Here is a 55,524-nt window from a genome sequence, read left to right as displayed (position 1 = left end):
GATGTTCACCTCCACCAGCCCAAGTTCAACATCCGGCTCAACGAACGCCACGCGGCCGCCAGACAAGATGACGGTTTCGTTGGCGCATTCAGTCGCACGCTCGTACCACTGCGTATCGAGGGATTGTGGTATCAGCATGACCGTCGTCACTCCATGCGCCTGTTCGCGAATGGCTGCGTCTATCCAGGGGGTGATTTTGGAGTAGGGCGGGTTAAGGAACGCCACAGTGCCAGGTTCTCCCCAACTGCACTTGAGCGCATCACGCTCAACACCGATAAAGTTCGGCAGGAGAGCATTATCTTTGTTGCAGGCGACGTCCACATCGAACTTTACGCCTATGTAACGTTGGATGGCGACAAACAACCACTGCGGTGTGCGCCAAAGGTCGCGAAGAGAGGCATCACGCTCTCGCTTTTTGATTTTTTCGGCTGCGATCATTACTCTGCCCTGATAGGTAAATACTTACCTATTTTTTCATTTAATCCAACGGATAGCAAACAAAGAAGAACGCGCCAGATTCGCAAACGGGAAGCTCTCTGGCGCGTTTTATCGATGCTGGGTATGCAATTAGCTTACCCAGCATCCTAAATCTCTCAGGGGGCTTTAGATCGGGTTGGGGAACATCATCCAATGGAATACTCCGCTATGAATTTTTTGACGATCGGCGACTCTTTATTAAGGGTTAGATTTCCACCTTCCCTGGTGGCAATGCCAGTGGCCGGAAACACAGCCATCATCTGGCCAGCCTGAGTCGAAGCCGTGTTGAGTGGGTATGGTTTCTCCGGGTTGCTCATTAGCGCCAGTTTAATGCTATTGCTGGTCGCCGTGTTCGCGTCAAGGATATGGCGCATTGCGATTACCGTGTAGACGCTGATTTCAGGGCCACCACTAAACCAGTTCAGCAGGTTTAAGATCTTGTCTTTCGCTTTGACTGGCGCCCCTTCAAATGCGGCAGTAAAGCTCTCACTTTCCAGACCGGCTGTCGCATAGAACGATTCGTCCTTACCTTCCAGCGTGAAGCGAGGTTTGGCCGGAGCACGCTCTGATTTTGCCTTCTGGCGTTTTGGCTGCTCTTCTTCAGGTTTAGTCTCTGACGCCACTGAAGGTAAAGGAGTTGGATCTGTATCGGTAGTCTCAGTACTTTGAGCGTCAAGTTCAGGCGTTGGCTCGTTCACTATCTCCGCAATAAGATCACGCTCTGGTTCCTCAATCTTCACTGATTCGTGCTCAATCTCAAGCGCTTCCAGAACGCTACTCAGATCTCCGGTAGAGCTGGCATTCATGACTTCATCCGCCACCGCCTCGACTGGTTTTGAGATTGCATCATCCAGACCAGAGAGAAGATCGTCGATCTCGTCGACACCGCTCATTTTCGCAGCTTTCTGAACTGGTTCGTCGAGAGATTGCAGCATTGCAGTCAGTTCATCCAGGTCATCGTTTTTAACAGTGTTGGTAACTGCACTCATTTTTAACTCCTTATGTTTTCGTTGGTGCGTTTCCGCGTTTTGGTTGAGCGTATTCTGGCAAAACCTATCAGGCAAAAAACAAATAAATTCAGGTCATTACAGGAGATTTAGCTCACGCTTTTGAAGATTTTTTTCATACAAATCTCATATGTTTTTCCAAATGTAAAAGCAGCAGCTATGATAAGAGGCTTCTGCTAAAGGAGTGATTAATGTGAACATTGATGTAAATGCCATTTTGAACGATGCAGTCAAAGATATGCCCGTTGCTAACATCATCGTGATAGGAAAGACTGGTGTAGGGAAAAGTTCTCTCATTAATAGTGTATTTCGTGGAGACTTTGCGAGAACTGGAGTAGGGCGCCCTGTAACAGAAAATATAAAAGTAATTAAGAAAGAAGGCGTCCCATTACAAATCATTGATACTCAGGGACTTGAAGTTGCTGATTATGATAAAACAAGATTAAAAATTGAAAACTATATAAATGAAAATAACAATAGTGAAAAATCAGAGAATTATGTCCATCTCGCTTGGCTATGTATTAATGACACTGGTCAACGTTATGAAAACGCTGAATTAGATATTGCTAAGTTCCTGATAAATAAAGGAATACCAGTCATAGTAGTACTAACAAAAACAAACAATTTCACAAATAATGAATTTGCGAAAGAGGTTGAGGGTGCATTTAAAAACTATAGCCATTCCGTATGTCTGACTCGTGCGATTGAAGAAACGATTTATGATGAAGATGAACCAGATGAGATCATAGGGAAAAGAAAGGTTAGAGGCATAGATGATTTAATCCAAACATCGTATGAGGTTATTCCAGAAGCACAAAAAAAGGCATTTTCCAATGCTCTTTCAATTAAAAATAAGAAAGCATTGGATATAAAAAAAGAACAAGCCAGTAAAGAAGTTATTGCCGCAACAGCCCTCGCAGCTGCGGCCGCAGCAACCCCAGTCCCATTTTCAGATGCATTTACCTTAGTGCCAATTCAAGTCGCAATGATTGCAAAAATCAGTTACACCTTTGGAATGGATGTATCTAAAGCGGCATTAACAACAATGGTAACGTCTTTAATAGGTGCTGGTGGTGCAGTTTTTGTAGGACGAACAATTGTCACAGGGCTATTAAAGATGATACCTGGTGTAGGAAGCCTCGTTGGAGGGGCAATATCTGCAACAACGGCAAGTGCAATCACAAAAGTTCTAGGCGATACATACGTTCTGGTTCTGTACAAGCTCGCAACAGAGTCTAAAACCGGAGAAATTGATTTTGAAATGGCAGCCAAGTTACTGAAGGCAAAAGTTTCATTCTAAAAAGTTAAACGGTGCAATTTATTGCACCGTTCATTAAATTAAAAATCGAAAAAACCATATTTTTCCCGAGCTTTGAAAAAACATTGCATCATCAGCTCAGTATCGTAGAGAGCACTGTGGGCTTTCTCCAAGTCGTATGTGAACCCTAATGAGAACGCCAGTTCTTCTAGGCGTGGACGCTTCCCATCTTCGGTAGCCCACAACCCATCTAACATAGTGTCTACGAGGGGGATATCTGGCAATTTCACCCCATAACTGCCGAACTCGTGGCGAATGAACGGAAGGTCAAAAGCCTCTCCGTTATGGGCGACTAACGCGCTACATGCGCCCATGTACGCAGCAATCTTGCCTGCGTGGTCAGCCAGTAGCGGTTCCGTCGCCAGATCTTCCAGTGAAATGCCATGCACCGCCTGCGCCTTCGGATCGATACTGCGACGCGGGTTGAAGCGCATCTCAAGGCTGTCGATGTGCTTCTGGGTTTCCAGTTCATAACGGGTTATCGCGATTTCGATAATTTTGTGGCCGGATGTGAAGTCCAGCCCTGTGGACTCAATATCGACGCCACCGACAATCGTGGTCATTGGTACTCCTTACAGCTTCTTCGCGCCTTTCAGCAGTGCGCCACGCACAAACTGAGCAGCCTTTTTCAGTGCGTCCTCGCCACTTTCGCAGACGACCGGCTCGTGCCATTCGCCCGTTGATGTGTTGAGGATCTGGATTTGATTGGTCTCCAGGCAAACGGATACGAACAGAACCGTACCGCCTGAGAGTTTGAGGTGCATAGGAAACAGAGGGCGCTTGGTGCCGCCATTGAACTGCGACATCGCCACATTGATGGCTTCGCCAACCTCTTCCCCAACAAGCCCTTGAACGGACTCAAACACTGCGCGGATAGCCAGACGTGCTTCACGTTCACTCATCAAAGAGCGGGATTGTTCGTCAGCAATGCGGATCAGTGCTTCAATCGCTTTACGATCTAATTCATCCGAGAGGGGAAGTTCGTCTATCATTCTGTTTTTCCTCGATTCATTTCGCGTGTCTTATTGTCACACTGCCCAACAGGGGAGCAACATTCAGTGGAAGGTCACTCGTCCTGTTATACGGCGCTCGATGTTTTCAGCGGCTCTGTCCAGCACTCGCAATACCGATCTGGCTCGCGCTTCAACCGTGCGGCACTTTTCAGAGATAACGAACACCTGCAGATCGCCGGTTTGGGGAAGCGTGTTGATTTTTGTCAGCTCACCGCACATAAGTGCATCGATGCGAGCAACATAGAGACGGTCAAGCGATCCTCGCTGGGGACGCGCGAGATCTTTGCTGGAAAGCTCAACGCCCGGGCGAAGACCCGCGATAGCATTGAAGTTGGAAATGGCCGCTTTGTGGCAAAACTGCTCAATGTCGAGAGCCAGCTCGATGCAGCGGTCTTCGTTGGTCTGGCCGACCAGGTCAAGCGTATAAGCCATGACATCGGCTGGCGTGCGGTCGATAACAAAACCTTCAACGCCGCGGGTGATCATCTCGATGTGTCTGGCAATCTCCATCTGAACCTGAAGACGTTCGTAAAGAGGGAAACGCTCGCCAACCTTCACCCCCAGACTGCTCATCAGCTTGCCAACGCCGGCATCCACATACGGAATGCCATAATGCGCATCGATGTACCTTGCCAGGGTTGTTTTTCCACTGCCCTGTGCGCCAGTGATTCCAATCCGGTAATCCATTACGACCTTCTGTATACGATCTGCAAAAAGCCAGGCTCATCCTCATTTGCACGTTGGGTATAAGCCGTTTCGACTGGTACGAACCCTAAAGAACGCATCATTGGCGCCGGGAAGAACGCATCCGCGCCCGGCACATCCACGCCAATATGCGACAGCCAAATCTCTTCTACGTGTGGCATAAAGAGCGAGTAAACCTGCCCGCCACCAATCACCCAGACCGGATCTGGTAGTCTCAAAACGTCATCGATGCCAGCGGGGTAGAACCCATTGGGGGTATAGCCACGAGAGCGCGTCAAAACGAGGTTATGGCGCTCTGGCAGCGGGCGCTTGAGACTTTCCATCGTCTTACGTCCCATCACGACAGTGGCGTTTTTGGTGAGTTGTTTGAACAGTTTCAGATCGGTCGGGCAACGCCAGGGAAGTTCGTTGCCAATGCCGATTTCATAGTTGCGGCCGACAGCTGCAATCATCTTCATTGGCTTACCTCATAGATGGTTGGTCGCTGGTGAGAATCTGCCAGCGCAGAACGCAGACGCGGATCATGAACCAGTGCGGCGATAAGTAAGTCGCCTTTGTGCTCTGCCAGCGTGCGCTTGATATGGGTTTCAAAACTGACACCGCGCGGAACCAGGTGGAGCCAGTCATAATCAATGCCGAAGTCCTTCAGCCAGCGTTTGGTTGGGCCTTCAAGCGCTTCCTGACGACTACTGATAAGCACCACTTCAGCACCGGAGCGAGCAAAACCACGCAACATGCGGCTGGTGGGAAAGATGAGTTCATCACCGGCAATGAGAGCGCCTGCATCCGCATCAGACACTGCTTTGCGATGGCTGGCTCTCGCCAGCACACCTTCAATTTCACACAACACATACATCCCTCTGGCCATATCACACCGCCACTGGAACCTTGATCCACGGAAGAGGGCTGTAGCCGCACACCTGCACACCTTCCCATTTGAAGTCGTCCAGTTCGGCCCATTCATGCGGGAAGATGACAACAGGGTCGGACTCTTTGGGCGGCTCGCGCTTCATCAGTTCCTCAACGCCTTCCATGTGGTTGTCGTAGAGATGAACGTCAAAGCCAAAATGCACGAATGCGCCAGCCATGTGGCCGGTGATCTTCGCTAGGAAGTGGGAGAGAATGCCGTAACCGGCGATGTTGAACGGCATACCAACAAAGGTATCGACGCTGCGCTGCACCAGGCATGAGTTCAGGATTCGTTTCGGGATGCCCAGCTCGTCCAGCAGGTTCTCTGTAACGCCGCCATCTCTTTCCAGAAGACACAGCATCTGGGTGTAAATGGACTCGTGGCCGTGGCGGTTGTGCTGGATGCCAATGTCGGTGGCCATCGTCAGTCGGGTCTCAAAGTCCAGCTCACGACTCCACAGTGAGAACACGAAATGGCATGGCGGCAGCTTCATATCTTCCAGCTCGCCAACATTCCAGGCATTCAGCAGGATGCGACGATCTGTCGGGTTGGTGCGAAGCGTGTGAACGATACGCTGTAGCTGGTCGATTTCACGGGACAACACAACGCGATCTTCGCTTACGCCCAGATACCCCTCGACCTTGTACCCGCGCTCACGGAACGTGTCGATTTTGCTCAAATACTCGCTATGGCTCACGATGCGGGTGTCTTCCCACCGACGCCATTGCTTGCCATAGACCGGGCCTAAATCGCCATTTTCATCAGCCCAGGCATCCCAGATTTTGACGCCATTGTCTTTCAGGAACTGGATGTTGCCCGTTCCTTTGAGATACCACTCCAGCTCAACCAGTAACGGCTTCAGATTGACGGCTTTTCCGGAGATAAGTGGAACAGAGCCGCCCGTCAGCATGTAGAAGGAAGGGACATAAGAAACACTTTTTGTGCCGGTTCCGGTGCGATCGCCCGCGTGAACGCCAGTGTTGAGCACTGTTTCAACCACTTTGGCATACGAACCACTGGCAAACTGACCGTTCGTAAAGTCTCGATTCAGTAGGATAGACAAAATCAACCTCACACAAGATAGGTAAGTACATACATATTATTTTATACAAGTTTATCTATCAGAAGTGTGTAAGGCTAGGAGGGGAGTAAAAAAAATGGTGGCTCTTAGGCCACCATTGCAATGAGCAATTAAGAACTTGGACAATAAAAACACGCCCAGGCAATATATAATGATAAGTGGATACTTACAATTATTTTTTTACCATCTCGTAAAGAGATGAGGATTTCGCCTTCTCAACAAAGCGAGTCAGATCCACATCGCTGTAGGTTGGGGATTTGAGGATCTTGCCATCAGAAATTCTGAATCCAATCATCATGTCAGTCCCTTCAGCATGGCGGAAGCCCATGTCTTCCTTGTCGTATTTGCAATTCTCTACCGCCACACGACGCTCTTCGGCGTCAGCCGGCCACAGCTTGGTCATGTTGGAACGGTGGATTTCTGCCACCAGCTCAACAATATCGATACCGAGAAAATCAGCCAGGCGGTAGGTCATCATGCAGGCAACGTAGATTTTGTTCATCACGCGGCGCAGCTCCTGCACCAATTCGGAATCGCTTATCGGCTTCGCTTCGAGTTTGTCAGCCAGCGCATTCAGCATTAATGCAGCTTCTTTTGCTTCTTCAAACGGGATGGCCATATCGTCAAAGACCGTGTTGCCCGGAACCATGATGGTGTGGATGAAGCGATCAACACTCTGCTCTTGGGTGTAGTAACTCATGCCCGTAGAGATGCCGCCTTTGATGGCCACCATTGTGCCGACGCCCACGTAAAGGAAGTCCGCCATCGCGTCCAGCAGCGCCGTCATATCCCCATTTTTGGCTGCCGGGATGCCCTCGGTAACAGCTTCTTCGTGGATCAGCTTGGCACGCAGACGCAGTAATGCCGGATCTGGAATGGCACGGCGTGGGTGCTGAAACAGTGTGTGGAACTGGTCAACCATCAAGTAGATGCTTTCCGTTGCCTTGCCAAAACCAGGATTCAACTCGTAAGGCTCTGGCTTAAATCCCACGAGTTTGTCTGCGGCAAGTTTCAGATGATCGGTCAGTTTCGTAAATTTCATGTCTTCTTTCTTTCCTTTGGACTTCATTTGATGCGTCAATTGTGACCCAGCAGCGCCAGGTCACAAAGTGGTTAAAATCGGCTTAAAGGTCTGCGAACTGGCTCAGGCCGGTGCGATCGACGGCGGAGTCAATCTGGCCGACGAGGTAGTTGCTTTGTTCAGCTTCCTGCGGAGCGATCTGCAGGGTGTCTGACAGCAGCCATTTGTTCATCCATACCAGTGGATCGTCTTTGATTTCCGGGAACAGCGGTCGCAGCCCAAGACGACGCATTGCCAGGTTGGTGCGGTATTTCACATAGCTTTTGAGGATGTCGGCATTCAAGCCAATCATTGAGCCGTCTTTAAACAGATAGTCAGCCCAGCGCATTTCCTGCCCGGCCACGTCCATCATGGTCTGATAGATGAAGCTCTCTTCTTCTGCGGCAATCATCTTCCACATCAGACCTTCACGACCGGTACGCATAAAGCGGATCATGCGTTCAGTACCTTCGCAATGCAGAGCCTCGTCGCGCGCGATGAAGCGCATGATCTTTGTGTTGCCCTCCAGCAGCTTCCGCTCACCAAAGGCGAACGTACACGCAAAGCTCACGTAGAAGCGAATCGCCTCCAGTGCATTCACCGACACCAGTGTTCGGAACAGCTGGCGCTGGAGAGGGTAGGGCTTGCCATCAAACTCGCTGACATACAGCCGTTCAAATTCGTCTTCGCCAAGATGCTGGCGAGCGCAGGTCATTTCGTACAGTCTGTCATATTCGCTTGAGATGCTTACAGCCCGGCTGATGATCTCTTCGTCCGTGACGATGCCGTCGAAAACGATGCTCGGGTCATCCACCATACCGCGGATAATGTGGGTATAGCTGCGGCTGTGAATCGTCTCAGAGAACGACCAGGTCTCAACCCATGTCTCCAGCTCAGGAATGGAGATCAGCGGCAGTAGTGTTGCGTTTGGACTGCGACCCTGAACGGAATCCAACAGCGTCTGGTAACGCAGGTTGCTCAGAAAAATATGGCGTTCGTGCTCTTGCAGCTTGGTATTGAAGTCGATGCGGTCAGTGGTAATGTCGACTTCTTCAGGGCGCCAGAAGAACGAGAGTTGTTTCTCAATCAGCTTTTCGAAGTCACGGTACTTTTGCTGATCGTAGCGTGCTACGTTGACAGACTGGCCGAGGAACATAGGTTCCTTCGTTGCGTCGTTAGCGCCCAAACGGAAAGTAGAATAAGTCATGTATTTCCCTCTGAATGTTATCGAGTGGCTTTAAACAAATTGTTATCTTATTGGTTTAAACAAGGTACTCAACTCAATGAAAAGGTGGGGATTTCTCCCCACACTCATCAGATTTTGCACGCGCCATCGCACTCATCTTCTGGCTCAACAACCTCCGCAACTGAAGGTTCGGACACCTGATCGTCGTCGTCACGCTTACCAGCGCCATCACGCGTGTTGTGGTAATAAAGCGTCTTCACACCTTGCTGATACGCAAACAGCAGATCTTCCAGCAGCTTCATCATTGGAACCTTGTCGCCAGGGAAGCGAGTCGGGTCGTAGTTGGTGTTCGCAGAGATGGCCTGATCGAAGAACTTCTGAATGATGGCCACCTTAGTCAGATAGCCGCGGTTATCCGGCATATCCCACAGGTACTCGTACTGGTCTTTCAGTTGCGCGAAGTCCGGAACGACCATCTTCACGATGCCGTCTTTGGAAGACTTCACGGACACCGGGCCGCGGGGCGGCTCAATACCATTTGTGGAGTTGGTGATCTGGCTGGACGTCTCACACGGCATTTGAGCGGTCAGAGTGGAGTTACGCAGACCATGCTCACGGATACGGCCACGCAGCTCTTCCCACGGCATTTTCAGCTCGAAAGAGGTCTCCGGGTTGGTATCCAGTGTTTTGCGATAGTGGTCGACTGGCAGCTGGCTCTGTGCGTATTTGGTGTGGGAGAACCAGTCACATGCACCCTTCGCTTCGGCCAGTCGGCAGCTCGCATCGAGCAAGTAGTACTGAATGGCTTCGAAGGTCTCATGCACCAGCTGGTTGCCTGCAGCGTCAGAGTAGTTAAAACCGTTCTTCGCCAGATAGTAGGCAAAGTTTGTCACGCCAATACCCAGACTACGACGAGCTTTAGCCGGGATTTCTGCAGCAGCCATCGGGTAGTCCTGATAGTCGAGCAGAGAGTCCAGTGCCGCCACAGCGTAAAACGCCACGTCTTTCAGTGAGTCCAGCGTGCGGATCGCGCCCAGGTTGAACGCAGACAGAGTGCAAAGCGCGATTTCCCCGTTCGGATCGTCAGTGAACGCCAGTGGCTTGGTCGGTAGCGTGATCTCCATACAGAGATTGGACTGGTGTACCGGTGCAATTTCCGGAACGAATGCGCCGTGATCGTTCATGTGGTCGACGTTGGCAATGTAAACGCGACCAGTAGAGGCACGCTCCTGCATCAGCGTAGAGAACAGGTCGACGGCCGGGATAGATTTCTTACGAATGCTCTCGTCGGCTTCGTACTTCAGGTACAGCTCTTCGAACTTGTCCTGATCAACAAAGAACGCGTCGTACAGGCCCGGCACATCGTGTGGGCTGAACAGCGTAATATTTTCGTTGCGCACCAGGCGGCGATACATCAGACGGTTAATCATCACGCCATAGTCGAGATGACGAACGCGGTTCTCTTCAATGCCACGGTTGTTTTTCAGTACCAGCAGACTTTCAACTTCCAAGTGCCAGATCGGATAGAACGCTGTAGCAGCGCCGCCGCGAACACCGCCCTGAGAGCAGGATTTCACAGCTGTCTGGAAGTGTTTCAGGAATGGAATAACGCCAGTGTGGGTGGCCTCGCCATTGCGGATCTCACTTCCCAGCGCACGCAGACGCCCAAAGCCAATACCAATGCCCGCGCGACGTGACACGTAGTCAATGATTGCGGAAGACGCAGCGCTAATCCCTTTCAGACTATCAGCTGCTTCAATCAGCACGCAGCTGGAGAACTGGCGAGTAGGGGTGCGCACGCCGGCCATAATTGGCGTTGGCAGAGACAGCTTGAATGTACTGGTCACATCGTAGAAGCCTTTGACCATCTCCAGACGCGTCTTACCGGCGCAGCCATCTTCCCAATTCTGGAACAGGCACATGCCGACCAGCATGTAGAGTTGCTGTGGCCCTTCGTAGATAGCGCCAGTTACTCGGTTTTGAACGAGATACTTGCTCGCCAGCTGCACGGTGGCGGCATAGCCGAAGTATTCGTCGCGCTTAGGCTTGATGTACACGCCCAGCTCGGCAATTTCTTCCTGAGAGTAGTACTTGAGAAGGTCTTCATCGTAAACGCCACGACTGACGTTGCTGACGATGTGATTGTAGAAATTCGGGTAGTCATACTGGCCGAAGGCGTCCTTGCGGATCTTGAACAGGCTCAGTCGCGCGGCAACCTGCGAGTAGTTCGGGGTTTCCGGAGAGATCAGATCGGCAGCGGACTTCACCAGCGCTTCATGCAGCTGGCAGGTGGTCATTCCGTCGAAAATGCTGGCAGCGGCGCCCATAGCGACAGCAGACGCGCTAACGTTGCGAATGTTTTCGACTCCCCACATCACAACGCGGTTGTATTTTTCCTCTGACAACGGCTCTGTGGAACCGTTACGTTTTACGATGCTTATCATGTATCACCCAATAAAAAAGGCCACTAAATATAGTGGCCTCATGTTAATAGATAAGCACCTACCTATCAATTACCGACTTATAAAATTCCTGCAAGAACATCGCGAACCTGACGGAATTGATCAGTTTGCATACCGGTGTAAATCGACGCGACAGCGTCCGCAAGGTGCTCGTTTTTATTCACCAGCACTTCCTTACCAGATTGCTTCCGGCGCAACCACGGGGCGTTTGGCTGCTTCTGCGTAGCCCACTGAATGATCTCTTCCTTCGACGTGGTCAGCTTATTCCCGACATAGTGCTTAATCTCGTTTGGCGTGACCTGTATCAGTGGCTTATCCACGCACGCCAGTACGCCAATGCAGATGCCGTATGAGGTTTGTGCGCGACTGGACTGGCTACCAACCGGCAACTCGCAAAACACCATATGAGCCTGCTCGATTATGGGCTTGGCGGTACGCCAGATTTCGTTAGCGCGGCGCAGATCGTCGCTGTTTACGCGAACCGTCTTCTTGTTGCCACCAGCTTTGGTTTCCACCAATGTCAGGCCATGAATGTCCAGCTTATCCGTTTCCAGATCCAGCGTGCCAATCGCCAGGCCAAAATTGCTCATTGAAGGGTCGACGCCGACCACACGAATGGTTTTACTCATTTTTGGTCTCCTTACCACGTAGCCCAGGTTGGGCATTCCAATAGTTTCTGTTCAAGTGTCTTCTCCGGCTCGCGAGTTGGCGGCTTCGGAATGTCGCTAACAACATGAATGCTATCGTTGGTTAGAACGCCTGCAGCAATATCTGCATCAATCATGCTCTGGCCGATGAAATGCCGCATGATGTCGATCAGATGGCGTGCAGTCGTTTCATTCGCGCTGAATACATGGGGGAGAAGAACTTCAATAACCGCTACTTCACATCCCTCCTCGTATAAGCAGAGTTTCGCCCGCTTTGAAATTGGCGCGTGTCGGTCATAGTCAACAGAGAAGCTGGCGAAAGCAGCACCAGGCATTGCAACGTGATCCGCGCGTGCGTTAGCGTGTCGAATCAGATTAGTGAATGCGGTGCTGATGTGCGTCTCCATCGCATTGAAGAGCGCATTTTCTTGGATGTTCAGCGTTCCGGTTTCAGGAATCACAACGAACCCCGGCCCAGAATGTGGGAGATATCCACCTTCCGTAAATGGATTAATAAGGATCGGCGCAGTGCTTCCTGACGGCAGCATAGACAAACTCGGCATCAACGGAGTCGATGACAACAGACTGGTTAATACCGAGAACTGGTCGTCATTGATGTTTTCGTTTTTCCACAAAAGTGCAGGCGCAGCTGCTTTTGCCGTATGGTGGTTTATCAGCTTTATAGACTGCATCACGGCAAACATCTGCAAAAACTGCGTTCGGCTCAAGTTAAACGACATAGCTGCGACCCTCTTTGACTTCGACTGTGATGGTTTCCCGGAACCACGATTTCATCTCTTTGTGGGAAATGATCATCACTGTGCCGCGTTCACGCGCTTTGGCTTCCAGAATCCCCATGAGACGCTCCAGACCGGCAGTGTCGAGCGCGTCGTCAATTTCATCCCCGATAAACAGCTCGATATTCTTACTGGCGCGACTGGCAACCAGATCCTGCAAAGCAAGAGAGCACGCAATGCGTACCTTACGCTTCTCGCCACCAGACAACGTCTGGAAGGATTTGCTGGAGCCTGTTTTGGTTACGCTGATATTGAATTTGTCGCGATACTCGCCTTTCTTCGTTGTCTCCATTGTCGACCATTCGGCAACGATATTGCCGTCCGACAGCGTGTTGAGATACTCCGCAGTCCTGATGTTCAGGAAAGGCGTAACAGAAGTCAGGATGTGTGAACGCACGCCAGATGGGGAGTAAACCTGGCGAGCTTTCTCCAGCAACAGAGCCTGTTCCTGAATGCTTTTTAACTCTTTTTTAAGTACTGCATGATTAGATTTATTGGCAGCCAGGTTGTCTTCATGGCGCTTAATGACAGCCAGAAATGGGTTTACCTCTGCCATGATGCGATTCACGTCAGTACGCGCCCGCGCCACCATCGCTTCGACGGCCACAACTTCACGTTCGCGATGACGCAGCGCACTTAGCTCATTGGTCAGGCGTTCGATTCTGGCGATGATTTCTGAGACGTCGGGTGTGGCCGCGACCAGTGCAGACTCGATGCCGAGCGCTTTCTCAAGACGAGCTTTGTGTTGAGCCACTGCCGCTGCTGATGCCTGCGCCTGGCCGATCTCATTACGCGCTTGTTCAATGAAACTCTCCTTCACGGTGGACAAATCTTCTTCGCAGTAGGGCTTTCCGCACGTAACACAAGGTGCTCCGACCTTTGTGTTGACCTCTTCTGCTTTGCTTTTAAACGAGCGAGCACGGTTCATGGACTCGTTCTGTGCCGCTTCTGAAGTGCGGATGCTTGAGCGGATCTCCGTAATCGCACCGCGCACCTTCAGCAGTTTGGCGTCATGCTCTTCTTTGGAGGCCAGCTTGCTGCGTTCGCCAGCAATCGCGTTTTCCGTATCCCGGATCTGTTCCGGCAGCGAGCGAATTTCCATCACGACTTCGGACAGCGTTACCTCCGCGCCAGCCAAATCGACGCGGGCCTTGTCCAGACGTTCGCCGCGATCGCGTTCCCAACTATCAGAGGACGCTTTGGCCGCCTCAATCTCTGACTGCGCGGTCTCGATAAGCGTGAGACAGGCGTCCATTTTGGATTTGGTAACATCCATGCGTGCGGCAGCTGCATTAGCACGCTCGCGAGCAATGGCATAGGCTCGCGTTAACCGGTCGACGCCAGCGGCTTCTTCAACGATGGTTTTGAGGTTCTTGTCGGACATACCCGGCAGATCTGGCATTGCTTCCTGACTGGCGTAGATGGACGCCATGAACACCTCTTTCGATGCACCAATCAGGCGTTCAACGAACTCCTGCGTCAGTGTGTCTTTGCCTTTGGTCATATCACCGTCTTCGCCACGGACGATCAGCCGGTTCTTGAACTCTTTGTGTTTGCGGTGGCGAATGATGGCGTAACGCTTTCCTTCATCCTCAACAGTCACCATCACGCGACAGTTTTTCTCGTGGCCTGTAGAGAGCACGTCGTCACCTTTGACGCCATGCGCAGTTTCGCCATACAGACACCACATCAGGCTGTTCATCAAAGTCGATTTGCCCGCGCCATTGCTGGCAGCGGAAGAGTCGCCACTGTTAACACCCTGAATGAGCACCAGACCGCGTTGGTCTAACTCAACTTCGGCGCTGGCTAACGCCATGAAGTTCTCAACCTGGAGCTTTAGAAATTTCATACAATGCCTCTAACTTTTTGATTCAAATGCTGGCCTTTTCGCAGTTGAAACTCCGTGTGGGCTGGGAAAGATCGGCGTTTCAGTACGCCTTGTTTGCTCAGTCTTCCCAGATAAAACGCCACAGGGTTTCCGTTGGGTGGGTAGGGCTTGTGGAACATCACCGTCTGGCCTCGTTCAAGTCTTTTCATCGTGGAGATGAAGTCCCGAAAGCTCCCAGAATGGCTCGTACTCACATTGCCTCCGCACTCTCCGCTTCGGTCAGGATCTCCTGACACAGCATGTCCAGCTTGCTCAGGTCGAAGCCGCCGTCAGTGTCGTGAACAATCTTGCAGTACGCCGCGACGGACTCGCCCAGGCTGTCTATTTTGCTGGTCTCCGCAGTACTGGCAGTGCCTTCCATCATCGATGCCTTGCGGATGAAGTTGCAGACGACACCCTTCGCGCCCATTGTTTTCAGGACGTTCTGGATTTTGATGCCTTCTTCATCGCTCTCCACAACGGCACGGAAGCGCACGTAGTTACCGCGAATTTGGTCGTCTTCCACATCGTCCTCAAGGTTGACGAACTTGGGTGCGGAGGTTTCGTGGTGGGTGAATGTGCCGTCAGGGTTGACGATCATGAAGCCAGCCAGCGAACCAACATCGCCCCAATTCTGGTGCGTCAGCGCCCCGATGCTAACCACTCCAGGCAGCACTTCTTTGTGGTTGTGGTAGTGTCCGGACAGCAACAAACGGAAGCCGATATCTTTCAGTTCCTGTGCGTCGATGCCGACATCTGGCATGGTGGGGATCGCTTTGTTGATCGAGGTATGCACAACGACATCGTGATTGTCGCCATCCAGCCCGGAACGCAGTGTTTTGAGGTCGCTGATAAGCTCTGCGTGATTATTGCGCCAGCTAATCAGGTGGACGGTTACGTCGCCCATTTTGATGGAGTGAGGACGTTTGCCGCAGACGATTTCCACACCGATTGAGCGCAGAGAGGCAGCTGCGTTGGCGCTGTATACGGAATCGTTGGTTTCGAGGTCGTGGTTGCCGGCCAGCATAACCACTTCGAGGCCCAACTCTTTGACGATCCACTCGTAAGTTTCTGTCACGAAATGCAGGACGGAAGGCGATATAGCACCACGAACATGGAAAGTATCACCAGCCACCAGCATGTGCTTGCAGCCCGCAGCTTTCATGGCTTTGGCAGCTTCTTTCGTGGCGTCCAGTTGGATCTCCAGTCGAGAGTTCAGCCCGTCAGCGTTTGTTGTCGCAAAAGCATCCCAACGATGATAATGGGGATCTGATATCACCCCGTATGGCAATGTCATGTGTCTTTTCCTTTGTGGTTATTTTGATACAGATGTTAAGCGTGTTTGAGAGGCGAACAACCCAGACAACACGGCACAGAAGAAAATCTACAGGCACATGATTATGACAAAATATATAAGTAAATACCTACTTATTTTTATGGTGGTGACAATATCTCAACCGTATGGGGGGCTTATTACTTCGGATCGCGAAACAGCATCTGCGTGCCTTTGGGGGACGTGTCGAAAAGGTGAAAACCTCTGCGTTTTAGCATGTCGGCCATTTGCGAGGATTTGACATAGCACTTCGCCATCATCGGCTGGCTCGGGTTTGAATCGATCATGTCGGACAGCAGCATTGACCCATAGCCTTTCCCGCGTAGATCTTTGACGATACTGATGGCACGGAGTTCAAGTCGTGGCGCACCGGTTGGATCGAGTGCGGCACAGAACCAGATTAGCCCTGCTTTTTTGTCATCAGAACGGCGCAGCAGGATGTAGATAAAATGCCCCGAGTATTGACCCTGCTCGTTCGTCTTGATTGCCAGCCTGGTCTGCTTCTCAAAGGTTTTACAGCCCTTAGACGTGAGGATTTCTTCGTAGAAGTGACCTTTACGCGCGCCGTCTTCAAACTCACCCATGATAAATGGCATGTCTGCCACAGTTGCTGCCCTTGAATAAAATTCACTCATGTATTAATCCCTAAAGCTCTCAGTGTCTTTCTAAGACACCATATTTTATGCCCCGGTAAAACCATGAGTTTACGTTTAAAACGTCTCAGGGGGCTTCTGACGCGCTACGCTGATGTTTATTACCCCAGCTTTTGGACGAGGGTCGACAAGATTCAACTCTTCAGCACTGTGATACTCCGTATCGAACTCCCGATCGACATGGCGAATGTAGATGGCCGTGAGAAGGCTGTCGTCGTTCAGGAAGTGTCCGTAGGATTTGCGGATCACTTCGCCAACCTTCTCGATCTTCTCTCCACCCATGCAGAGATGGTTAAACCGGCTGTGTTTCCGCAGCATCTCATCCACCGGGCCTGAGTAGACCTTATCGACTCTCCCGAACCGGATGATATTTCCAGTATCAGCCTCAACCAGACAAACGAGCTTGCCAGGTTCGACCCGGTCTCGCCATGTTACACCAGAGCGGAGTGTGTTGAAGTAGGGAGCGTCTAATCCGATGATCGGTTTACGAAATGCCATCAGTGGCACGTAACGTATGCAACTATTCAGGTGGAAGTGCGCACCGGCGTCGTGGAGTTTGAGCCGGGTTTCGTTAATCGGGCACTTCGACGCAATGCCACACAGGTCGCAGAGCAACTTCTGTTTGTTCAGGCTAGTGTTCGATTCAATGGTGTAGGAGCCATCTTCAAGACGGCGAACCCAGCGCGTGCGTTTGAGATCCATAATTCTTATTCAAATAGTTTTGTCCTGGGCAACGATAACTGACAAGGCGCACCGATGTTTGCAAATGCCTGTTTTACTTATACCCATTATTCACAGGACCGATCCAATAATTAGATCCCCAGAGAGATCCTACAGAAGATCAAAAGAGATCCCCGATCGTCTCCAGCCGTTGCGGTTACTGGCCTGAGAGGGGGTTACTATCCACTATGGGGAGGAAAATAACCTCTGTAGAGAGCATAATAACCGCTATGAAGAGCAAAACAACCTCTCTGGAGAGTGGTCGGTATCCACTGTAGTGAGTAGGAGACATTGTCTTAACTGGATAACCCAGTGCCTGTATTTCTACGTCAGGTGGCTGATATTCATAGAGATGTTGGAATTTTTGCGTTCAGGCGTGTTTGTTTCGACCACACATCATCCCCAGAAGGGGAGTGATGGCTGGTTTTGCAATTACCTGATTTTTATACACAGGCCCGATCCAGTAATTCAGATCCCAAAGAGAAACAAAGAGACCCACAAAGACCCAAAAAGATCCCCGCACCCCGCAAACCGTTGTCCCACAGGGCCTTAGAGGTGATCGATATCCACTATAGAGAGAAGATCAGCCACTATGAAGAGCAAACCAACCACTGTAGAGAGTAGAAAAACCACTATAGGCGGTAGGATAACCGCTGTGATGAGTGCTACTATCCACTGTAATCAGCAAAGGCCACCAAAGCGGTCGAATAAAAAGAGACACTTGGAATGAGTGAAAACGGCAATAAAAACATAGCGATCGTTGAAGCATTCTCAGAAACAGACAAAAAGACCGGTGAAGTTGTTACGTTAGTTCCTAACACCAACAACACAGTTCAGCCTGTTGCTCTGATGCGTCTTGGTCTCTTCGTTCCGACGCTGAAATCGACCGCCAGGGGCAGAAAGGGGCAAATGGTCTCTATGGACGCCTCTGCTGAACTCAAACAGCTGTCTCTGGCCAAAGCCGAAGGGTACGAGGACATAAGGATCTCCGGCGTTCGTCTGGATATGGATAACGACTTCAAAACGTGGGTAGGCATCATCCACGCGTTCGCCAAGCACAAGGTTGTTGGCGACACCGTCACGTTACCGTTCGTCGAGTTCGTCAGGCTCTGTGGCATACCAACGGCCAGATCGTCCGCGAAGTTACGCAAGCGCCTGGACAGTTCTCTAACTCGTATTGCCACAAACACTATCTCATTCCGCAGTAAAGGCTCTGATGAGTATTACGTGACGCACCTTGTGCAGACAGCAAAGTACAGCACAAAGAACGACACGGTCTCGCTGCAGGCTGATCCTAAGATTTTCGAACTCTACCAGTTCGACAAAAAGGTTCTTCTGCAACTCCGGGCAATTAACGAACTCTCCAGAAAAGAATCCGCGCAGGCGCTCTACACCTTCATCGAAAGTTTGCCACCTGACCCGGCACCAATCTCGTTGGCTCGCTTACGCGCCAGACTTAACTTAACCAGCCGCACCATTACCCAGAACGCGACAGTCAGGAAGGCGATGGAGCAACTTCGGGAGATCGGCTATCTCGATTACACCGAAGTGAAGCGCGGCAGCTCGGTCTACTTCATCATCCACTATAGGCGGCCGAAGTTACGCCCGGCATTGCCACCAGCTAAAGCTGCGCCGGAAGAACCAGAAGAGCAGGAAGATAGCTTGCTTGGTGATGATCAGGAGGACATCATCGATGTTGTTCCTGAAGAAAAAGACGGTGAGATGGTCATGTTGAGCAAGGAAGAACTGGCGATTCTCGAAGAGCTACGCAAGGCAAAAGCTCGCAAATAGCCCAACCACTGTAGAGAGTAGAAAGGCTCACTATCCACTGTAGTGAGCCTTTTGTTTATCTGAAATCCGCTATCCACTGTAGTGAGTAACAACAACCGAAGAGTAACCACTGTAGGCAGTAGCGCTCAAATAACGAAATAAATGTTAGTGGTTACAAACCTAGATGAAACAAGGGCTGCGAGGTTAGTGGTCACTGGGTATCTTGTTAAATCCACTCTCTATAGTGGTTATCGTTGTTCCCGTCGTTATTGGCTATCCACTGTGGAGAGCAGAATCGGTTGGCCGTATTTACTAACCACTGTAGTGAGTAGATATCCGCTGAAAACAGTGAAGGTTTACTCTCCATAGTGGATACCCGCTGGAGAACGCATTCCATCACTCTCTATAGTGGTTGTTTGCTGCGGATGAACGCCTGTTTACTCCCTACAGTGGATAGCGACGTCGATAATCGCCACTTTACTCACTACAGTGGATACCGGATGTCACGGCAGGCGTTTTACTCACTACAGTGGTTATGGACCGGATACGCACGCGGTGAGCTGGCTACTCACCGCAGTGGTTAGGGTTATCAGTGGATTTTCTTCAGCAGACCCCAGAGTGTCCCGGCCTTCGTCGTGAGCTTACCTGTTTCCGGATCGTACATGCGCCATTCGCGACGCTGGTGGACAATGACACCGTCCTCACGTTCCAGTCGCTCCAGCACGCCGGGTTGCTTAAACCCTTTGGCACGCCAGTAGCCGCTTGTTTTTTCGATTTCCAGACCTGCCAGTGTAACCGCCATCAACCAACCTCCTTGCAGTCATCGAAAAGGTAGCTGGCGTTCTTCGCGTGAACGCCGTAGACATCACCTGATTTGTTGTAAACGAACTTATCTTCACCCACGCCAGACAGTTTGCCGTTACGTTTGGTGAGATAGGGGGAAGACAGGACGCGATCATCGCGCACAACATAAAACTGTTCGCCGCTGTCCACAACCATCGCGCCGTAGCTGGCTTTGATGACATTGCGGATCACGTCGTTCTTCACTTCGGCCACTGACATCTCACACTCATAGACGTGCGTGTCCGCGTAGACAGGGAGGGAGAGCAGCGCCAGAGCCAGGGCTATTTTCTTCATGCCACGACTCCTTTGATAACGCCGAATGCTGAGTCGAATACCAGCACTACGGCCAGCGCATTAACCATCGCACCATTAACAGGCGCCAGCGCTTTACGGATTGCTCCGGTGAAGATGCAATCGAGCACAAAAGCTATCGAGACAATAAGTAATAAAGTGTCTAATACAGTTTTCATGATAGGTAGATACTAACTTATATATTTTTTGCTGTAAATATCACTCAAAAGTGCTGATGCCTAAGATACGCTCAAGATGAGCCGCGTCTTCATCGCTTACCGGCATCGTGTCGTCGACGTACCAGCAACTACCGTTGTGCCAACAAACACCGTCATCATCGACATACACAGAATCCGCATCCATGCCTGTGTACTCAACGAGATTGCGCTCAATTGCCGCTTGAATTTCTTCATCGTTCAGCCCATCACACTTGACCATGAACAACGGGTAAACGTCATAGTCGGTGCTGGCTGAAATGCGAACCAAAATCTTCATGTGTTTTCTCCTTGTTGGTAAGTACTTATTTATATTAATGTGCGCCATGCGGCGCACAATCATTGTGTTCAGGCTGGTGGAAAGAACTTCTCCAGCGTGCGGTCGACAGCCTTATCAATGTGCATCAGATGCCAGACGACCATATCTTTGCTTCCCAGACCGCGGGTGTAGATCACGTCGAACTTACGCCAGGCGGCGTGAAACCAGTGCGGTGTATCATCAACCGGCAGATTCTCTCCAGCCTCCTTGAAGTACTTGAGCAGCATGGCCTGTTCAGCGGTGGGCGTCGGGCCAATCTCTTCCGCGTACATTCTGATGAAACGCTGCCAGTCGGCTTCATCTTCTGAAGGTTCCGGTGCGTTCATCTCTGCAATCGCCTCACGCAGCTGCGTCGCCCATTCTGGCTCCGGGAAGCCCTGGGCAATTTCGGTATCCACTACATCCAGCGCAGCGTTGGCCGCGTCATACAGTTTCTTCACGCTTTTTCTCCTGCATTAAAAGGAACACGGTCATTGCCGCTCTGAAAGGGTTAGGGTTCTGGATCAGATGTTGTGGCGTTGAGCTATCCACCGTTCTGTGGGTCGCTCTCCACTCGCCAGGCTGTCTGGCAGGGATTACGCCGATTCTGTGTCGGTAAATAATGTCCCACGCATCTTCCGGATCGTTACACCAGTCGAAGGTTCCGGCTCCGTTCGGGCCGATGGCGACCACTGCTGTGTAATCGCCTTCCTGTGAGCCTTTCCAGCCATATTGTGAGATGAGCGGTCGATGGCCGGTGGCTTCCGCGACCAGGCAGTTAATCTCAAAGTCTGTCATCTCGCTGTAATTTTTCATTCCCGATCTCCTTCTCATCCGTTGCCGAACAACTATGTGGCGTTGTCACTTTGTACTTCTACGGATGGTAATTCCGTATTAGTAACCAATTTGTTTTCTTATTGGTGATAATACGGAAATAAAAAAGGCGTCCAAGTGGACGCCGTATCTTTGAAAAGGCTGTTACTTCAACGCGATAAACGGAGTATTGGCCCCTTCAGTCATGTACTGAGGCAACTGGCCATTCCATTTGTTGATGGCTTCCAGCTCCATGACGTTCGGATTCTGACGTAATGCTTCACCGCGCAACTTGATGGCATCAGCTTCTGCTTGAGCACGCTTGCGGATAGCGTCGGCTTCACCTTCGGCTTGTTCACGCAGCATGTTCGCTTCTGCCTTGCGCTGTTCAACTTCCTGCTGGCGCTGGAGCGTTTTCTGGTTCGCGGTCACTTTGGCATTGATAGATTCGATGACAGTGTCCGGGTAGTCTGGTTTGCCCACCCATGACAGGCTAATAACCTCAATACCTACCGGTGACATTTCTGCCTGAATGTCTTTCAGCGCATTGTCGAGCAGAGACGCCTTGCCACCGTCGATGAACGTGTCGGTAGTCATGCGGCTGGCCAGACGGTTCAGTGAGTCCGCAATCTTCTGGCGCAGATCAGTGTCGGTAATGTCATCAACACCTTTGCGATAGGTCTGGAATACGGTAGTTACTTTGTCGCGATTAACCAGATATGCCACACCAATTTTGTGGCCGATGGCTGTACCGTCGCTCATCTGGAATGTGAACGGCTCATCGTAGGTTTTCATCTGTTTGAAAGTGGGGAAGGTGTACAGTTCGGTATTCAGACCAGTCCACTGACGGCCAACGCCGACAACTTCACCGATACCTTTGTCTTCACCCAATTTGTTTACCTTAATGCCAACGTATCCCGGTTCCACGCGATCGCAGCCGGTCAGACCCATTGTGCAAATAGCAGCCAAAGCCACCGCCAGTAAACCTTTCTTCATTACTTACTTCTCCTTAGTTTTATTGAGTGAGTTGATATACCTGCGGCCAGCTTTTAACAAGGCAACCGGGAAGACTACAGCGATGGCAAGTCCGATAAATAAGGCCAGATCGCTTTTAGCTGAGATAAGCGATGGAACCAGTAAACCGTAGATAAAGCAGACTGATATCACCGCTGAAACAGCCATGAGATAACCCTTGATCATGTGTTTCCTTTTGTCGTTTTTGTGCAGAAATGATAAGTAAGTACTTATATATTTTCAAGTATAAAAAAGGCGTCCAACGGACGCCTTGTGATTACGCTTCTTCTGTCTCTGCTGGGGACGACTCTTTCGCTCGCCGTTCGTCTATCGCCTGGAGTGCTGCGATGATTTCCGGGAGTGGCTTCTCGCGGTACATCTCGACGATCTGCGATTTGGTGTACTTCTTATCGCCAATTTCCACACGCCCGCTGGCGTTCTTGGGCAGGTATCCTTCCTCCAGCATGTACTCAACTAGCGATTCGATGACGTCCAGCCCGCGAGTCGGGTCGAAGTAGAATTTCCATGAGCATTTGCCAAACGGAGGCGCGACTTTGTTTTTAATGCACTCGGCGCCAACGTCCTGTCCGATCTTCTCTTTGCCATCCTTCATGACGGATGCACCCAGACGGATGCGCACCGACGCGTAGAACTTCGGAGAGTCGCCACCCGGAGACGTCGTCGGATCGCCAAACATCACGCCAATTTTGGTACGCACCTGGTTCAAGAAGATGATGCACGCGTTGTACTTACGCGCCCAAAGCGCCAGAGTAGGGAAGTTCGCACTCGTCGCGCGCGCCAGCGCCGTGTTGTCGTTCATGTTCAGCTGATCTTTGTCCTTCGCAGTGCCTTCTGCCATCTTGTCGAACTTCTCAGCCTTCGAGTTCGGAACCATCGACGCCAGAGAGTCGGCAACGATGCAGATAGGGGCTGTTTCCGGGATAAGCTCTTCGTCGCGCACCAGCTTGAGGATTGTGCCGATCAGCTCGACGGAGTCTTCGAAGGTATCCGGCTGTTTGTAAACCCACTGGCCGTCATCTTCGTCGGCGTTCAGTCCGTTCGCTACCGCCAGACCAACGTCGAAACTGTTTTCGTGGTCAAGGAATACGGCCAGACCATCCTGTTTCTGTGCTGACACCATCGCAGCCGTCGCCAAAAAGGTTTTACCGGCGCTTGGTGGCCCGAAGACTTCAACGATACGCCCACACGGAAAACCACCGTTGTAACGTCCGGAAATGGCTTTGTTCAGTGGAGGGAAACCGGAGTCAATCCAGTGGGAGACCTTCTGGATCTCGTCATTGCTGCCGATTTTCTTTTTCAGCGCCAGTGCCAGTGCGGATTTGCCTTTTGCCATGATTAGGCTCCTTTTGATTCGTTGATTCGCTTCGAAGCAGCGGCTTCGTCAAACTTGATTGCGTCGTGGTTCAGGTGTTTGGCGACGCGAGCGATGATCTTCACGACCTGCTCGCTGACCAGCGCGAACTCACGCTCAGTAGCAGAAATGCCAGCAGCGCCCAGAATGTTCGGCAGCGCCACCACAGCGTGCTCGCCGTGGCAGAAGACAATCTCTTTAGCCAGCATGGTTGGCGTAGTTGCCCCGCCATTAATGATGGATTTCAGCATCAGCAGTACCTCTCAAATGGCAGAACAAACACTTCCAGATCTTCCAGAAACGACTGGAAGTTCAGCTCGTAACACATCTGTTCGAAGGCATTCATGTCGCGTGCGCCTTTAATCGACTCGATTTCGCTGGGTGGGAATTTTGTGTCGATAAGGTTCATCAGCATCATGTTGCGCTTAAAGGCTTCGAGCATCCGGTAGCCCGTCTTCTCGTTGAAGGCGTTCTTTGCCAGCTTGTTGAATGCCGTCTTATAGCGACCTTTGTTGATGACAATGGAGCCGTCGTTAATGCCGCGTACCATTGCGGCCACGCTTCCCCATTCATGAAGCAGCTCTTTCGCGCCACCATCACCAATGCCGCCGACGCCTTTGATGTTGTCCGAGTTATCGCCCTGCAACGCTTTCGCTTCCAGAAACGCGCGTGGTGTTGGCAGACCTGTCAGCTCTGCGAACTGTTCGAAGTTCACCTGCTTGTGCTTGGCATCTTCACGCAGGCTTACCCAGCTCACATTCTCGCGAACCAGCTGGAGCCAGTCGCCATCGCCAGTCAGCAGGTAGATATGATCGACGGTCGGCTGCGGAGCCAGGCGAGAGACCAGCATTCCAGCCAGGTCGTCCGCTTCTGCGTCTTTTGCAATGAGTTGGTTAACGCCCAGCGCGGTCATCATTTTCAAGATGTACGGCTTCTGGATGGCAAAGCCTTCTTTCATCTTCTTCATATCCGGGTCGTCATCGCGATTCGCTTTGTACTCCGGGTAGAAGTCGCGACGTTTGTCGCTGAATCCATCCCACAAGATCATTGGGCGGGCATGGAGAATTGAGGCGTAACGACGAACGTTCTTCACGAAGCCAAAAGCCGCCTGAACTTCCATCTCGCCGTTGTGTAATTTGTCGGATTGCTGGTGGTAATAGCCCAGGCTGTTACCGTCCACAAAGAGATAATTCACCGGTACACTCCTTCCAAAAAGTAAGGCGTCCGTAGACGCCTTACTGGTCACGTTATGGGATTACAGAGCGTCCAGTTCAGCCAGCAGGTCATCGAGACCTTCGTCAGCTGGTACAGATGCAGCGGCGGCAGATGCTGAAGCACTTGCAGCTGCGGCGGCTTCCGGAGCTTTAACTTCTTCCGGTTTAGCTTCCGGTTTGAACTCAGCTTCAGCGGCACGCAGGATCTCTTCATCAACCAGGCTGGTGGACTCTGGAGCCGGAGTGTGTGCTGTAGCGACAGCAGCTGCGCCTTCCGTATGGCCAGTGATAGAGCCAAAGCCTGGCAGTTCAGCAGCAGCTGATTTTGCAGCGGAAGAAATGGCCGGAGAGGACATTGTTGCTGCCGGAGCCGCGATACCAATCAGACGACCCATAGTGCGAGCCGTAGACAGCAGACGGGTTTCGTCAGCCTGGTTCGCGTATGCGATCAGATCGTGTTGGGTAGTCCAGAGCTTCTCAGGAATGTCGCCTTTGTAGACTTTACGTTTCGGGGATACGTCGTACTTGGTGTCACGACCGGAACCGGTACGCTTAATCAGGAACGCATAGCCTTCTTCTTTGCTCAGTGGGTTGCCGATATCATCCGCAATATCTTCGGACATCACTTTGCAGATATCGTCGAAGACCGTAGACGGCAGCTCAATCAGCTGGCATTTCTCTGCGTCCGCAAAGTCTTCACGCGCAGACAGAACACCGTTGACCAGATAACGCGGTGTAGCACGCATACTGTTAATGCGCTCTTCCATCGCTTTGTTGCCCTTAAAGCGAGCACGACCTTCCATAACCATCTCACACAGCTGGCAAGCGTGGCCGTGGGTGTGCTGTTCGCAGATGTAGGCGGTGGTTACATCTTTGCCTTCCTCATTCTGATGCTTAACGTAGTGCATACCGAAAGTCTGGAAGAACACGCCATTCGGGTCGTCCTTGTTCGGAAAAATGCGCAGATAGTTATTGCCGTCTTTCAGACGGGTCAAATCAACGTTATTGCCACGTTTAGAAGCAATATCGCCACGGGTCTTGTTAAGCAGATCAAGTAATGACTTAGACATGTATTTCTCCTTGTTGTGATTGTGGCCATTGGCGCTATGCGCGTTGGGCGTTCGTTTATTCGTGGCTCTTTCGAGCGAGAAGAATAATAGATCAGTACTTACTTACGATCTAGCATAAATTAACGGGGGGAGTGGAAACGTTCGGCGCCCAAACGTTCAATCTCCACGATAGCCATTTTGGACGCCTGGACAATCATGTCGCGGCGGTGAGAGAAGGCGGCTACAGCGTGCTTGTACAGATCTGCAATGTGCCGGGCATCGTCGAGTTTCTGGCGCTTTGCGAGGTATTGCGGGTTGGTTCTTACCTTCGCCTCCAGTACGGACTCATTAAACTTAATGCCGTTCATACTCAGGTTCTTACGCTCATTGTCGTAGATTTTCGCCTCAATCGCATCGAGGGAGAGTTTTGCATCTGCGACTTCGCGTTCTGCCCGCGCCAGCTTAGAGCCGTACTCCATTAACAGGCGCGGTTGCTGACGCCAGACTTCCTCAAGATTGTCGCGGTCGAACTCCAGATCGGACATGATTTTTTCGTAGATATCGGTGCTCATGATATTAAGTTTCCACTTACATTGATGTATTAATTTTATCATGAGTAATGCAGGGTGTTGCATGTTGGAGCAAAAAATGGAGGTTATACAGATCTCCTGTTTGGTACTATTGTCGCTATACAAAAATGGTGGATACCGTCCCCAAATAAGAGGCTCAAATGGCAAAGGACACGAAACCCGGCCGCGCATTAATCAGCGCCATAAAATCCGAATCTGTAGTCGAACTTGGAAAAGAATATGTCGAACTAGGTCTTGATGCCTTGCTTGAATCTAAGGCTCTTGAATCCATCCCCTTCGTGAATACGCTGGTCGGTGTATATAAAACGGCAGGCCATATCCGCGACCAAATCTTCACGGATAAATTAGTTCACTTTCTGAACCCTTTGTCGGAGATGACTGAATCTGAGCGTATTGAAATGACTGACCGTCTGAATGATGACGACAAGTTCGCCGGTAAAGCAGGTGCCAGTCTGATCGAAATAATTGACCGTATGGAAAGTGAGAAAAAACCAGAGTTGGTGGCATCTTTCCTCAAGGCTTTTGCCAGGGAAGATATTGATTTCAATACTTTGAGACGCTTGCTTTATGCTCTTGAAAGAGTACCTGCCTTCGATATTGAACAATTGGCTGAATTTTGCCTAAGAGGAGGGTTTAGCTCTAGATCTAATGATGACCCACTCTTGGTAGGTTATGTTAATGCTGGTTTGGCAATAAACAACGGCGCAACTGATGGTGGTTATATTATTCCGACCAAGTTATGCAAAACTTTCGTTCAGGCTGGGGCGTTAAAAGCGAAAAAACCAGAAAATGACCTTGAACAGTTTTTTCAATAAACATAAACGGAGGCCGCAATGCCTCCGTTAACTGGTTATTGTTAGTTGTTGCCCAATGAACCGGCCATTGCTGCATATTTGATTTCATCAGCAGGGATCTCCGGGTGAAGTTTGATTTGCCTGATGACATAGGCTGGGACTTCATCTCCCCAAAGTTTGGCGGCGTCTTTGCAAACTTTATATGCGAAATCTCTGTGTTCAAATGCGTAGGATTTGCCGTAAGCATACTGCTGGCAGTTATAGACGTAAGCGCCGTAATCTCCATCCTTATCCGGGAAAGCACAACCTGACAGTGTGAGAATAGTAGCGGTCAGAGTCAGAGTTTTGATCATGCTTTTCATCGTTTTATCCTTAAAACTCAGGTTTCATTTGATCTGGGAACTTCTTGTATGCCGCGTAATAACTTCCCAGCGTGTAGGCTTTCAACTGCTGCTCGGTATCAACACGACATGAGGCGTCGTAACAAGCTCCACTGAGTATCCCGTACCCCGCAGCCTTCTTGTTCAGATCTGACTTTGCTTCCTCAATACTATTTTTGCCCATTGTTACTACACACCCTGACACAATAGCCTGAGCTTTTCTGTCGTTCATGGTCAGAATTACCGTGTTGGCCAGCTTGCTGTAGCCGTCATTTTTATACACGTCGGCGGCGAACTCCCTGCACTCTGAGTAATATGGGCTTGTTTTGACTTCGGCATAATCAGGCATTCTCATACCTGCACAACCAACCATTCCGATGCTTATTGATGCGATAAGTGTTTTTTTAATTAAGTTCATAACCCAAAGGCTCCGTATAAACGCTTATTTTTCAATTCAGTGCCATCGTTGGCGAACTATATGTTCCCAAAACCCACAAAAAAAACAAGACAACCCCGACTAGACTAGCGGCAAAACAAAACCCGCCAATCGGCGGGTTTTTGCTTTATGCGACTTTCTTACCAAAAATGTTGGATAGCGTGACTCTGGTCTGGCGTTTCAGCCTGTACTGTCTCACATCGCCAATCTTGTTCACTTCCATAAACTCTTTGGCCACCTTCAGCACCAGCCGATTGCGGAACACTTTGAACGCCTCCAGCTGTTCCTCTGGGTTATCCGATTCGTAAATCTCCAGCAGATACTGGCACGCCTTCGGATCTTGCGTTTTAAGCGCCAGCGCTCTGGCACATTTACGCAAACGACTGACTTTGTCGGCACCATCCAGCCCGGCGAACGCCAGCGCCAGATCTAACGTGACCGGGCAGTCGATGATTTCCCAGAACTGCGACCGCATGGTGGCCGCAACTGCTTTATCCTGAAAATCCGCTGGGATAGCCGCCAGCGCTTGTGCAATCTTCTGTGCCTCGTTCATGGTGTTCTCTTTATTCATTTGCTAATAGTCTCCGCTACCTCTGCCAGAATTGCTTCCAGCTTTTCGCCTTCTTCTGGGCGAAAGTACAAAATGTTCGGGTTAAATCCGTAGAAAACGGTCACATCCAGCTCTGGCAGATACTCTTTGCGTCCAACCAGGTCGGATGGTTTGCTCTTGTTGTTGAAGAGTGACGTCGCCCGGCTGCCACACGTCAGCACATAGGTCGGACGCACCAGATTGATCTCTTCACGCATAAAGTCGGTGAACTGGCCGATCTCGTCTTTGGTGTAGTCCTTCTCTTTGTCCTTCACCTTTTTGCACACGCCGGTGACGTAGAGATCGCCCATGCGCAGATCGCCTGCAGTAAGCAACTTCGCCTTAAAGTCGTCGTAGCCGTTCTCCATGAAGTAGCCGGTACGCCCATCATTGCCGTTCGCGTTGTCCAGAATGACCATGATTTTCGGCTTAATGCCAATGCTTGGGCGGATCAGGTCGTCTCCCAGACCCATTTCGGCCGCCATGCGAGTCATCAGTACATTCACTTCAGCAGAGCGCTTAGGGTTCATCTCGAACGGTCGAGAGGCTTTTACAGCGTCGATCACCAGATTGCCCATCAACTCTGCCTGGTCGCGCAGTCGTTCCGGATCTGTCGCTGGCAGACTGCCAGGCTCAATCGATGCGAACGCACCTACTTTTTGCAGTGACTCGCGTACCCGGCTGTTACACGCACGCTTCTCGACCGCTTCCTCAAATTGCTCAAGTGACTCGAATTTCCCGCCAACTTTCTCACGCGCTCTCATGATGGCCTGGCATCCGTTCTCAGAGCAGCCTTTCACAGCAGAGAATGGCGCATACAGTACCTGGCTGCCGTCTTCCAGCGTGCGGATCTCAATTCGGTTAGATGACACGTTAACATCTGGTGGCAGTACGCGAATGCCATAGGTCAGCGCATCCTTAACCAGCCCCTGGTGCTTATCCTCGCCCAGAATGGTGAGCGCAGCAGCGAAGAACTCAGCAGGGTAATGTGTCTTTAACCACATAGACTGATAGCTGATCAGCGAGTAGGCAACGGAGTGTGATTTGTTGAACTGATACGCACCGTTCTTCTCGAAGGCATCCCAGATCTCCTTCGCTTTTGTTTCTGATAAGCCCGGTTGTGACCCTGTAACGCGTACGGCAGCCATAGGCAATTTCACACCTGTCTCCAGCGCTTCTTCGACCGTCCGCAGTGCGCCGTCCTCACATTTGAAGTGTTCCGCGCGGTGAATACGCTGCGTGGTGTCGTCTTCCATCTCAACGTCGATCCAACCAGCTTGAGCCTGAACGACGAACTTCTCGCCCATGCTCTTCATCTTTTCCATATCCTTTTTACCGATCGCTTTACGCACACCATCAGCTTCGGCCATCGTGAAGCCGGCCAGCAATCGTGTCGCGTTCATCGTCTGTTCCTGATACAGAATCACGCCGTTGGTTTCCGCGGTAAGTTCGTCCAGTACCGGGTGCAGCGACTGTGGAGCCATGAAGCCTTTGGCCACGGAGACATAGTCGTCCAACATGCCTGATTGAATCGGGCCAGGTCGGAAGAGTGCGGTCGTGGCGACAACGGTTTTGAAGCTCATTGGCTCAATGCCACCGCCCAGATCTTTAAGCAGCTTGCGCATGGGGCCGGACTCCAGCTGGAATACTCCCTGCGTGTACCCTGCAGCGAACCCATCCAGAACCTTGCGATCGTCCAGTGGGATAGCATCGAGATTGATGTCTTCCCCGGTACTCTCTTTGATGTAGCGTTTCGCGCTATCCAGTAGATCGAGCGTTGCCAGACCGAGAACGTCCAGCTTAATCAACCCCATCGCCTCGCAGTAACGTTTATCGAACGCAATACAGCGAGCGTTGCCACGCAGCTCGACGGGCGTGCGCTCTACCAGTGGAACGCCAGCGACGATCATCCCCGCAGCGTGACGGCCAAAGCCACGCATCAGGCTTTGCAGCTTACACGCCGCTTTGAACGCTTCCGGGTTTTTCGTGGCGTATTTGTCCAGGCTGGCCAGTTGTTCGCGCAGCTCTTCCAGAGATAGGCTATCGTCTTCCAGGTTCTTGAACTCTTTGGATACCGCCATATCCGCAGCGTCGACACCGTAAATACGCGCAGTGTCACGCAGCGCAGAAGCGGCGCCCAGATAGGTGAAGTTCGGAATACCGGCAACGTAATCTTCGCCATAGCGTTCATTCAGATACTCGATCACCTCATGACGACGTGCCTGGCTGAAGTCCAGATCCGCATCCGGCAAGTCGAGACGTTCAGGGTTGATGAAACGCTCAAACAGAAGTCCGTGACGGATAGGATCGACGTTGGTTATGCCGATGCACCACGCCACCAGAGAACCGGCAGAGGAACCACGACCTGGCCCGACAGGAATGCCAGTTTCACGGCTGTGATTCATCAGGTCGCGCACCATCAGGAAGTAGCCGCAGAAGCCCAGACGGGTCAGCGTGTCCATTTCGTACTTCAGGCGATCAACATACACACGGTGCTCAGAAGCCGGTGGTGTGTAGCCAAACTCTTTGGTAGTAAGACGCTTGCGCAGCCCCGCGACAGCCAGCTTCATCAGCGTTGCAGGCTCGTCGTCTGCCATCTTGGGTAGTGCTGGTGGCAATTCATGCCAGCGCCATGTGCAGGCTTCAATAATGGTGTCCTGCGTTGTTGAGGCCATTGCAGCTGTTACCGGCACATCCATTCGAACGGAGAAGGCTTTCAGTGCTTCAAGGAGATGGCGGCGACCATTAACGGCGTTATCTCGCTGGTGGGGAATACGCAGACGATGCGGCTGGTCTATTTTGATGTTGTTCGTAACCATGTGCGCAATGTCTTTAATGTCAGCGTCGTCTACCGCTTCGTAATAAGCGGGATAGAACGCCACTGGCTCTATTTTCAGTGCGCTCGCCACTTTCATCGCCCGGACGTTAATCTGGTCGTAGAATGGGGTAGGGTGCGGATAAACCACGCTGTAGAAGTTATCGCGTCCTCCAGCTGTCACCAGCGTCCCGATAATCTTTGCGAAGTCCCGGCGCTGGAATACACTGCCAATGTCAGACGTCAGCAGGATGATGTTGCCTTTGGCATATGCGGCCGCCAGCTGGTCAAGCGCCAGACGCGGGACAAAGTAGAATTGCTCGCGCTTGTTGGCTAAGGTCATCAGTTCGCACACGTCGCGATAACCTTGCTCATTCTTTATCAGTGCCGTGAAGCAGTAGCTGGAATCACGTACCAATGATTCCATACATCCACCTGACTCTTTCGCCAGGCGGGCGCGGTGCTCGTATGTCGGATCGTCGACCACATTCAGCTTAACACCACAAATAACCGCCATGTCGTCGCCAGCGGCACGCTGCAGGGGGATCACACTGGCAATGTTCATGCTGTCAGCGGAAATGACAGCGGTGTATCCAGCTTCTCTCGCGATTTTCACCGCGTTTTCTGCTTTTAGAGCCGACTCTCCCAGGGAGAAGTCAGTTCTGACCATCAGAGCCTTCATGTGTTTTTACCTTTCTGGTTTTCTTGATTTTGTCATTGGGGAAGCCAACGAACTTCCCATACATCGAAATCGCAACCTCTTTGGCTGACTGGTGGCACTCGGGCCTATCCGGACACACCAGACAAGCCCGGCCAGTTTCAGACGCTGCGATAAGAGAGCCGAAACATCCTTTACGCACGATTAACCGAAGATCTTCTGAACCACTTCACGCGCTGCCTGTGCAGACGTGGATGGAAGTTTATTGATAAACGACTTTTCGATGCCGGCAGAGAAATCACCGCGCATCATTCCGATTTTTGCGGACAGCAGCAGCTCGCGAGGGCCGATTGGCTGGCTGATCAGATGCTGTTCATAACCTTCACGGACAAGGTTCGCGAATTTCACCATCTTCTCGGCGTATTCGCGGATGACGCCAGCCTCAGCCAGCATGTTGACTTCAGCCTTAGTGCTCATGTACTTCACGTTCGAAACAATGCCGAAGCGCGAGAAGTTCGCCGCGTTCTGGATGTTCGTCCCTTGATAGAGACCCGTTTCGTCGCCAGAGCCGTTAGTGTTGCCAGTGCCAATGAAGGCAAAGCGTTTATGCGGAGTGATACGGCGCCAGTCCGGAGTTGCCTCTTTGATGATCAGCGGCTCTCCTTCAAGAACTGGCTGGTACACACCCAGAATCTGCGGGAACGCGAAGTCATATTCATCAGCGAGGTACACCCAGCCATTTTTCATCGCCAGCGCCAGCAAACCCGGCTCGAAGTAGGTGGAGCCATCGCGAGCGAGGATCTGGCCTGTAACGTGTGCTTCTTCCATAGACGCCGTATGCTGGGCGCGGATCAGTGGTCGATTCAGCAGGGCGCATAGCTGCGTAGGAAGAGAAGATTTACCGGTTCCTGCATGACCCCAGAGATAGCCTGGGATTCCGATTTCCAGCATCATGAAGATGTCTTTAATCAGGTCGAAGTCGCCATACACATAGTTCTTCTTCGCTTCCGGTACGAACTCCGGATATGGCGTGTTGACGTTGACTGTCACCTGCAGTGGTTTTCCGCGTGGCGTTCCCAGCTCTTTGATCGTTACGCCAAGCAGCTCGTGCGCGGCCACCAGTTCGGTCTTGTATTCGACCGTTCCTGCGTAGCCCGGATGTGCGCTAATCTCCGCTACTTTTCCTTCGCCTGAATGCTTTTCGGCACGCTTCTCATTGAGTTTGGCCAGTGCCGTGCGAGAGATCGTTGGTTCATCCGGAAACGCAGAGGTGTACATTTTCACCACGTCGTCCACGTCCATACCTTTCGCGGACTCAGGAATGTTCTCGCAGCGGCCCATAGAGATATGGGATTTCAGGTAATGAAAGGATTTGCCACACCACTTGCAGACGATGGCTTCCGGCAAATGTTCTTCTTGCTGTAGTGCAGTAGCGGTCATGTGTTTTTCCTTACTGTTTGTCGTTCGTGGGGTATATCTTATATAAATATATCAGGCTGTATAGTAAGTGATTACTTATTTTTACGGGTAAAGCTATTACCCAAGAATGATACGAGATAACTCTGTGACGACTGACGGCCCTAACTCTTCTACGCTGTTTACCAGTGCGTAATTTTTGTAGTAACGCCGTGGTGCGTCGGTCAGAACGCCGATAGCCATCAAATCGATGTCACTCAACGTCTCAATTTCTTTGGTGACGGTTCGCAAATGCTGATGGAACCCATCGCCTGCAGCACATGGCGCCCCGTCGCTCATAACCAGCATGATCTTCTTGTCCTCCATTCGCCCTGCAAACAGAGTCGCCAGCTGCGCGACGCTCTCACCATCGACGTTATTGAGCAGGGGGAACGTCTCACACACGCAGCCCATGCGGGCGCGGATCTCTGGAGAGTTAGCTTTCTCATTCCAGTTTTTGATAATGGGCAGCATTAGCGCCTCGAAACGAGTAAACCCGCGCTTCGACATGGTTTCATAATCCGGACTACCAAACGTGGTAAAGCCGGTGATGATGTTAGGCACATTGATACGATCCAGTGCATCCGCAATGGTGTAGGCGCTGGCGAGTGCCAGTTGAATCTTCCTGCCGCCCATTGAGCCGGACAAGTCGATCACCTGCTGGACGCACGCGTTCACGGCTCTGTGGTCTTCTTTCTTGCGGAATACGCGGTCGTCGTTCATTGCCAGACGATACAGGTTCGCGCCATGTATCCGCCCACGTCTCTGGCCTGGGATAAACTGAACTCGGTTGCGGCTGGCGATAGCTCGCTCCAGGTCTTTGGCCAGAGTCGAAGAAACGCCTGCTGACAGATGTTTTTCGATTTTCAGTTCAAAGAGTTTTCTACCTTCCGGAACCATGCGGTAGCGATCGACCGGTGAGTGCATTGGGATTGCGCCGAACGTCTTTCTGGTGCGCTTTACATGCTCTTCAGCCTCATCAATCAACCCGATAAAGTCGTATGAACGATCGTATGGGCGATACTCAGAAAGTGAGGTACTCATAAGCTCTTTGCTGATGGTGGCCGACAGCGCGTCTTCGGTCATTTCGCCTGTTCCGTCTCCCATCTCGTCGAGCGCCTTGAGTGCTTCCTCCAGAGTCATTTCATCCGGAGCGGGAACAAAACCTGACTCACTGTCTTCAGGCGCTTCCGCGGCATCTTCATTTTCTTTGCCTTCGCCGTCTGTGTGATCGGCTGCGTCATCTTCCTCTTCCTCTTCTCCTTCTCCTTCGGACTCCCCGTGACCAGCATCAGAGTCTTCGCCGTCATCACTATCACCATCGCCAGCGGCGCCAGAGCCATAACCATCGGAGTCATCGGCGTCTTCGCGAATTCCATCACCAAGCGTTGGAGAGCCAGTGTCATCACTACCACCTTCGTCATCAGAATCACCTGATTCCATGCCGGCATCATCGGATTCTGGGGTGTCTCCTGATTCCTCTTCGCCTGCTTCTGTATATTTACTTTCTGTATCACTAATTTCTTTATCTTCTGTAGGTAAGTCCCTATCTACTGATTCAGGCAAATCAGAATCCCCAGACTCTTCCTCTTCTGAGGCATCATCTTCTTGTTCTTCCTTGTCGTCGTCTTCGCCTTTGGTACGCTTTGGTGCTGATTCACTATGAGTCGGTTCATCACCGGCTTCTGGGGTTTCCTCTGACTCGTCCTCACTCTTCGACGGCTTCCTAGCAGACGATTTCAGCTCTGGTAATTTGCCCTCTGGCTTGTCTTTCATATCCTGCATGATTTGGGCGATAGCAGCTGCGACCTTCACACAGTCTTCTGTGTTCGACATATTGCGAACGGCCACGTCGATCCCATGCTCTTTGAGCAAGGCTACAGGCTTATCGATGAGGTGCCAGTGTTCTTCCATAAAGTCGATGAAAGGGCTTTGGCCATCCCAGGCGCGGACGACCGGGCAAAGGAAGAATTTCAGGAACAATTCACGCTGGTTGCCGTGGCAGATTGAAACCGCCTCTGACACTTTGCCCTTGAAGTATTTGTCGATCACCAGGTTCTGTGTGGCCAGCAAATTGCGACGAGTTCCGTTGAATACCTGTCCCATTCTGCGTTCAATAAAAACGTCTTCCAGCGCGTTCCAAAGCCCGGTAGACGGAGCCTTTCCTTTCTCGCGCATCTTCATTGCGACTTTCGGATCAGTAAAGAGGATATGGGCTACCTCATGGTCGAGAAAACCACGCACTGCGTTCATGAGGGTTGGCGATGCGTCGTCAGGTATAGATGGGATATTTACCAGCACTGGTTCGCCGCGCCGGTTGTAGCGGACATATGCTTCATTGCCTCGCTCTGCAACAGGTATCTGTTTACCTGAAAGCATCGCTACAACTCGTTTTACGCAGTCGCGGAAGTCCTGTACCTCTTTCAGCACAGATCTGGTCATGGCTTTGGACATGAGAATTTCCTTGTTATTAAAACAATTTGTTTTCTGATATGCGTAATTTATCACTGTACGAACAGGCGACTAAGCTGTTCGTACAGGCTTCTATCGGCAGGAATGTGTTTTAAATGGTTCTCACGGCTAGAGAGCCGCAACCAGTATTGATGAGAGTGAAATGTTTATTTTTTAGCTCAAAAGTGAAAACCGTCGTATCAACCATCTCCACGGGAAGCTCTTCGGATTCCAATTCCGTCAGGATCGTCGCCACGCCATCCAGTCCAATCGCATACGCGTGTCCAACCTCAAGGGCGGTCAATTTAGAAGTTATATTTTTCATTTCATATCATCCAACTGAACACATTTGAAAGTTTGGCAATACTACTACCTATTGTATCAATATGGAATGCGTCTATATCAGATACGTCTTACTTTTGCCTGTAAGCTAATAGTGACAAATTGCCTAAAAAACATAGTATAATAGCGGTGTTCCAGGGGCTTAGTACCTATCGAAATTAAATAGATAAGTCTTTACAACCCTGGCCTTTGCTGTAATATCAGTAAGCACTTACCAGAGATAAACAAAACACGCAAGGTTCACTACATGGCTACCAACGAAACAGAGATCAAACAAGGTCGCTACGCAGCTTACATTGACTCGTTAATCACAATCTCGCCTAAAAGTCAGGCCACCATTGCCAAAGAGGTTGGGTACAAGAACGCCAACAACCTCTCTCTCATTAAAAGTGGCAAAATCCCTCTGCCGGTAGATAAAGTTCGAGCTTTAGCTAAAGCGCTGGATGCGGACCCGGTTCGACTGATGCTGATGGTTCTGGAGGAACGCCACCCTGAGTTACTCGAATTTTTTCGCGAAGAGGGAACTGCGCCTCTCTCCGCTGATGAAAAACTTGTTCTAGAAGCGTTCCGTAACCGTTTTAACGGTCAGCAGGGCGCATCAGAAAAGGTGGTCGAGGCCATCAAGTCACTGTGAGAAATTTACACGAATAAGCTCGGTGGCTAGACGATCTCCCTTGAATTTGTGGTCTATCTCGTCTAAGTCTGTTTGATTAACGATAGATGCGATGTACGCTGAGAAATTGTTCAAGGCGTCTCGCATCTCATCCATATAATCGTGGCGATCATAGACGCGATCTATCCCTTCAAGGCTGTGGTTCATAATCTTACGAGCAACTTCCTGATTGATCCCCAGCGCGGGGAAATAACTACGCGCTGTACGTCTCAGGTCGCGTGGAGTAAATGACTCAACCTCCATCAACTCAGGTCGTTCTAGTATCCTTCTCAGTGCCTGGGCGATGGCCACCTTAGACATTGGCGTATCCACGCCCTTCTTCTTATTCGAAGGAACGAGCCACTGGCTGCCTTTCCCGTACTCAAACAACTCTTCCACGCATTTGCGCATTAATGGGCTTAACGGCAGCGCGTGCTGTCTGGCCGATTTGTTACGCGTACCTTGATTCCATACATCACGTTGAAGGTTGAACTCATCCTTTCTGGCCCGGAGCACTTCATCGGGTCGTCTGGCAGCAACAAGACAGAGCCTGGCCGCCCACTTTGTACCTTCGCACACATTGAAGTAATCCCAGACGTTCCAGAATACCCAGACCTCGGCGTCGGTCAGCTTACGTTCGCGCGGTACTGGCTTTGCGCCACCGGCAACTCTGTTGAGCGACATATCATTCAACGGTGATGTATCAATCAGCCCCTGAAAGGCACACCAGCTCAGGAACTGTTTCATCAGGGAGAACACACGTCTGCCCTGGACGATCTTGCCTTCCAGTATCAGCGGGTTCACCAGCTGGTTGACCAAGACCCTACTTATATCACTTACCTTTACTTCAGAGATATGCGGCATCACATGTATCAAAACACAATGAACAGCTATTTCAGGTCGACGCCTCGTTATCAGTAAAGATAAGCGAGTGAATAACATGAAGGCGGAAGAAAACGACATGTCTCCGTCGAATTTGGCGGTCGACATTGCCGACAAACTGGAAGCGCGTTCGAGGTACTCGATGGCTTCCCGAGAGGTGTTTTCTGCTGCGCGTGCTTTATCAAAGGTGTTTTTCATCGTCCACTCACTGAGTGAAGCCTTTTTACTGTATGCATAAACAGTATATTAGGCATAAGTTTTTGTATGATCAACCATAAAATAGCCTGTTTTGTACAATGATTCCATACTTAATAGGTATGGAATCATTTTGAGCCGTTTTTTAAAAATCTGCGCCTGTTTTCAGGATGATTGGCCTAAACAAAAAATTGTGTTTCGTACTGGTATTTGCTTGAATGGGCGCATGTTTTGAAGACATGGAAAATCAGTGAACAATCTAATTCATTGGGACGACCCATTCTCAGAAGAATTCGGCAATGGGATGGTATACAGACAATTTGCAGTGGGAAGCACGCTTTATGCCGTTGGGTTTGAACAAATATTGACGATGGATGATTTCACCCGTAAGGGGGTAGATATCCTGAATGTGCATCCAGCATTCCGGTTTCCACAGAACGGTGTATGGGGCGTGATTTTCGACGAAATTGACCCAATACTGATGGATTTCAAAGGATTTCAGCATATTCAACATCAAGGACTAGCCGGTGGGCAAGTGCTCATGAACGTTGCAAGTATAATTCTTGACCATTATACTGTTTGTAACGCAGGTGCTTATGTCTTCTCGGCCGCAGACGACCATCAGCATTTGCGTAGAACCGACTTGGCAGACATTTACTGCAAGCTACTCGGCCTAAATGGAGAACGTAAAAGTCGGTTGTTCGACAAAGGTTTTCCTGGATGGGAAGCATATTGTGATGTACCAACAGGAGGAAGAGGTTATGTCGTCACGACTGAAAGTTATTAATTATTATTCTACCTCTGCCGAACGTCTGAGCCTTGAAATGGGCGAAAGACTACAGAAAGCTGCTGGTAAGGATTTAAAGAACAAGCTGGAATCAGGAGAGATCAAACTGATTAACGGCAGATATGTAGGTGAAAGCCTGAAAGTTAATCGCTCATCTACGCTGAAAGCGCGGTTGCGTAAAGCGCACATCCCCGCTCAATAAAAAAGGCCCGTATGGGCCTTTTTTGTTTTATAGCGTACTCACCAACGCCGCAAATTCCGTATAACCCCCGATAGGCTCACCATTTACGAACACCTGCGGTATGGTATCCACCGGCTTGCCAACCAGGTCGCTCAACTTTTCTTTGCCGATCCCGGCAGACACAATGTCGATGTATTCGTAATCGCCAAAGCCGTGGCCGTGCAGCTGCTTCGCCAGCTCGACCGCACGTTTGCAGTATGAGCAATTATCGCGTCCATAGATAACGACCTTCATCATTTCACCTCGTGCAGCTGCTGCTTGAGAAGATAGCCTTCCAGTGGCCAGATTTTGGCAATCGCGTTCTGGCGTGCAATTTTACGCCCGATCTCCGGATCAAAGTTCTCCGGGCTTGCGCACGCAGACTCGCCGGTGACGACAAAGCCGTTGCGCAGCACCAGAACGCAGAAAGTTAGAAGAGATAGCACCTCATATTCTTTTCCCAGATCGTCTTTGTTGTGCCAGATTTGCTCAACTTCTTCACCGCCCGATTTAGCTCCATCATACGCGCTAAAATAATGCTCGCTTTGAATAATGCCCTCAATGTGCTGGGGAGTAATACGCGGTGCCGTTTTGCCTTTGGCCATAATCTCTTTTTCGATATCCATATCGGTCATTTTGGTTTCCTTACATTAAAAACGAGCGATCCGGGCACGAAGAATTAGGTCATACGCCTTCATCGTGTCCAGCTGCTTAATGAGGATGATGCGGTCGACATACAGCAGGCGAGCAAACTCGTCGCCGGCAATGTACGCCTCCAGTTCTTTGATGCGGCCACACAGTGCTTCGTGTTCATCCATGACACGTTTCTGGTGTGGCAGGTACTCTTTGGTCATTGGCTTTCCCTTACTGATAGGCTTCCAGTGCGACTTTGCATAGCTCAGAACGCACGCAGTCTTCGGTCGAAAACTCAATAAGGCCAACATGGGAGGAAGGTTTAAAACGCTCCAGTGCATCTTCCAGACCAGACTTAACGTTGCCAGGCAGGTCGCATTGCGTCACGTCTCCGTTCACAATGACTGTTACGTTCTCGCCCATACGGGTCAGGAACATTTTCATTTGTGACGCCGTAACGTTTTGTGCCTCATCCAGAATGACTACAGCGTTCTCGAACGTGCGTCCACGCATGTAAGCGAAGGGGGCAATCTCTACTTTGGCCACCTCTGGCTTTAAGCAATATTCAAGGAACGAGCCACCCAAACGCTTCTGTAGCACGTCATAGACGGGCCGGAAGAACGGAGCGAACTTCTCGCTCATGTCTCCCGGAAGGAAGCCCAGATCTTCTTCTGCTTGCAATACCGGACGCGTCACGATGATCTTCCCGACTTCCTTATCCAACAGACGCTGCGCTGCGACGGCAGCAGCCAGGTAGGTCTTGCCGCAACCGGCTTCACCAGTGGCGAACGTCAGAGGTTTGGTATCGAGGGAGATGAGATAGTGGGCCTGGGCCTCGTTACGCGCCTCGATGGGAGAGTTGTCGCGTTTAGGTTTTGGTGGCAGAGCAGGGGCGGCGGCCAGCTCGTCAACGATGATTGTGTCAATTTCGTAGCCGTGGATGCGTGGTTTTGACTTCAGTGCCTGACGAGCTGCGCGACGCGCCTGTTTACGTTTGTTTCCCATATTGAGTCCTTTCAAGTGAGTCACTGAAAGAACTATACCGACAAATAATAGGTAAGTCATTACCTATTTTGCATGTGTTATCCCTCTACCATGTAGAGGAATATCGTCATGACTCACGGCAGTTTTGCTCTAATTTCGAGTAATTTATGGGCCGCGACACTGATGTCATACGCCAGATCTTGGGTTTCGTTAATTATATCGTAATGGCGTTCAACCTCATCAGGGCTGAACTGTCTGATTTTGGGTATGTCTATATAGTCATAATACCCGCCAAACCCTCCAGCGCAACGCTGTCTGAACAGCGCACAAAAGTTGTTAACTTTGCCGATCAACGCTATACGAAGTCCTTCTAAAACAACATCATTGAAGCTGTAAAAAGGATTGTTTGCAATGCTATCAAAAGCGTAGAGAGGGTCGGTAATGTTGGTACTAACTTTTGCTCGAAACTGTTCGCTCTTCAGTATTTGGAGGTAGTTGTAATTAAAAATATCAGTAATAGCTTTTAGAACACCGACGTCTCTTTCTGAGTAATTGTTCTGGCTCACCTGGTGCGTCATTTGAAGCAGTAAAGATTGCTGAGTTTCGGCCAGTTGCTTCCAGTTTTTCAATTGCTCAACGGAATAGATAGTGTGGTCAGAGTCAATGAGTGCGCCATGTGAACGACACATCCATATACCGTTATCAATCGAGCTTCGCTGTTCTGGGGTCAAGCTAGGATCATATCTCGGCCCACCTGGCGCTGCTGCTGTAATATGGGCCGCAATGCCATTATTAATCCTGCCGTTTGTATCACCGCTATCCGGGCCTACTGTTGTCTGGTTGCAGCCAAGAAAAGAGCATTTCCAGCCTACGCGTTCGGCCAGTGTTCGCTTCACCGATTGGGGAAAATCATCTCTGTTACTCACGATTAACCTCGCTGTGTTTAAACAATCTTATGGTTATTTGTTAGTGGCGTTTGTCTTCTTCCAGACGCGCCGTTTTTAAGTGTTTGTCGGTAAAGGTAAGTAACGTTACGCCCTCATCTTTATTCATGAAACCGGCACCGTTTATCATCATGATCAGGCGCTCTTTGCCGCGGAATACCTCATAATACTTTCCCGCTGCACAAGACATTGTCTTGGCACATTCCAGTCCATTCAAGGCTGTCTCATCAAATACCTGGTCTTTAGTGGCAACCGGCTTACCGTATTCTTTAGTAAGCATTTCGTCGAGCTGCATGAAGGTATATTTGCCGACGTTAGTAGTCATGCTCGACTCAACTTTGCCGTCAATTAATCCACCAGAGGTATGCGGTTCCTTGCCTTCAGCCGCAGTTTTATCGAACAGAACGAAGGCTTCGATGTTTGGGGTTCGTTTTTCAAAGTGGGTTTTGTACTGGCTCTCAAGGGAGTTTTTGTCTTGGCCTATCAGCGTGATTTTATCTACTTCAGACTCGTTACATCCCGTTAGAGCGAGCGCGATCACCAGAGAGGCGAGAATATTGAGGTTGCGCTTTTTCATTTATGCTATCTCCATGCAAACAGCCACGCACCTATTACTGGTGGCACTTCAGATAAATATTTTAGCTCTTGGGCGATATTAACCGATGCTGCTTTGATACTGGCGAACTGCCGCATCCAACTCACTAACATATCGATTAAACTCACTCACAACATACTCCAAAAACTGATCGTCCATGAGAACGCCGTTGAAGAAATTTACTGTTATACCGGCGTTTTCATTCTTTGCACGATTGATTGCGCGGATATCTCGCTTCTGTGTTTCTGACTTCTTTGCGTTTGATTTTAAAAGGTTATGATAGTTTTCGGCAACGCCATCGTTGTGAGCCATGATATTTCTGATGGCAGCTAGATGATCAATGTCCCTGATGCCTTTGCCTCCTATGGTTCCTGTAAGTCGCTTATGGCAATCTTCGACAGTTTTGAACCTTTTGTCTGTCACCTCGCCCGACAATCTATCCATGACATCAAGGCATTCAACCATGCGGTGTTCAAATAACCCGAACATCGTCAGAAATGCCGAACGACGAGTAAGTTGTGAAATCAAGTGCTTGTATTCAGTTTTGACTTCATCAGCATCGAGTCCAGAACATGAACCGCAGGTAAAGTACGGAACCGTGTACCGATAAATATTACCCTCATCGTCCTCGTGATAATCGTCATACTCGCCCTCCGAGACTGCTCCCGGAAGATCGGCATCACTGAGAGCGCGAACAATGTTTGCCTCAGCCTGTTCGGCAAGCATATTCATGACCGCAATTGATGTCTTTGCTCCCCAAAGTTGTAAGCTGAAAAATATCTTTGCCATCTTCTTTGTTCCTTAGAATGTTCTGAGAAGACTCAAATAGCGTCAACCTAATGCTGCTGAATTCATATGTACGACCGCAAAGCAAAATGGAGCCGAAGCCCCATTTTTATTAAAACTATTTATTCTGTTGGCACCTAAACAATAGGTAAAGCGCAAGTACGGTTAGGACCTGGCTCAGCAAAGGAGCCTGAATAAAAGTCGTTAGCATTTCACTCATCGAAAGATACCTCTATTCGATTAATCAAATGCGCTACGAGACCAAATTGACGTAGATTCATCTTAGTTGTAAGATGAACTTGTATTGACGTATCCGTTCTCGTAACGCGATATGAGGTTTTTTAACGATGGCGTCGTAAAAAAACCAGAAAGAACTCCCGTTCGGGGGTTCTTTTTTTTTTGCGTAGTATTCACTTCCCCATTGCACTTCCCTCTCGTTGTATGAAAACTCGGATTGTAGCATTTCCAATAGCTTGTTTAGAATTTGCATATGATAGCACAACCCATATACGCATGTAGGACTGACAGAAATTGCCCCACTACGTACAAAAAAGTTTATGATTATCAAAGAAAAAAGGGGCCGAAGCCCCTTTGGATTATGGTTTGCGCTAAAAAAGTGTTGCTACGATGCTAAGAAGCAATGGTTAAGAACGTCTGCCGTGTCTATCACAGCGCTGAACGGTTTGGCGACATTTGCGGAGTCTTTCCGTTCGGACGGTGGTGGCGAACTCCAAACCGTTCAGCGCTGTGTTGGCGATGGTGGGTGGACTCGAACCACCGACCAGTTGATTAACAGTCAACCGCTCTACCACTGAGCTACACCATCATATTTCGCGGCGGTACTTGTTGATGGACAACCAGGCAACCAGGAACTTTCCCGCAACTTGCACTTTACGTTAGTGCCAGACGAGGCTTGTGGCTCGCTCACATAGAGCAAAGAGCTGGAATCCTTCTCGGCGGTTGATGGCCGCCAGATTCTTCGATCTTATTGGATGTATGGAATCATTCATGTTGTGAAACCAGGGGCTACATAGGCAACAATGATTTCACCAGAGGGTTAAAGAATCCTGCTTTCACAACGTTGAGGCCACTGAACCGATTTATGTTCGACCCAACATATTGATCAGTTACTACAGCTCTGTGGAATCACCTGTATGATTAAAAGAAAAACAGTGACCTCAACGTTGTGCGCTGGCTAACCAAGCCAGCCGGGTTACGTCGCCGCTTTTAACCCAAGATTAAACGACATAAGTAATGGAAATGACGTAACAGGATGGACGGTCAGCTGGCTGAAACCGGGATGATGGAATGGAATGAGGAAAACCAACCGCCCATCCTGTTACTTCATTGAATAGGGCATGGGTGGTGCAACATGCCCTATCCTGCGTTCTGCAATCACACTCGCTCAGTGTGTCCCACTTTGGTGACGAGGCTGGAAACTGACCTCGCTGGTGTTTGGCTTCTTAGGCTACTGCCAGGTATGTATCTTCGTTTGCAGTTATATTTAACGTTCAAACAGTCGCGTCTCAACGAAAACAAGTGAATCTTATACATATTAGATAAGTAAGTAAATACTTATTTTTCTGTAACCCGTTCAGTTGCTATCTTTTTGATCAAACTCACCTTCTGTTCCGGCTTTCTCGTGATGATGGCCGTAAAACGCTTCGCTTGAATAGTGATAGTTTCGTTCTCCTTCAGTTCGCCGTAGTGAGTCTCCAGCAGAGAACCCAGGCGCCACAGACCGTCGTCTATGCGTTTATGGCTGGCAAATCTGATCAGCAGTAGCTTTACGATTAACTGACCAATGTAAAAGGCATATCCGACGCCGGCCGCCACAAGGTAGGTTGCCAGCCACCAGTCGAAAGAGGTCAAATTGCTCATTTCTGCACTCCCGTCTCGTGAACAACCCGATACAGACGCTTACCGATGCGAAGCGTTTTGGTTTTCAGTTCCTGCCTGACCAGGTCGCGACAGATACTGAAGCCGAGGGCCACGCCCCCAGCAAAAGATAATAGGATGTATGGAATCATCAGAACGCCCCCGCCTCAGTCAATTGCTGCAACAGTGAGTGTCCTTTTTCAGTGAGTTGATAGTTCTCCACACATCCCTTTGGCGAAACGTTAGCGACAAGATTCATGCGTTCCAGTTTGGCGCGGGTCTTTGGCTTCCAGTTGGAATAGAACTCTTTCCATTGGCTGATTTCACGCAGAGTTTCCTTCTCCCGTTTACTTAACATGATCATCCTTAATCTCCTTCAGTGTGTACGTGATATCTACAATGCGGTAAATGCGGCCGCGCCTCTGCATGACACCGGCTTTTACGTAATCGTTGATGCAGCTGGACGTAACCAGACTGCCGATAACAATGCCGACGACCAAAAATACAATCATCCAGCCGAGCATCAGTCTTTATCTCCAATACGGTCTTCGGTATCTCGCAGACATTTCGGCCACTTCAGACGTGGGTGGCGTAAGCTACCGTCTGGCGTTTTCTCATGGCAGTGAACCTCGACGATGCGTCCACGATACTTCTCCTGATTGTTCCAGATCTCATCCAGGTACTTATGCTTGATACCGCTGGCACGAACGATGACGCCGTTCTCCAGACGAATCACTATCTTGCCCAGCGTATGCGCAAAGCCAGAGTCCGGGTCGCCTGGCTCGAAGTCGATGATTTCACCGTCTTCGGAATCCTCGTCTTTCAACTTCCACCAGCTGCGGGTACGCTTGAACTCGTAAACAGAATCCGGATCTTTGCCCATCTCCCCCTCTTCGTTCTCGTCCAGGCGCTTCATGAAGCGTTCGATAAAGTCTTCATGGCTATGGATGATGTAGAACGGATGCAGGTGGATATCTTGCGCGTAATCTTCCCCGCAAGTGTTGCGGAACAACGCCACCAGCATAGCCAGGCGCTCTTTCAGCTTCATGCCGGTCTTCAGGTACTCTTTGCTTTTTGCCTGAGCACGCCACTCCGGTAAGAAGAAATCGAAGATGTGGTAAACGGCACCAATGGCTTTCACGTTCTTCTTGCGAAGCGCCGATACGGACTGGTTGAACGTACCTGCAGTACCCTCACCATCGAAGAAGATGTGCTTGAACCCGGAGAGTCTGCCTCGCTCCAGCATGGCCGGTTTAAGGTGATCGAGTGACGTAATCGGATTGCCGGTACGCGTCAGGAAGTTCACCTCTTCCTCGTCAACGATGACTTCGCAGATAACCCGGAGACCATCGAGTTTGAGGCTGCCGATCATTGGCCACTTGGCCTTTGGATTTGGTTTAAATGGGTATTTGTCGCCTTTCTCCTTGTACGGAGACGCCAGCTGTACCTCAAACTTCGGAATTGGGTTTTCGAACACCTTGTTGCACAGGCTGATGCCGACGCCGGCTTTCGGGTCTTTCAGCAGGAAGCGACGAAACACGTCCTGCCCGTCAGCGCACATTGAGGCAACGAGTGATTCGACAGCAGCAATGGCTGCGTTCCCGGTCAGTTCGCGCGCCGCCAGCTTCTCCAGCAGCTCGACTACCTTCTGGTCGCTGGGTACGGAAGTATCCAGTGGCTCGGCCACTTTGTACTTCTTCACACCGAATCGAATGAATGGGTTGAGCATTAGCGAGACCATGCTCTGCTCAAATTCATCAAGGTTGGCCAGCGCCTCTTTTTTGGCGTTGGTTCCCATCGTTTTTATGGCATCCAGCTTGTGCTTTAGGGCGATCAGTTTTTCCATTAGTGTTTAACCTCCATCGGTCGCTCGGGAGTTTTCATGTGTTTTCTTTGGTTGCTTCTTCAATGAGTGCCGCGTACACGTCAGTGACGGGCGCCAGTGAATCGGTGGACGTGGTTTCGGGTTTGGCTGGTTCTGTTTTCTTCGTGCGTTGAACCAGACTGTTAATCGTCATGGTGTTGCGCTTCCGGGTAAGCGTTCTGGCGTGGTCGTTTTGCTCTTCCACTTCTTTGATAAGCGCAGCCATATCGATGAAGTAGAGCTGTTCGCCTTTGCGGATCTCTTCGACCATCATCTTCAGCGCCTGGCATTTTCCAGCAGCAATGGCCGCAACGCAGGACTGGAACGATGTCGCTGGGAGACGCTTCTCTTTGTAGGCGAGGATGGTGTGCTGGCAGACTGTATAGCTGCAATGGGCCTCATGGCCGTTGATCTTCACTTCCTGACAGCGCAGCGAATAACCGTTGTTTCCGGAGATAGACGGGATTTTCGACAAATCTGTTTTTGTGGACATGCTTCTAACCGTAGTCGTGTACTTACTTATTGAGCGCAGTTTAAAAAAGCCCCACCAGGGGGCTAAATGGTTTATCGAGGTTTACCAGGTCGCCCAACCAGTCATTTTGTCCTGAGCGGCTTCGAACCGGTATGGTTCCAGTAAATCGTTGGCATGGTGGACGGCGTAGGATTTTGCCTCCTGTTTAATCATCGGCAGCTCGTTGGCCAGGCGTGCCACCTGCCCTGCAAAACTGGCGAGCACACCGTCACATGCCTGACCCGCGTCGACAATGATGCGCACCAGGTCTAAGTCGCTGCGGCACATATCGCAGATGATGCCGTATTCCACCTCACGAATGCGCTCAACGGCTTTTTTGGTATCGCCACTGACCACCAACTCCAGCATACCAGGTGGGGTTGTCAGATCTGTAACGCGTTCGGTAACTTCAGGCAGTTCGACAATGCTCAGGAACGCCGCGATAGACGGATCATCCTCTACGCCAGCCCTGCCTTTGATCGCGCGAAGAGTCGCGTCGACAATTTCCTCAAACCGTTCACCTTCATCGCACACCGCCTGATTGGTGTAGACAACGCGACCGTCGTACCATGCACCGGCGCGTACTTCGACCGTTGCGTCCTTCATTTTGTGAGTGAACGCCACGAGTGCCGCGCGTTTCTGTTTAACACCAGGCAGCTCCGGGGACTCTCCAAAACGAACCCATACCCGCATGTATTTCGAGCCTTCCCCAAGAGGTGCGGTGCTCACAGACGTGGCGATGTGCTCCAGCGCAGTTTGGATCGCCTCATCGATAATCTTCTGGCGCTCTTCTGTATCAATTTCTACGCCTGATTTGTCGATAATTTCGGTAACGGACTTCTGAATATCTGCTTTCATAAAGGTTCCTCAATTCCTTCGTCGCGCATATTCTTACAGAAAAATAAGTATGTATCTACTTATCAATGTAGGCGTTTAGTTTCGTTTATAAAAAATGCTCTTAATCTTGTCCAGTTGTAGCTGTCAGGTCACTTCTATATGATTTCACTTAACTAATACGTTAAACACACAAGGCTTAGGTCTATGACAACGTTGTCCAAAAACGTGATGCAACACAGGAAGGTATTGAAAGAAACTGGTTTGGCGTTTGCCAAATCTATACCGCTTGTTGGACCTCATATTGAGGCAGCGGAAAAAATGTTCACGTTGTTCTCAGAGATAAATGCGACGACTTGTCGTGATCGATTCAACCGTTACATTATGGGCATTGGTGAAATTTGCGACGATGAGGTCGATATCTCAAGAGAACACTTTTCGGCGTTAGTCAAAAAGCTCGTGCTTGATGATGAAGACAAGAAAACAGAATACTACATTCGCTTGACGGTAAGCCTAGCCCGCAGCAGCCTTAACGACGATGAAAAACTATTTTTTATCCACATACTGAGTGGGTTAACCTGCTTTGATATTGAATATGCGCGCAAACTTTACATCACAACAAGCTCGCCAATAAAAGGCTATAAATCAACTGTATTAGCCCAAGTTAGTCTCACATCACAAAAAAGTGGAATGGCTCTGAGATCGCTAAATAAGCTCATAACCTCGGGTCTCGTCTACGAAGACAGGGCTGGCGAGATCCAAGCGAACCCCATGTTCAAATTAACAGATGAACTTGAGCGTCTTTTAGGATTTATTTTTCACAAGGATGATTTGGAGCCTGAAGCTTTATCTATTGAGCCAAAGGAAGAATACGACGTCATTATCATTGAAAGCAGCGAAATCTATAGTGGGGCATATCCAAACAGCATTTATCGTAGTTTGAAAGCCGCCGGCATTAAGGTTTGCATAGAAAAAAATGAAGACTGCATTACAACCAAGCTGGCAAAGTACTTCATCTCAGTCAAGACAGGGAGCGGACTCAATGGTGAAGGTGAGTGGATTGAATTTGGGCAAATTTACGTCCTCAAACGCCTAGATTCAAGCAGTAAACGTTTCTATGAAAATGAGCACAGTGAGACAGTCAGTATCAGCAATTTTAAACCTAAGGATAACGACCAAACATACGATGCAAGTTTGCTAAATATAGCACTAAATAATATCGCTGCGTTTGTCCTGAACCGTCTGTCTCCCACAACTTAAACTACACGAGTGACTTGATACCGAGCACTTTGCATTTTAACTCCAGCTGTTTGGAGTAAGGCTTGGCACGATAATAGGCTTTGAGGATCTGCTCTGACGTCGCGTCGCCCGGGTCGAGACCTTCTTCGCCCAGACAGGCCACTTTGACATTTAGTCCGATGCTGGTGAGGCGTTTGGCCGCCGACATGGTGTTGCGGATCGCTTGCTTCTCGCTATCCCACATCATGATGACGTTGCGTAATCCACGCGCCTTGAGCGTCAGGAACGCGCCCAACTGATCTTCAGCGTCCTCATTCATATTTCCGGACAAGTGCATCCCGAACGTGCCAATTGGCTCTACATAATCCCTCAGCGTCTCTTCGTCGAAGATGGCTCGCTTCACGCCCATTACGTCAAATGCCCCTTCACACACAACGACTGTTTGTTTCCCGACTGCGTTGTGGCCGTTGTAGAGAAACTTACCCGACGCCGGCAGCTGCATAGGGAAGAGATAACGGCGTTCTGCTGCACCGGTAATGTCACGCCCCTGGAAGGTCTTCATCACGCCATCCAGATCGTAAACCGGTATCAGGATGCGCATATCAAACACCTGCCCTTTGACCTGGTCTGTGTACGGATCGACGTATGCGTGCTTGCCTTCGACGCAGTAACGCAGATCAAAGTATTTGGCCAGCTCCGGGGAAACCTGGCGCTCCACCAGATAATCAGGAAGACGACCGTCAATGGGGAGTTCGTAATGTCGCGGGAGAGCGACTGGCCCTTCGAGTTCAACCTTGCTGGCCAGCACGACCTCTTCCTTCTTCGGCGCCCATCCTTGTGAGATCAGCGCGTTCTGGACGTACTCTTCAAAATCGCGACGGGATTTGCCGCTGTAGTGCTTGAGGAAGACCAGCTTGTTGAACTGAATCTCTTCGGGATGATCGCCAGCAAAGCATTTGCCGACGCCATTGGTCAGGTTGAAATAAACCTTCCAGTTTGAGCTGCCGCATACCGGACACTCCTTGATATTCACCTCACGTCCACGAGTACTGACGCCACCACGACGGTAGATGATTCCTTCCATATCGAGCCATTGTTCAAAATCCAGCTCGGTCAGTAATTCTTTCAAGTCGCTCACGTTCTTAACCCTACTTTTTGCAGGTAATATCTTGATAAGCCTCGGTATTTGAATACCATAAAGGCTCATGTGTTTTTTCTTTTGTGGCTTTGGCAAAAGAGAAAATTTGTTCTCTTATGGAGATCGGCGTGGAGAGCGTTTCCCCACGCCTTCTTTTTTAGAGGACGTCCATAATGCGTTCGATGAATCGCATTTGTTCGAGGTTCTGCTTAACGCGGATGCTTACGCCGCCTTTCTGGTTACGTGAACCAGCGAAGTACAGACGCGCTTCGCCTTTCGCTTCTTCCTCTTCCGTTTTGTTGATCGTGATAACGAGGTCAGCGATACGCACCTTCTCGATGTTGTCCGCTGCGTGCATCATTGTGGCCACCTCTGAAGCACCACCTTCTCTGTTAGTCTGCGATGCAGTGATGCCGGCAACGTTGTGTTTGTCGTACAGCGCACGCAGGTCAGTGTAGATGCTGCGAATGTTGGCTCGGTCGTCGCGGAGGTCGTAGCTGGCACGCATCAGGTCAGCGTAGTCGACCACGACCATGTCGGGGATCATGCCATTGGCTTTCATGCTGCCCAACATACGATCCAGATCTGCAGGCGACATGCTTCCGGACGGTCGTTCAACAATCCACAAGCTCCCCACGCCTTTCGTCGCGCCCAGCTCTGCCAGTTTGCGATGGACGTCGTCGCGGCGCTCCACCAGCTTGGACATTTCGGTCTCAGACAGACGTGCGTCAAAGCGATCTGACAGAATGGAGGTGTGAACTTCCAGCGACAGATACAGGACGTTGTAACCGGCAAGCGTGGCGTTGATGGAGAACTCACCCATCGCCGTCGATTTACCAGACTTCGCGAAGCCCATGAACAGCACCATTTCACGCTTTGCCCAGCCTTTCTGGTAAAGCAGCTTGTCGAGCAGCGGTAGGCCCGTTGTGATGCTGTTTGGCACGTAATCGTCGGACGCTTCGTACTCACGCGCCTTGTAACGCTCTGCTGACTCAGAGAAGTAATCGTAGATGCCGGTCGCTTCGTTAGAGCCGATTTGCTGGACTTTGGCCATGATTGCCATCGCGCCCTGGAAATCGCCCTTCTCTTTCATCTCAGCCGCTTTAATCAGCGCGTCGTCGAACGCTACGCTTTTGGCAAACGTCGCAACCTGGTCGACCATGTACGCCGTATCTGACAGCTTCTCAGCGAGAATCCGCTTAAACGCCTCAACGACGTCGGGGAACAGCTCTTCGCGGATCGTCTTATCGCGTTTGGCGCGTTTGAGCATGTCGAGGATGGCCGACGATGATGGTGCGCTCTTATACATTCTGTAGTAGCCCGACACCATGTTAACAAGAATGGCGTTGGCCGCATTGGAGAACTGGTTTGGCGCAACCAGATCACCGGCGCGAGTCAGAAACTCATGGTCGCGACAGAAGTAGGCTGCGAGTCGATTCTGGAAGTCGTCGTCGAACTCTTCAGACAACCCTCGTCCTGTGTGGCAAAGTTCGGTCATGTGCTTTCCTTTGGTGCTTAAACAATTTGTTTTCTAATACTAAAAAAGCCAAATAGGGGATCAACAGAATCGCCGTGCTTCTTCCAGTTCTTCCGGGAAGTGCGCGTAAATCACACGCTCAGGCACGATTTCCATCAACCAGACAGCGGAGAAGATGATGCGGACGCGTTTGTCTCGGGTAATGCCACGCAGACGCTCCAGAACCCACTCAAAATAGCGTTCTTGAATCGGGTCGTGCTGCATGTCTCCCAGATGCTTAAAACTCACCAGAGAGTCATCCAGACGGGTTACAGCGCGTTTGGCTAACTTCTCTTCGAATATCTCAATCAGCTCGGGCTGCCAGAGATGCTGGGGGCGAGGTAATTTGTCCCACAGACGGCGTGCAGCTGCGGAAAGAACGGTAGAAATGAAGTAGTCATAAGAGCAGCAGTACTGGTCGGCAAATTGGCGTGCTTTCCAGAGAGACGTTTTGTTGGCCGTCGACAGCTCCTGATACGGCACACGTTTCAAACCGGTAGTGAACTGGGCCGTCTCATAGTGTTCGCGGCCATGCGACAGCATGATGTATGAGTACTGGCGCTTGTATGTCTCAGTGAAGAGGCATGTGGCCATAAGCGGGTGCATGTCGCGGTAATCAAACCACTTTGTCTCGAACAGCTCCGCCTCATCCTTGCAGCGTGACAGCCCAATATTCTCGGCCACCCACTTGTCCATGACTGTGGTGTCCCACTCGGTCATGAAGTCGTACTGGTCGTTGTTAATAGTGTTAAAGAAGATCTGGCTCATGTGCTCCGCCTGATAGGTAGCTACTTACTTATCATAATGGGCGAATCATAGCGACTGGAGACTGTTTTTGGAAGTGGAAACGGAAGGGAATGTGTCTGGGAAGTTGGCATAGAAAAAAACCTGCTTCCGTATAAATAATAAGTATACTTAGTATTTATATACAGAAGCAGGTTCCAAATTCAACCAGCAGGATGCTTAAACATCTTTTAGATAGCCTGGAAACCAATGTTTCATGATATACCTAAAATGTGCTCTAGTTGGTTCAAAAACCTGTCTAGATACCAGCGCCCCATCAGGATGATTCTGAACAGACTGTTCTTTTTCCATATCGTAAAAATTATGAGTTATCTCTGGGGGGAAGAAAATATTTCTGTCCAGTGGCACTGTCGCAAAAGGATTGTAGTAAATATGAAGACCGTCAAAGTGCGTCTCTTCATGAGCAGTGGAATGGCAAACTACAATATCCGCACCAGTGACTTCGTTATTTAAAAAATGCCGATATGTAGTGATGAAATGATCAGGTCCTATCCTTTGTGTGTGCTTTCCCTCGTTTTTCATCCCTTCATTGGCGATGAAATCATTCACATCAATGGCTCGATATCGTGTCGATCTTACATATCTACCGATACCGCTTTGAACCACGGCTTTTCCAAAAGTGCCGGTGGTGGAGAAAATAACCGCACTTATTTCTTTATATGAGTCGTTAGTAAATATACCTAATGGAATTTCAACGTCTTCATTCTTTTTGATTGAGGTAACTTTAGTTTGGCTGCCAGTCACCAAATTTCTGGTGGTAGGTTCCTCAATGCCAAACAACACTCGATTGATGATTGTGTTATTTTGAGACAATGATAAATCGGAGTCAAAGGGTGCAAGCGCCAGAACAAACGGTTTATTAATTACATGAGACATCGTAGAGTACGGAAATTTTTTGCCATTAACTCCTGTAAAAAGATCATGTTTGTCTTTGATTTTTCCGATTAATTTTAGCGTTGATTGATGTTTGAATTTTGATTCGCTAAAAAGAGCACCTGCAGGTGGATTATGTGGCCGATCTGATATCACAGCTTCGACGTTAAACTGGTAGCCTGACGGTGTAGTAACACAGAAATCGGGACTGTCTTTTGTGTAGTCGACAGAATAATCGAGACGAATAAACATTTCGTTCAGATACAATTCCCATAAGGCGGAATTGAAAGTTGTCTGAAACTCTTTAACGAATTTAGTCTGCTCACCGCTACGCTCCAGTAACCCACGCCCCCACGACTGTATCACTTCTCTTACTGGAGCATATGTATTATCTTGATAAATCTGTTTAAAAGATTCGTGCAGCTTGTTTTTTGCTATTTTGGTTGAGAACAAATCCATTATTAGCCTCACTAACCAGTTCAATAAGAAAAGCGCCCAACATAATCATTTGAGGAAAGTCTGGGGCTACTTCAGCTTTTCTTTGACAAGAAGATAACCATCATCAGGTGTACTCATTTTGTAAACCTCGATGCTCGTGTCTAGCTGTGTCCGGGCATATTCTTCTACTTCAGGAGAAACGTTATGCCCAAGAATGATCTCTCTAATATATTTCTTATCAAATGCCTGAGCGCCTATTTTTTTAGTAATAACCCTTTGTTCTTCCTCATATTTCCAGCATTCGTGTTTGTAGAAAAAGAGCTTATCAAAAAGTACCTTAAACTCATCTGTAACTTCATCGAACACGGGAACAGAAGGTATATATTTCACATTATCAAAGCTGTGATACCCCTCAATAGAGGTAACAAAATCATCATCAAAGCCTATGCAGAAACCTTTATGCGACACTGAGTAATGTGACCACATCAAGATGTTATCTTCGTTTGGTGACAAGCACACCACACCAAAAGCCCCTAATGATTCTTTCCGCAAATCCACAGCCACCGATTTTGCAGCTTCAGGAGCTACAGCATCCCAGTCTTCAAAGGAAAAATCCTTACATCCATTTTCTTCAAAGTGTTTCCGGCGCTCCACTTCTGTACCTCCCATCGTTATCGAAACTTTGAACTCTGATGGGTCGTTGAATGAAGAAGGTGCGCTAGCAGAGATAGTGCCGTCCTCTACAAACCGTTTGAGGTTACGTAACACTTTTTGCGAATCTTCACTTCCAATATATTTGTAGAGCATTAGGGAACCTATAGAGAGAGGTGCCAAGCAGCACCCCAATAAAATTAACTTTTCTTCATCAACTCGCGTTTGATTTCATCGGTACGCATCGTGACGTCAGCAGCAGAGATCGCCTCGTTCAGTGCCATGATGTCTACGATTTCCTCCGGCGACTTCTCTGCCAGATGGAAAACGGCTGCACGAATCACGTCAGAATGGGCGCACTTCTCGAAACGAGGGATTAACCGCATTACTTTCTGCAGCTCGAAGTACTCGCGTTCCAGCGACATTGTGCGGCTCTTAATCTTGCACTTCCTACGAGTCGGCAGTCCCTGCGGTC

General features: G+C 50.0%; 66 protein-coding genes and 1 tRNA gene (1 of these 67 only partly in view). 7 read left to right on the top strand and 60 right to left on the bottom strand.

What is annotated here, in order from left to right:
* Positions 1–438, bottom strand: partial view of a phage N-6-adenine-methyltransferase gene (locus APU02_RS11165; RefSeq protein WP_047722252.1) — the 5' portion only. Its footprint begins 156 nt before the window's first position; the window shows 438 of its 594 coding nt (coding positions 1–438); its start codon is at positions 436–438; the stop codon falls past the left edge of the window.
* 185 nt (positions 439–623) lie between these two features.
* Positions 624–1,466 carry a hypothetical protein gene (locus APU02_RS11160; protein ID WP_047722251.1) on the bottom strand — a complete coding sequence of 281 codons (843 nt, stop codon included), beginning with the start codon at positions 1,464–1,466 and terminating at the stop codon, positions 624–626.
* 211 nt (positions 1,467–1,677) lie between these two features.
* Here APU02_RS11160 and APU02_RS11155 point away from each other — a divergent pair, with 211 nt between their 5' ends.
* Positions 1,678–2,784, top strand: coding sequence for a GTPase (locus APU02_RS11155; RefSeq protein ID WP_047722250.1), 1,107 nt, complete (start codon positions 1,678–1,680; stop codon positions 2,782–2,784).
* Between the two features lie 38 nt (positions 2,785–2,822).
* Here APU02_RS11155 and APU02_RS11150 read toward each other — a convergent pair whose 3' ends face one another.
* From APU02_RS11150 to APU02_RS11075, 16 genes are all read right to left on the bottom strand, one after another.
* Positions 2,823–3,365 carry a 3'-5' exonuclease gene (locus APU02_RS11150; protein ID WP_047722249.1) on the bottom strand — a complete coding sequence of 181 codons (543 nt, stop codon included), beginning with the start codon at positions 3,363–3,365 and terminating at the stop codon, positions 2,823–2,825.
* 9 nt (positions 3,366–3,374) lie between these two features.
* Positions 3,375–3,794, bottom strand: coding sequence for a hypothetical protein (locus APU02_RS11145; protein WP_060570064.1), 420 nt, complete (start codon positions 3,792–3,794; stop codon positions 3,375–3,377).
* Between the two features lie 63 nt (positions 3,795–3,857).
* Positions 3,858–4,502 (bottom strand): AAA family ATPase, encoded by a 645-nt coding sequence (locus APU02_RS11140; protein ID WP_047722246.1) that lies wholly within the window; start codon positions 4,500–4,502, stop codon positions 3,858–3,860.
* Positions 4,502–4,978, bottom strand: a complete 477-nt coding sequence (locus tag APU02_RS11135) for a dihydrofolate reductase (protein ID WP_060570063.1) — start codon at positions 4,976–4,978, stop codon at positions 4,502–4,504. Before APU02_RS11135 ends, APU02_RS11140 begins: the two co-directional genes overlap by 1 nt.
* Complete coding sequence (locus APU02_RS11130) at positions 4,975–5,370, bottom strand: hypothetical protein (protein ID WP_192841979.1); 396 nt, start codon at positions 5,368–5,370, stop codon at positions 4,975–4,977. Before APU02_RS11130 ends, APU02_RS11135 begins: the two co-directional genes overlap by 4 nt.
* 19 nt (positions 5,371–5,389) lie before the next feature.
* Complete coding sequence (locus APU02_RS11125) at positions 5,390–6,493, bottom strand: thymidylate synthase (RefSeq protein WP_047722243.1); 1,104 nt, start codon at positions 6,491–6,493, stop codon at positions 5,390–5,392.
* Positions 6,494–6,683: 190 nt separating this feature from the next.
* On the bottom strand, positions 6,684–7,553 hold the full coding sequence (locus tag APU02_RS11120) for a phosphoribosyl-ATP pyrophosphohydrolase (protein ID WP_060570062.1): 870 nt from the start codon (positions 7,551–7,553) through the stop codon (positions 6,684–6,686).
* 82 nt (positions 7,554–7,635) lie between these two features.
* On the bottom strand, positions 7,636–8,778 hold the full coding sequence (gene nrdB, locus APU02_RS11115) for a class Ia ribonucleoside-diphosphate reductase subunit beta (RefSeq protein ID WP_040110278.1): 1,143 nt from the start codon (positions 8,776–8,778) through the stop codon (positions 7,636–7,638).
* A 107-nt stretch (positions 8,779–8,885) separates the two neighbouring features.
* The gene (gene nrdA / locus APU02_RS11110; protein WP_004110010.1) at positions 8,886–11,201 is read right to left on the bottom strand and encodes a class 1a ribonucleoside-diphosphate reductase subunit alpha; all 2,316 of its coding nucleotides are present in this window, start codon (positions 11,199–11,201) and stop codon (positions 8,886–8,888) included.
* 77 nt (positions 11,202–11,278) lie between these two features.
* The gene (locus tag APU02_RS11105; protein ID WP_002214145.1) at positions 11,279–11,848 is read right to left on the bottom strand and encodes a hypothetical protein; all 570 of its coding nucleotides are present in this window, start codon (positions 11,846–11,848) and stop codon (positions 11,279–11,281) included.
* An 11-nt stretch (positions 11,849–11,859) separates the two neighbouring features.
* A complete protein-coding gene (locus APU02_RS11100; protein ID WP_047722241.1) occupies positions 11,860–12,606 on the bottom strand; it encodes a hypothetical protein in 747 nt (248 codons plus the stop codon).
* Positions 12,596–14,512: an AAA family ATPase gene (locus APU02_RS11095; RefSeq protein WP_047722240.1), complete on the bottom strand. Its 1,917-nt coding sequence runs from the start codon at positions 14,510–14,512 to the stop codon at positions 12,596–12,598. Before APU02_RS11095 ends, APU02_RS11100 begins: the two co-directional genes overlap by 11 nt.
* Positions 14,509–14,787, bottom strand: coding sequence for a hypothetical protein (locus APU02_RS27150; protein WP_306301967.1), 279 nt, complete (start codon positions 14,785–14,787; stop codon positions 14,509–14,511). The genes APU02_RS11095 and APU02_RS27150 overlap by 4 nt, the downstream gene beginning before the upstream one ends.
* A complete protein-coding gene (locus tag APU02_RS11085; RefSeq protein ID WP_047722239.1) occupies positions 14,742–15,827 on the bottom strand; it encodes an exonuclease SbcCD subunit D in 1,086 nt (361 codons plus the stop codon). The genes APU02_RS27150 and APU02_RS11085 overlap by 46 nt, the downstream gene beginning before the upstream one ends.
* Before the next feature lie 176 nt (positions 15,828–16,003).
* The gene (locus tag APU02_RS11080; protein ID WP_060570061.1) at positions 16,004–16,498 is read right to left on the bottom strand and encodes a GNAT family N-acetyltransferase; all 495 of its coding nucleotides are present in this window, start codon (positions 16,496–16,498) and stop codon (positions 16,004–16,006) included.
* A 75-nt stretch (positions 16,499–16,573) separates the two neighbouring features.
* The gene (locus APU02_RS11075; protein WP_047722237.1) at positions 16,574–17,218 is read right to left on the bottom strand and encodes a hypothetical protein; all 645 of its coding nucleotides are present in this window, start codon (positions 17,216–17,218) and stop codon (positions 16,574–16,576) included.
* Positions 17,219–17,962: 744 nt separating this feature from the next.
* Between APU02_RS11075 and repA the strand changes: the two genes are divergently transcribed.
* The gene (repA, locus tag APU02_RS11070; protein WP_047722236.1) at positions 17,963–19,027 is read left to right on the top strand and encodes a replication protein RepA; all 1,065 of its coding nucleotides are present in this window, start codon (positions 17,963–17,965) and stop codon (positions 19,025–19,027) included.
* 568 nt (positions 19,028–19,595) lie between these two features.
* On the opposite strand, the gene APU02_RS11065 is transcribed toward repA, so the two are convergent.
* The 13 genes from APU02_RS11065 to APU02_RS11005 form a co-directional block, all read right to left on the bottom strand.
* Positions 19,596–19,808, bottom strand: a complete 213-nt coding sequence (locus tag APU02_RS11065; protein WP_006812558.1) for a hypothetical protein — start codon at positions 19,806–19,808, stop codon at positions 19,596–19,598.
* Positions 19,808–20,143, bottom strand: coding sequence for a hypothetical protein (locus tag APU02_RS11060; RefSeq protein ID WP_023180917.1), 336 nt, complete (start codon positions 20,141–20,143; stop codon positions 19,808–19,810). Before APU02_RS11060 ends, APU02_RS11065 begins: the two co-directional genes overlap by 1 nt.
* Positions 20,140–20,319, bottom strand: coding sequence for a hypothetical protein (locus APU02_RS11055; RefSeq protein ID WP_004110036.1), 180 nt, complete (start codon positions 20,317–20,319; stop codon positions 20,140–20,142). The genes APU02_RS11060 and APU02_RS11055 overlap by 4 nt, the downstream gene beginning before the upstream one ends.
* A 40-nt stretch (positions 20,320–20,359) precedes the next feature.
* Positions 20,360–20,635, bottom strand: coding sequence for a hypothetical protein (locus APU02_RS11050; RefSeq protein ID WP_004110038.1), 276 nt, complete (start codon positions 20,633–20,635; stop codon positions 20,360–20,362).
* 68 nt (positions 20,636–20,703) lie between these two features.
* Complete coding sequence (locus APU02_RS11045) at positions 20,704–21,114, bottom strand: hypothetical protein (RefSeq protein ID WP_032655922.1); 411 nt, start codon at positions 21,112–21,114, stop codon at positions 20,704–20,706.
* Positions 21,098–21,469 (bottom strand): DUF2591 domain-containing protein, encoded by a 372-nt coding sequence (locus APU02_RS11040; protein ID WP_060570060.1) that lies wholly within the window; start codon positions 21,467–21,469, stop codon positions 21,098–21,100. The genes APU02_RS11045 and APU02_RS11040 overlap by 17 nt, the downstream gene beginning before the upstream one ends.
* Positions 21,470–21,631: 162 nt before the next feature.
* Positions 21,632–22,462 (bottom strand): SPFH domain-containing protein, encoded by an 831-nt coding sequence (locus APU02_RS11035; RefSeq protein WP_004110049.1) that lies wholly within the window; start codon positions 22,460–22,462, stop codon positions 21,632–21,634.
* Positions 22,463–22,465: 3 nt separating this feature from the next.
* Complete coding sequence (locus APU02_RS11030; protein WP_000589750.1) at positions 22,466–22,666, bottom strand: hypothetical protein; 201 nt, start codon at positions 22,664–22,666, stop codon at positions 22,466–22,468.
* A gap of 91 nt (positions 22,667–22,757) precedes the next feature.
* The gene (locus APU02_RS11025; RefSeq protein ID WP_047722232.1) at positions 22,758–23,834 is read right to left on the bottom strand and encodes a recombinase; all 1,077 of its coding nucleotides are present in this window, start codon (positions 23,832–23,834) and stop codon (positions 22,758–22,760) included.
* 2 nt (positions 23,835–23,836) lie between these two features.
* Entirely contained in the window at positions 23,837–24,103 is a 267-nt protein-coding gene (locus APU02_RS11020) for a hypothetical protein (RefSeq protein ID WP_000920226.1), read from the bottom strand.
* Positions 24,103–25,047, bottom strand: coding sequence for a 5'-3' exonuclease H3TH domain-containing protein (locus tag APU02_RS11015; protein WP_047722230.1), 945 nt, complete (start codon positions 25,045–25,047; stop codon positions 24,103–24,105). Before APU02_RS11015 ends, APU02_RS11020 begins: the two co-directional genes overlap by 1 nt.
* Before the next feature lie 60 nt (positions 25,048–25,107).
* Entirely contained in the window at positions 25,108–26,136 is a 1,029-nt protein-coding gene (locus tag APU02_RS11010; RefSeq protein ID WP_047722229.1) for a hypothetical protein, read from the bottom strand.
* Between the two features lie 119 nt (positions 26,137–26,255).
* Positions 26,256–26,687, bottom strand: coding sequence for a hypothetical protein (locus APU02_RS11005; RefSeq protein ID WP_000102109.1), 432 nt, complete (start codon positions 26,685–26,687; stop codon positions 26,256–26,258).
* A 158-nt stretch (positions 26,688–26,845) separates the two neighbouring features.
* Here APU02_RS11005 and APU02_RS11000 point away from each other — a divergent pair, with 158 nt between their 5' ends.
* On the top strand, positions 26,846–27,520 hold the full coding sequence (locus tag APU02_RS11000; protein ID WP_047722227.1) for a hypothetical protein: 675 nt from the start codon (positions 26,846–26,848) through the stop codon (positions 27,518–27,520).
* Positions 27,521–27,561: 41 nt separating this feature from the next.
* On the opposite strand, the gene APU02_RS10995 is transcribed toward APU02_RS11000, so the two are convergent.
* From APU02_RS10995 to APU02_RS10965, 7 genes are all read right to left on the bottom strand, one after another.
* Positions 27,562–27,861, bottom strand: a complete 300-nt coding sequence (locus tag APU02_RS10995; protein ID WP_047722225.1) for a hypothetical protein — start codon at positions 27,859–27,861, stop codon at positions 27,562–27,564.
* Between the two features lie 10 nt (positions 27,862–27,871).
* The gene (locus APU02_RS10990; protein WP_047722224.1) at positions 27,872–28,297 is read right to left on the bottom strand and encodes a hypothetical protein; all 426 of its coding nucleotides are present in this window, start codon (positions 28,295–28,297) and stop codon (positions 27,872–27,874) included.
* A gap of 145 nt (positions 28,298–28,442) precedes the next feature.
* Positions 28,443–28,886: a hypothetical protein gene (locus APU02_RS10985; protein WP_002213143.1), complete on the bottom strand. Its 444-nt coding sequence runs from the start codon at positions 28,884–28,886 to the stop codon at positions 28,443–28,445.
* Complete coding sequence (gene dnaE / locus APU02_RS10980) at positions 28,883–32,401, bottom strand: DNA polymerase III subunit alpha (RefSeq protein ID WP_060570059.1); 3,519 nt, start codon at positions 32,399–32,401, stop codon at positions 28,883–28,885. The genes APU02_RS10985 and dnaE overlap by 4 nt, the downstream gene beginning before the upstream one ends.
* A 180-nt stretch (positions 32,402–32,581) precedes the next feature.
* Positions 32,582–33,817, bottom strand: coding sequence for an AAA family ATPase (locus APU02_RS10975; protein ID WP_058672025.1), 1,236 nt, complete (start codon positions 33,815–33,817; stop codon positions 32,582–32,584).
* A 96-nt stretch (positions 33,818–33,913) separates the two neighbouring features.
* Positions 33,914–36,286, bottom strand: a complete 2,373-nt coding sequence (locus tag APU02_RS10970) for a porphyrin biosynthesis protein (protein WP_047722219.1) — start codon at positions 36,284–36,286, stop codon at positions 33,914–33,916.
* A 109-nt stretch (positions 36,287–36,395) separates the two neighbouring features.
* Positions 36,396–36,608 (bottom strand): hypothetical protein, encoded by a 213-nt coding sequence (locus tag APU02_RS10965; protein WP_004110118.1) that lies wholly within the window; start codon positions 36,606–36,608, stop codon positions 36,396–36,398.
* 264 nt (positions 36,609–36,872) lie between these two features.
* Here APU02_RS10965 and APU02_RS10960 point away from each other — a divergent pair, with 264 nt between their 5' ends.
* On the top strand, positions 36,873–37,259 hold the full coding sequence (locus APU02_RS10960) for a transcriptional regulator (RefSeq protein WP_000224608.1): 387 nt from the start codon (positions 36,873–36,875) through the stop codon (positions 37,257–37,259).
* On the opposite strand, the gene APU02_RS10955 is transcribed toward APU02_RS10960, so the two are convergent.
* On the bottom strand, positions 37,251–38,357 hold the full coding sequence (locus APU02_RS10955; protein ID WP_047722216.1) for a site-specific integrase: 1,107 nt from the start codon (positions 38,355–38,357) through the stop codon (positions 37,251–37,253). The two genes, APU02_RS10960 and APU02_RS10955, sit on opposite strands and share 9 nt — an antisense overlap.
* Before the next feature lie 247 nt (positions 38,358–38,604).
* On the opposite strand from APU02_RS10955, the gene APU02_RS10950 reads away from it, so the two are divergent.
* Together APU02_RS10950 and APU02_RS10945 are read left to right on the top strand one after the other, a co-directional pair.
* Positions 38,605–39,141, top strand: coding sequence for a hypothetical protein (locus APU02_RS10950; RefSeq protein ID WP_050194547.1), 537 nt, complete (start codon positions 38,605–38,607; stop codon positions 39,139–39,141).
* Complete coding sequence (locus APU02_RS10945; RefSeq protein ID WP_047722215.1) at positions 39,116–39,343, top strand: hypothetical protein; 228 nt, start codon at positions 39,116–39,118, stop codon at positions 39,341–39,343. Before APU02_RS10950 ends, APU02_RS10945 begins: the two co-directional genes overlap by 26 nt.
* Positions 39,344–39,370: 27 nt before the next feature.
* Here APU02_RS10945 and APU02_RS10940 read toward each other — a convergent pair whose 3' ends face one another.
* The 15 genes from APU02_RS10940 to APU02_RS10865 all read right to left on the bottom strand — a co-directional run bounded on the left by APU02_RS10940 (position 39,371) and on the right by APU02_RS10865 (position 48,414).
* On the bottom strand, positions 39,371–39,616 hold the full coding sequence (locus tag APU02_RS10940) for a GrxA family glutaredoxin (RefSeq protein WP_047722214.1): 246 nt from the start codon (positions 39,614–39,616) through the stop codon (positions 39,371–39,373).
* Positions 39,616–39,996 carry a Gp49 family protein gene (locus APU02_RS10935; RefSeq protein ID WP_000131231.1) on the bottom strand — a complete coding sequence of 127 codons (381 nt, stop codon included), beginning with the start codon at positions 39,994–39,996 and terminating at the stop codon, positions 39,616–39,618. The genes APU02_RS10940 and APU02_RS10935 overlap by 1 nt, the downstream gene beginning before the upstream one ends.
* A 15-nt stretch (positions 39,997–40,011) precedes the next feature.
* Positions 40,012–40,215, bottom strand: a complete 204-nt coding sequence (locus APU02_RS10930) for a hypothetical protein (protein ID WP_000159906.1) — start codon at positions 40,213–40,215, stop codon at positions 40,012–40,014.
* A 10-nt stretch (positions 40,216–40,225) separates the two neighbouring features.
* Entirely contained in the window at positions 40,226–40,999 is a 774-nt protein-coding gene (gene phoH, locus APU02_RS10925) for a phosphate starvation-inducible protein PhoH (RefSeq protein ID WP_047722213.1), read from the bottom strand.
* A 113-nt stretch (positions 41,000–41,112) separates the two neighbouring features.
* Positions 41,113–41,904, bottom strand: a complete 792-nt coding sequence (locus tag APU02_RS10920; RefSeq protein WP_230330257.1) for a hypothetical protein — start codon at positions 41,902–41,904, stop codon at positions 41,113–41,115.
* 40 nt (positions 41,905–41,944) lie between these two features.
* Entirely contained in the window at positions 41,945–42,499 is a 555-nt protein-coding gene (locus APU02_RS10915; protein ID WP_000747129.1) for a hypothetical protein, read from the bottom strand.
* A gap of 78 nt (positions 42,500–42,577) precedes the next feature.
* A complete protein-coding gene (locus tag APU02_RS10910) occupies positions 42,578–43,306 on the bottom strand; it encodes a hypothetical protein (protein ID WP_001062551.1) in 729 nt (242 codons plus the stop codon).
* A 748-nt stretch (positions 43,307–44,054) separates the two neighbouring features.
* Positions 44,055–44,129, bottom strand: a tRNA-Asn gene (locus tag APU02_RS10900).
* Positions 44,130–44,878: 749 nt separating this feature from the next.
* Positions 44,879–45,184: a hypothetical protein gene (locus tag APU02_RS10895; protein ID WP_060570058.1), complete on the bottom strand. Its 306-nt coding sequence runs from the start codon at positions 45,182–45,184 to the stop codon at positions 44,879–44,881.
* The gene (locus tag APU02_RS25805; RefSeq protein ID WP_000613550.1) at positions 45,181–45,333 is read right to left on the bottom strand and encodes a hypothetical protein; all 153 of its coding nucleotides are present in this window, start codon (positions 45,331–45,333) and stop codon (positions 45,181–45,183) included. The genes APU02_RS10895 and APU02_RS25805 overlap by 4 nt, the downstream gene beginning before the upstream one ends.
* Positions 45,333–45,545, bottom strand: coding sequence for a hypothetical protein (locus APU02_RS10885; RefSeq protein WP_000605637.1), 213 nt, complete (start codon positions 45,543–45,545; stop codon positions 45,333–45,335). The genes APU02_RS25805 and APU02_RS10885 overlap by 1 nt, the downstream gene beginning before the upstream one ends.
* A complete protein-coding gene (locus tag APU02_RS26940) occupies positions 45,529–45,705 on the bottom strand; it encodes a hypothetical protein (protein ID WP_023180936.1) in 177 nt (58 codons plus the stop codon). The genes APU02_RS10885 and APU02_RS26940 overlap by 17 nt, the downstream gene beginning before the upstream one ends.
* Positions 45,705–47,027 (bottom strand): DNA ligase, encoded by a 1,323-nt coding sequence (locus tag APU02_RS10875; protein WP_047722211.1) that lies wholly within the window; start codon positions 47,025–47,027, stop codon positions 45,705–45,707. Before APU02_RS10875 ends, APU02_RS26940 begins: the two co-directional genes overlap by 1 nt.
* A gap of 34 nt (positions 47,028–47,061) precedes the next feature.
* Positions 47,062–47,538, bottom strand: coding sequence for a hypothetical protein (locus APU02_RS26675; protein WP_192841978.1), 477 nt, complete (start codon positions 47,536–47,538; stop codon positions 47,062–47,064).
* An 81-nt stretch (positions 47,539–47,619) separates the two neighbouring features.
* Positions 47,620–48,414 carry a hypothetical protein gene (locus APU02_RS10865; RefSeq protein ID WP_000642525.1) on the bottom strand — a complete coding sequence of 265 codons (795 nt, stop codon included), beginning with the start codon at positions 48,412–48,414 and terminating at the stop codon, positions 47,620–47,622.
* 183 nt (positions 48,415–48,597) lie between these two features.
* Between APU02_RS10865 and APU02_RS10860 the strand changes: the two genes are divergently transcribed.
* Positions 48,598–49,650, top strand: a complete 1,053-nt coding sequence (locus tag APU02_RS10860; protein WP_000209842.1) for a hypothetical protein — start codon at positions 48,598–48,600, stop codon at positions 49,648–49,650.
* Between the two features lies 1 nt (position 49,651).
* On the opposite strand, the gene APU02_RS10855 is transcribed toward APU02_RS10860, so the two are convergent.
* The 6 genes from APU02_RS10855 to APU02_RS10830 all read right to left on the bottom strand — a co-directional run.
* Positions 49,652–50,836 (bottom strand): DNA primase catalytic core, N-terminal domain protein, encoded by a 1,185-nt coding sequence (locus tag APU02_RS10855; RefSeq protein WP_047722209.1) that lies wholly within the window; start codon positions 50,834–50,836, stop codon positions 49,652–49,654.
* A gap of 88 nt (positions 50,837–50,924) precedes the next feature.
* Positions 50,925–52,265: a DnaB-like helicase C-terminal domain-containing protein gene (locus APU02_RS10850; protein WP_006812582.1), complete on the bottom strand. Its 1,341-nt coding sequence runs from the start codon at positions 52,263–52,265 to the stop codon at positions 50,925–50,927.
* A 60-nt stretch (positions 52,266–52,325) separates the two neighbouring features.
* Complete coding sequence (locus tag APU02_RS10845; protein ID WP_047722208.1) at positions 52,326–53,051, bottom strand: hypothetical protein; 726 nt, start codon at positions 53,049–53,051, stop codon at positions 52,326–52,328.
* Between the two features lie 195 nt (positions 53,052–53,246).
* Positions 53,247–54,419 (bottom strand): hypothetical protein, encoded by a 1,173-nt coding sequence (locus APU02_RS10840; RefSeq protein WP_052941154.1) that lies wholly within the window; start codon positions 54,417–54,419, stop codon positions 53,247–53,249.
* Positions 54,420–54,485: 66 nt separating this feature from the next.
* On the bottom strand, positions 54,486–55,205 hold the full coding sequence (locus tag APU02_RS10835) for a DUF2971 domain-containing protein (protein ID WP_047722207.1): 720 nt from the start codon (positions 55,203–55,205) through the stop codon (positions 54,486–54,488).
* Between the two features lie 44 nt (positions 55,206–55,249).
* A partial coding sequence (locus APU02_RS10830) for a hypothetical protein (RefSeq protein WP_060570057.1) occupies positions 55,250–55,524 on the bottom strand: 275 nt, incomplete at its 5' end.

It is taken from the genome of Citrobacter sp. 50677481 (assembly GCF_001463265.1).
Lineage (GTDB): Bacteria > Pseudomonadota > Gammaproteobacteria > Enterobacterales > Enterobacteriaceae > Citrobacter_A > Citrobacter_A sedlakii.
This window is presented reverse-complemented; position numbering and strand designations above follow the sequence as displayed.

What these genes read in the sequence shown, in the direction of transcription:
- APU02_RS11160 (WP_047722251.1), bottom strand. Translation starts at nt 1,466, where the DNA reads ATGAGTGCAGTTACCAACACTGTTAAAAACGATGACCTGGATGAACTG.
- APU02_RS11150 (WP_047722249.1), bottom strand. Translation starts at nt 3,365, where the DNA reads ATGACCACGATTGTCGGTGGCGTCGATATTGAGTCCACAGGGCTGGAC.
- APU02_RS11145 (WP_060570064.1), bottom strand. Translation starts at nt 3,794, where the DNA reads ATGATAGACGAACTTCCCCTCTCGGATGAATTAGATCGTAAAGCGATT.
- APU02_RS11140 (WP_047722246.1), bottom strand. Translation starts at nt 4,502, where the DNA reads ATGGATTACCGGATTGGAATCACTGGCGCACAGGGCAGTGGAAAAACA.
- APU02_RS11135 (WP_060570063.1), bottom strand. Translation starts at nt 4,978, where the DNA reads ATGAAGATGATTGCAGCTGTCGGCCGCAACTATGAAATCGGCATTGGC.
- APU02_RS11120 (WP_060570062.1), bottom strand. Translation starts at nt 7,553, where the DNA reads ATGAAATTTACGAAACTGACCGATCATCTGAAACTTGCCGCAGACAAA.
- nrdB (WP_040110278.1), bottom strand. Translation starts at nt 8,778, where the DNA reads ATGACTTATTCTACTTTCCGTTTGGGCGCTAACGACGCAACGAAGGAA.
- nrdA (WP_004110010.1), bottom strand. Translation starts at nt 11,201, where the DNA reads ATGATAAGCATCGTAAAACGTAACGGTTCCACAGAGCCGTTGTCAGAG.
- APU02_RS11105 (WP_002214145.1), bottom strand. Translation starts at nt 11,848, where the DNA reads ATGAGTAAAACCATTCGTGTGGTCGGCGTCGACCCTTCAATGAGCAAT.
- APU02_RS11100 (WP_047722241.1), bottom strand. Translation starts at nt 12,606, where the DNA reads ATGTCGTTTAACTTGAGCCGAACGCAGTTTTTGCAGATGTTTGCCGTG.
- APU02_RS11095 (WP_047722240.1), bottom strand. Translation starts at nt 14,512, where the DNA reads ATGAAATTTCTAAAGCTCCAGGTTGAGAACTTCATGGCGTTAGCCAGC.
- APU02_RS11085 (WP_047722239.1), bottom strand. Translation starts at nt 15,827, where the DNA reads ATGACATTGCCATACGGGGTGATATCAGATCCCCATTATCATCGTTGG.
- APU02_RS11080 (WP_060570061.1), bottom strand. Translation starts at nt 16,498, where the DNA reads ATGAGTGAATTTTATTCAAGGGCAGCAACTGTGGCAGACATGCCATTT.
- APU02_RS11075 (WP_047722237.1), bottom strand. Translation starts at nt 17,218, where the DNA reads ATGGATCTCAAACGCACGCGCTGGGTTCGCCGTCTTGAAGATGGCTCC.
- repA (WP_047722236.1), top strand. Translation starts at nt 17,963, where the DNA reads ATGAGTGAAAACGGCAATAAAAACATAGCGATCGTTGAAGCATTCTCA.
- APU02_RS11065 (WP_006812558.1), bottom strand. Translation starts at nt 19,808, where the DNA reads ATGGCGGTTACACTGGCAGGTCTGGAAATCGAAAAAACAAGCGGCTAC.
- APU02_RS11060 (WP_023180917.1), bottom strand. Translation starts at nt 20,143, where the DNA reads ATGAAGAAAATAGCCCTGGCTCTGGCGCTGCTCTCCCTCCCTGTCTAC.
- APU02_RS11055 (WP_004110036.1), bottom strand. Translation starts at nt 20,319, where the DNA reads ATGAAAACTGTATTAGACACTTTATTACTTATTGTCTCGATAGCTTTT.
- APU02_RS11050 (WP_004110038.1), bottom strand. Translation starts at nt 20,635, where the DNA reads ATGAAGATTTTGGTTCGCATTTCAGCCAGCACCGACTATGACGTTTAC.
- APU02_RS11040 (WP_060570060.1), bottom strand. Translation starts at nt 21,469, where the DNA reads ATGAAAAATTACAGCGAGATGACAGACTTTGAGATTAACTGCCTGGTC.
- APU02_RS11035 (WP_004110049.1), bottom strand. Translation starts at nt 22,462, where the DNA reads ATGAAGAAAGGTTTACTGGCGGTGGCTTTGGCTGCTATTTGCACAATG.
- APU02_RS11030 (WP_000589750.1), bottom strand. Translation starts at nt 22,666, where the DNA reads ATGATCAAGGGTTATCTCATGGCTGTTTCAGCGGTGATATCAGTCTGC.
- APU02_RS11025 (WP_047722232.1), bottom strand. Translation starts at nt 23,834, where the DNA reads ATGGCAAAAGGCAAATCCGCACTGGCACTGGCGCTGAAAAAGAAAATC.
- APU02_RS11020 (WP_000920226.1), bottom strand. Translation starts at nt 24,103, where the DNA reads ATGCTGAAATCCATCATTAATGGCGGGGCAACTACGCCAACCATGCTG.
- APU02_RS11010 (WP_047722229.1), bottom strand. Translation starts at nt 26,136, where the DNA reads ATGTCTAAGTCATTACTTGATCTGCTTAACAAGACCCGTGGCGATATT.
- APU02_RS11005 (WP_000102109.1), bottom strand. Translation starts at nt 26,687, where the DNA reads ATGAGCACCGATATCTACGAAAAAATCATGTCCGATCTGGAGTTCGAC.
- APU02_RS11000 (WP_047722227.1), top strand. Translation starts at nt 26,846, where the DNA reads ATGGCAAAGGACACGAAACCCGGCCGCGCATTAATCAGCGCCATAAAA.
- APU02_RS10995 (WP_047722225.1), bottom strand. Translation starts at nt 27,861, where the DNA reads ATGAAAAGCATGATCAAAACTCTGACTCTGACCGCTACTATTCTCACA.
- APU02_RS10990 (WP_047722224.1), bottom strand. Translation starts at nt 28,297, where the DNA reads ATGAACTTAATTAAAAAAACACTTATCGCATCAATAAGCATCGGAATG.
- APU02_RS10985 (WP_002213143.1), bottom strand. Translation starts at nt 28,886, where the DNA reads ATGAATAAAGAGAACACCATGAACGAGGCACAGAAGATTGCACAAGCG.
- dnaE (WP_060570059.1), bottom strand. Translation starts at nt 32,401, where the DNA reads ATGAAGGCTCTGATGGTCAGAACTGACTTCTCCCTGGGAGAGTCGGCT.
- APU02_RS10975 (WP_058672025.1), bottom strand. Translation starts at nt 33,817, where the DNA reads ATGACCGCTACTGCACTACAGCAAGAAGAACATTTGCCGGAAGCCATC.
- APU02_RS10970 (WP_047722219.1), bottom strand. Translation starts at nt 36,286, where the DNA reads ATGTCCAAAGCCATGACCAGATCTGTGCTGAAAGAGGTACAGGACTTC.
- APU02_RS10965 (WP_004110118.1), bottom strand. Translation starts at nt 36,608, where the DNA reads ATGAAAAATATAACTTCTAAATTGACCGCCCTTGAGGTTGGACACGCG.
- APU02_RS10960 (WP_000224608.1), top strand. Translation starts at nt 36,873, where the DNA reads ATGGCTACCAACGAAACAGAGATCAAACAAGGTCGCTACGCAGCTTAC.
- APU02_RS10955 (WP_047722216.1), bottom strand. Translation starts at nt 38,357, where the DNA reads ATGAAAAACACCTTTGATAAAGCACGCGCAGCAGAAAACACCTCTCGG.
- APU02_RS10945 (WP_047722215.1), top strand. Translation starts at nt 39,116, where the DNA reads ATGTCGTCACGACTGAAAGTTATTAATTATTATTCTACCTCTGCCGAA.
- APU02_RS10940 (WP_047722214.1), bottom strand. Translation starts at nt 39,616, where the DNA reads ATGAAGGTCGTTATCTATGGACGCGATAATTGCTCATACTGCAAACGT.
- APU02_RS10935 (WP_000131231.1), bottom strand. Translation starts at nt 39,996, where the DNA reads ATGACCGATATGGATATCGAAAAAGAGATTATGGCCAAAGGCAAAACG.
- APU02_RS10930 (WP_000159906.1), bottom strand. Translation starts at nt 40,215, where the DNA reads ATGACCAAAGAGTACCTGCCACACCAGAAACGTGTCATGGATGAACAC.
- phoH (WP_047722213.1), bottom strand. Translation starts at nt 40,999, where the DNA reads ATGGGAAACAAACGTAAACAGGCGCGTCGCGCAGCTCGTCAGGCACTG.
- APU02_RS10915 (WP_000747129.1), bottom strand. Translation starts at nt 42,499, where the DNA reads ATGAAAAAGCGCAACCTCAATATTCTCGCCTCTCTGGTGATCGCGCTC.
- APU02_RS10910 (WP_001062551.1), bottom strand. Translation starts at nt 43,306, where the DNA reads ATGGCAAAGATATTTTTCAGCTTACAACTTTGGGGAGCAAAGACATCA.
- APU02_RS10895 (WP_060570058.1), bottom strand. Translation starts at nt 45,184, where the DNA reads ATGAGCAATTTGACCTCTTTCGACTGGTGGCTGGCAACCTACCTTGTG.
- APU02_RS25805 (WP_000613550.1), bottom strand. Translation starts at nt 45,333, where the DNA reads ATGATTCCATACATCCTATTATCTTTTGCTGGGGGCGTGGCCCTCGGC.
- APU02_RS10885 (WP_000605637.1), bottom strand. Translation starts at nt 45,545, where the DNA reads ATGATCATGTTAAGTAAACGGGAGAAGGAAACTCTGCGTGAAATCAGC.
- APU02_RS26940 (WP_023180936.1), bottom strand. Translation starts at nt 45,705, where the DNA reads ATGCTCGGCTGGATGATTGTATTTTTGGTCGTCGGCATTGTTATCGGC.
- APU02_RS10875 (WP_047722211.1), bottom strand. Translation starts at nt 47,027, where the DNA reads ATGGAAAAACTGATCGCCCTAAAGCACAAGCTGGATGCCATAAAAACG.
- APU02_RS26675 (WP_192841978.1), bottom strand. Translation starts at nt 47,538, where the DNA reads ATGTCCACAAAAACAGATTTGTCGAAAATCCCGTCTATCTCCGGAAAC.
- APU02_RS10865 (WP_000642525.1), bottom strand. Translation starts at nt 48,414, where the DNA reads ATGAAAGCAGATATTCAGAAGTCCGTTACCGAAATTATCGACAAATCA.
- APU02_RS10860 (WP_000209842.1), top strand. Translation starts at nt 48,598, where the DNA reads ATGACAACGTTGTCCAAAAACGTGATGCAACACAGGAAGGTATTGAAA.
- APU02_RS10855 (WP_047722209.1), bottom strand. Translation starts at nt 50,836, where the DNA reads ATGAGCCTTTATGGTATTCAAATACCGAGGCTTATCAAGATATTACCT.
- APU02_RS10850 (WP_006812582.1), bottom strand. Translation starts at nt 52,265, where the DNA reads ATGACCGAACTTTGCCACACAGGACGAGGGTTGTCTGAAGAGTTCGAC.
- APU02_RS10845 (WP_047722208.1), bottom strand. Translation starts at nt 53,051, where the DNA reads ATGAGCCAGATCTTCTTTAACACTATTAACAACGACCAGTACGACTTC.
- APU02_RS10840 (WP_052941154.1), bottom strand. Translation starts at nt 54,419, where the DNA reads ATGGATTTGTTCTCAACCAAAATAGCAAAAAACAAGCTGCACGAATCT.
- APU02_RS10835 (WP_047722207.1), bottom strand. Translation starts at nt 55,205, where the DNA reads ATGCTCTACAAATATATTGGAAGTGAAGATTCGCAAAAAGTGTTACGT.